We start from the raw sequence: 57,671 nt of genomic DNA, 5'->3' as shown, positions 1-57,671 counted from the left end.
TGAAGGTGAGCGCTCGCTCTACATTCACCCGGATGAATGCGTTGACTGCGGCGCCTGCGAACCTGTCTGCCCCGTTGAAGCCATCTACTACGAAGATGACGTGCCGGATGAATGGGCCGACTATTACAAGGCAAACGTCGACTTTTTCGACGAACTTGGATCCCCGGGCGGCGCCGCTAAAATTGGTAACACCGGCACTGACCACCCACTGATCAGCGCCTTGCCACCACAGAACCAAGGCTAGGTTTTCACTTTTATGCTTGAGCTCCCCGATTACCCCTGGAACCAGCTTGCCCCATACCGCGAGCAAGCATCCACGCATCCGGGGGGAATCGTGGACCTGTCGATCGGCACGCCGATCGATGGCACGCCGCAGCTGATCCAGCAGGCGCTGGCCGAGGCGGCGAACTCGCACGGATACCCGACCACGCACGGCACCATTGAAGTTCGCCAGGCCATCGTCGACTGGTTCGCCCGTCGCCGCAATGTCACCGGTTTGAGCACCGATGATGTCATGCCAACGGTCGGCTCCAAGGAAATGGTGGCATGGCTGCCGCTGTTCCTGGGCCTGGGTGCCGGCGACATCGTGGTCCGTCCAGAGATCGCCTACCCCACCTATGACATCGGCGCCCAGCTGGTCGGCGCGACCGCCATCGCCACCGACGACCTTTCGGAATTGACTGCTGAGCAGCGTGAACGCGTGAAGCTCATCTGGGTCAACTCGCCAGGCAACCCGACCGGCAAGGTCCGTGCTACCGCCGAGCTGGCAAGCATCGTGGCCCAGGCGCGTGAAATGGGTGCCGTCGTGGCCTCCGATGAGTGCTACGCCGAACTGGGATGGGATGAATACGAGGGCCAGGTGCCAAGCATCCTGGACCCGGCGGTCAACGGAGGAAACCTCGATGACCTGTTCGCCCTGTACTCGCTGTCCAAGCAGTCGAACCTCGCCGGATACCGCGCCGCTTTCGTTGCCGGCGCCCCGAACCTGATGCCAACTCTGGTCAACAGCCGAAAGCATGCGGGCATGATCGTGCCCGGTCCAATCCAGCACGCCATGGTGGTGGCATTGAATGACGACGAGCATGTTGCGGCGCAGCGCGAGCTGTACCGGGCACGCCGGGCCATGCTGCGGCCAGCGCTGGAGAACTTCGGCTTGGCCATCGATGATTCGGTGGCAGGACTGTACCTGTGGTGCACCGCTGGGCGGCCAAGCTTCGAAACCATCGGGGCGCTGGCGGAACTGGGCATCGTTGCCGGTCCTGGCGTCTTCTACGGCACCGCGGGGGAACGCCATGTACGCGTGGCCTTGACCGCCTCCGATGAGCGGATCGCGGCTGCCGTTGAACGGTTGAATTCTTCCGCCAACCGGTGAAGATGACACCCTAATTAGCTTGAATGGGTCAAATCGCGGTATGTTCTACGGTGACGACTGACCTTTCGGAACTACACGCTTTCCGGTTAGGAGATGCAATGACAGATACCACATCTGCACAGCTACACTTTGGAGAATCCAACCTCGAGCTGCCAGTAATTCAGGCAGCAGAGGGCAATGACGGATTTGGCGTAGCCCCACTTTTGAAGACTACCGGGAACGTGACCTACGATCCCGGCTTCATGAACACCGCGGCTACCAAGTCCGCGATTACCTACATCGACGGCGACGCGGGCATCCTGCGCTACCGCGGTTACCCAATCGAGCAGCTGGCCGAGAAGTCCAGCTTCATCGAGGTAACCTACCTGCTGATCTACGGCGAACTGCCGACTGCTGATCAGCTGGCCGAGTTCGACAATTCGCTGCGCCGCCATACCCTGCTGCACGAAGAGCTCAAGGGCTTCTTCGGCGGCTTCCCGCGCGACGCGCACCCGATGCCGGTATTGTCCTCGGCTGTTTCGGCCCTGTCGACCTGGTACCAGGATTCGCTGGATCCGAAGGATGACGCACAGGTTGAGCGTTCGACCCTGCGCCTGCTGGCAAAGCTGCCGGTATTGGCTGCGTACGCGCACAAGAAGTCCATCGGCCAGGCATTGCTGTACCCGGACAACTCGATGAACATGGTCGAGAACTTCCTGCGCCTGTGCTTCGGCACCGCTGCCGAGCCCTACCTTGCGGATCCGGATGTGGTCAAGGCCCTCGACTTGCTGCTGATCCTGCACGCTGACCACGAGCAGAACTGCTCCACCTCCACCGTGCGCCTGGTCGGTTCCTCCGAAGCCAACATGTTCGCTTCGGTTTCTGCAGGTATCCATGCACTGTCCGGCCCAGCCCACGGCGGCGCCAACGAAGCCGTGCTGAAGATGCTGCGCGAGATCCAGTCCTCCGGCATCTCCCCAGAAGACTTCATGCAGAAGGTCAAGAACAAGGAAGACGGCGTACGCCTGATGGGCTTCGGCCACCGTGTGTACAAGAACTACGATCCACGCGCCAAGATCATCAAGAAGACCGCTCACGACCTGCTGGCAAAGCAGGGCAAGAACGAGCTGCTTGAGATCGCGATGAAGCTGGAAGAGACTGCGCTGAATGATGAGTACTTCATCTCGCGTAAGCTCTACCCGAACGTGGACTTCTACACCGGCTTGATCTACACCGCAATGGGCTTCCCGGAGAAGATGTTCACCGTGCTGTTCGCCATCGGCCGTCTGCCAGGCTGGATCGCACAGTGGCGCGAAATGATCAAGGACCCAGAGCTGAAGATCGGCCGCCCACGCCAGCTGTACATGGGTGAAACCGCTCGCGACTATCCCGGCTACCAGGCCTAGGGCGAGTTTCCGGATCCCGGCGGCAGGACCTGTCTTCCCACACAAGTGGGGCGACAGGTCCTTCCCTGTTTTAAGCGGTACTTCGGGAGTATCCTATGAGGCAGAGGGAACGACAAGTGTGCCGAAGAGTCAGGTGGTATGCATGTACCAACGTCGTGGAAATAATTGGTCGCTAGCCATAAATACCAATCAGAATATGCTGATGGCGTTGTACCTGCGCGAACTGTCAGGCGTCCACCCCGCGGAGGCCGGACCCAATAGCCGGCTGGCTTCCAATATCAAGAACCGCAACAAGATCGACGACTCGCATGGACAGCTCAAGCAGGAATGGAGCTCCTGGTGGGATTCGCTGACCGCAATAGCGCCGGCCAAGGAGCCGGCGGCCAGCGATGCACTGATTGAACGGCTTCAAGACGACGGCTACCCGGCCCTGGCCCGGCTGGCCCGCGCGCACTACGGCCAGGCCACGGTTTTTGCCCAGCAGCATGCCCAGGACTTTGCAGAAAACAGTGGCAAGTACGTGCCGCACCGCATGGATGAGCTGGAAAGAATCCTCATCGACCACGGGGTGGAGCACGGCATGCAATCCACCCGCCAGGAAATCCAGCTCATTGACGTGCCCCTGGACGAGCCCAGGGCATGGCTGACCGGCACGGCTACCATCGTGGCCAGTACGTCGCTGCTACGCGACTCCAAGGCCTTCCACGGCTTCATCCAGCCGATGGTGACCATCATCTTCCCCGGCGGATAGCCCAGCAATAAAAAACTGGCAGATCACTTCCGTGATCTGCCAGTTGGACTGCAGGGCAAGAACTAGTTGGCGTGCAGTGCGCTGTTCAGCTCAACGGTCTGGCCGGCGCGCGGCAACGCCTCAACGGCGCCGGTGATGGAATTGCGGCGGAAGAGCAGGTTCGGCACGCCGGAAAGCTCCAGCGCCTTGACCTGCTTCTCGCCCAGAACCACACGGGTGCCGGCGGTCACATACAGGCCAGCTTCCACTACCGAGTCGTCACCGATGGAAATGCCTACACCGGCGTTGGCGCCCAGCAGTACGCGTTCGCCAATGACAATGCGCTCCTTGCCGCCACCGGAGAGGGTGCCCATGATCGAGGCGCCGCCGCCGACATCCGAACCATCGCCGACAACGACCGAAGCGGACACGCGGCCTTCCACCATCGAAGTGCCCAAGGTGCCGGCGTTGAAATTGACGAATCCTTCATGCATGACGGTGGTGCCTTCGGCCAGGTGGGCGCCGAGGCGCACGCGGCCAGCGTCGGCAATGCGCACGCCGGCTGGGACCACGTAGTCGACCATGCGCGGGAACTTGTCCACGCCGTACACGGTGACCGCTCCACGGGCGCGCAGCTTCAAGCGAGTCACCTCAAACCCCTCTACCTGGCAAGGCCCGGAGTTGGTCCACACGACATTGGCGAGGTGGCCGAAGATGCCGTCGAGGTTGATGCTGTTCGGCTGGACCAGACGGTGCGAGAGCAGGTGCAGGCGCAGCCACACATCGGCGGTGTCAGCTGGTGCTACATCAAGATTAATGGTCAGTGAAACGACCTTCTGGGTGGTGCCGCGGGCTGCATCGTCCTGCGCGGCGGCAGCGAGTTCACCGGAGAGCCCTTCAGCCTTGGCGAGTTCGCCCAAGACTGGAGCCGGGTACCAAACATCAAGGATCGTTCCATCGGATGCGACCGTTGCCAGGCCATGGGCTGAGGCTAAACGGACAGATGATTCGCTGGATGTCACAGATTCTGAAGTCATACACTGATCGTATCTTTGTTGCCCGGAGTAACGTTGATAAATGACAAAAAAGTGAAGCTAGAGACTCAGGACGTAGCCAGCCGTGAACGAATTGGACCTGCAGCAAGACGTTGCCCTGCTTACCGAGCAGATCATGAACATTGAATCCGTTTCCGGCAACGAGCAAGAGCTGGCCGACAAGGTGCACCAGGCGCTGCGGAAGCTGGCGCACCTTGAGGTGCACCGGGACCAGGACGCCATCGTAGCGCGCACCAACTTTGGCCGCGAACGCCGCGTCGTGCTGGCCGGGCACCTCGATACCGTGCCTTTGCCGCGCACCGAGGGCGCCAAGGGCACCGTGCCCGCAGAAGTCATCGACGGGGTGCTCTATGGCCGTGGTGCCACGGACATGAAAGGCGGGGTCGCCGTGCAGCTTGCGCTGGCTGCAGAACTGACTGAGGCCAAATACGATATCACCTACGTCTTCTACGACCACGAGGAAGTAGAAGCAGCCAAATCCGGTCTGGGCCGCCTGGCCAAGAACAGCCCGGAACTTTTGGAGGCCGACTTCGCGATCCTGCTGGAACCGACCGACGGCACCGTCGAAGGCGGTTGCAACGGAACCAGCCGCTTCGTCATCCGCACCCGCGGCAAGGCAGCCCACTCGGGACGTGCCTGGATGGGGCATAACGCGATCCACGATGCGGGGGAGATCCTGCAGCGCTTGGCTGCCTACCAGCCCCGGACCATCACCGTTGAAGGCTTGGACTACCGTGAAGGCATGAACGCGGTCCGTGTTGCCGGCGGCATTGCCGGCAACGTGATTCCCGATTACTGCGAGGTGGAAGTGAACTACCGCTTCGCTCCGGACAAGACACTGGCCCAAGCTGAAGCCGTGGTTCGTGAGCTTTTCGACGGCTTCGACATTGAACGCACCGATGGCGCTGATGGCGCCAAACCCGGTTTGGACCAGGAGATCGCCGCAGACCTGATCAAGGTACTGGGCCAGGAACCGAAGCCGAAGTACGGATGGACCGATGTTTCCCGCTTCTCCGCCCTGGGCATCTCTGCCGTGAACTTCGGCCCGGGCGATGCGCTGCTGGCGCACAGCGATGATGAGCATGTGCCGCAGCAGGCCATCCGCGATTGCCTGCAGACCCTGCGCACTTGGTTGGGCTAGCGCAGAGGCTGGGATGATCAGCCTTTGAAGAGACAAAAAATCTCCGTACCGCGTGAATCATGCGGTACGGAGATTTTTTGTTTCAGCTGCTAGGCCTTGGGATCGGAAGGATCCTGTGGCGCTGGCACGTCGAGGCCGGCTGGGGCGCCGACTATAGCTGCGGCCGGGCCGGCCGGGGTATTCTTCTCCTTCTTCACCCGGCTGCTCAGCCGGCGCGAGACAATCACGGCAATCTTGCTCAAGGTGAAGTTGATGATGATGAAGATGGCTGCCGCCACAATCAGCGCCTGCAGGACGTTGCCGTTAGGCGAGGAGTAGGTGCGGGCGAAGAACAGCAACTCGTTGAAGCTGATGATGTAGCCCAAAGCCGAGTCCTTCAAGATCACAACGAACTGGCCGATCAACGCCGGCAGCATGGCGACCAGCGCCTGCGGGATCTCGATGTGGCGCAGCGACATGCCACGGGTCAGGCCGATCGCTATGCCTGCCTCGCGCTGTCCCTTGGGCAGATTGTGCACGCCGGAACGGACCAGCTCCGCAACGACCGAGCCGTTGTAGAAGATCAGCGCCGCGACCACGGCCCACATCGCCGTATCACCTGACAGCTGCAGGGAACGGGAGAAGAAGACGTTGAAGAACACGATCATCAGCAGCACTGGTACCGCGCGGAAGAATTCGACAATCACGGTGGAGATTCCGTTGATCAGCTTATTCTGCGCCAAGCGGCCGACACCGAAGATCAGGCCGAAGATCACCGAGCCGATGATGCCCAGGACTGCTGCCTTGGTGGTGTTCCACAAGCCCGGAAGCAGGTAGTTCTTCCAGGTGCTGCCTTCGATGAAGTCATCCCATTGCGAAGGCTGCATCTGGTCCTTGGCGGCCAGGCCGAGGACGATCCACGCCACGATGCCCAAGGCAATCAAGGCGCCGACTATGTTTACCGCCAAGATGCGGCGGCGGGCCTTTGGCCCGGGAGTATCAAAAAGAATCGACGCGCTCATCGTGCCACCGCCAGTTTCTTAGAAGCCCAAGTAGTCAACAGGCCCACCGGAATGACGATGATCACGAAGCCCACTGCGAAGGTCAAGAAGATCGGGATCACGATATCTGCGCGGAACTCGATCATGGTCTTCATGACCGAGGAGGATTCCGTGGCAACCGAACCGACCGCTGCGACGGTGGAGTTCTTGATCAAGGCGATCAAGGTGTTGCCCAAGGGGACAATCGCGCCGCGGAAGGCCTGCGGCAGAATCACCAAGCGCGCTGCGGGCAAGAAGCTCAGGCCGATGGCACGAGCAGCTTCTGCCTGTCCCAGGGGAACCGTGTTCACGCCCGAGCGGATCGCTTCGCACACGAACGCCGCGTGGTAAACCGCAAGGCCAAGGACGGCGAGGCGGAAGAAGTTTCCCTGGAAATCGCTGCTGAGCACGAATCCGAGCTGGCCGTAGAGGGCCAGCACGCAGAACAGGATGATGATGGTCAGCGGGGTATTGCGAATCAGGTTAACGTAGCTGGTGCCCAGGGCCTGGAAGCTCCCTACGGGGGAGATGCGCAGCAAGGCCAAGATGGTGCCCAGCACGAGGGCGCCAATGGCAGCCCAGAAAGTTAGTTGGATATTGACCCAGAAAGCTCCGGGAATGTCGTACTCAGTGAATATGGATAAGTAATTCTCCACTGCAAGCCTCTGTCTCGATGGCCGGAAAACCGGCCAAGCGGCTATGGGTCCGGTACCTGCATTAGCTGGTACCTGGGAAACGCAGATTGCAGATGGGGGCCAAACACGCTGCGTTTGGCCCCCATCGCATCAGATGCTGCTAGGCGCAGGAATCCGAAAGGGTTGGCGGGTTGGTTTCAGCGTTCGGCTTGTAACCGGTGCCTTCGGTGTTCTTGTCCAGGGCCTTCTGCCACTCGCCGGACTCGATCATCTTGGTGATTGCCGCATTGATGTCGCCGCACTTGTCGGTGCCATCAGGCAGGCCCACGCCGTAGTTCTCTTCGGTGAATGGCGCGCCGACAACCTTGAACTTGCCCTTGTAGGCAGGCTGCGCAGCCAGGCCGGCAAGGATGATGTCATCGGTGGTAACCGCGTCAATTGTGCCGCCACTCATCTGGGTGGTGCACTCTGCATAGCCCGGAAGTTCCTGCAGGTTGGTGTTCTGGGCGTAGTTGTCCTTGACCTTCTGGGCCGAGGTGGAACCGGTGACCGAGCACAGGTTCTTGCCATCGAGGTCTTCTGGGCCGGCGATATCCGAGTCGGATGGAACCAGCAGGTCCTGGCCGGCGACAAAGTATGGACCAGCGAAGTCGACAACCTTGTTGCGCTCATCGGTGATCGAGTAGGTTGCGAAGATCATGTCAACCTGGTTGTTCTGCAGCATGGTCTCGCGGTTGGCCGACGGTGCCGAAATGAATTCGATCTTGTCCTCGGTGTAGCCCAGTTCGCTGGCTACGTACTTGGCGACGTCAACGTCGAAACCGGTGTAGTTATCGCCGTCCTTGAAGCCGAGTCCCGGCTGGTCGTACTTGATGCCGATGCGGATCTTGTCGCCGTCGGCTTCGCTGTCGCCGGAGCCGCCACATGAAGTCAGGGCCAGGGCTGCGACGGCGGCCATTGCGGCTACAGTGCCGAAACGAGTCTTGCGCATTGTTCCTCCTATTGGATGCGTGATGATGAAATTAGTGGTTGGTGATCAACTTGCCAAGGAAATCCTTGGCACGGTCGGATTTGGGATTGGTGAAGAATTCCTCAGGAGTGGCCTGCTCGACGATCTGGCCGTCGGCCATGAAGATCACGCGGTCCGCCGCCTTGCGGGCGAAGCCCATCTCGTGGGTGACCACGAGCATGGTCATGCCTTCCTTGGCAAGACCCACCATGGTGTCCAGGACCTCGTTGATCATTTCCGGGTCCAGGGCACTGGTTGGCTCGTCGAAAAGCATCACCTTCGGCTTCATGGCCAGTGCGCGGGCGATCGCCACACGCTGCTGCTGGCCGCCAGAAAGCTGTGCGGGCAGTTTGCCGGCCTGATTGGCCACGCCCACACGCTCCAGCAACTGCATCGCCAATTTCTTGGCCTCCTCCTTCTTCATGCCCTTGACCTTCATCGGACCGAGGGTCACGTTCTCCAAGATCGACTTGTGGGCAAAGAGGTTGAAGGACTGGAAGACCATGCCGACATCGGCCCGGAGATTGGCCAGTGCCTTGCCCTCTTCGGGAAGGGTCTTGCCATCAATCTTGATGGTGCCTTCGTCGATGGTTTCCAGTCGGTTGATGGCGCGGCACAGCGTGGACTTGCCCGAGCCCGACGGGCCGAGGATCACAACGACCTCGCCCTTGGTCACTTCGAGATTGATGCCGTTGAGCACATGCAGCGCACCGTAGTGCTTATTGACCCCAGTCAGCTGGACGATAGGGCCTTCAGAAGAAGCTTGAGCCTGATGATCGCTTTTCATGTTGTAGACATTACTTGATGTGACGGCGACTACGCGACCCGTCGACCATGTCACACCTAGTTGTTATCAAACTGTTCTCCAATCCGCGGTAGGTCACATCCGAAGATGCGCAGGAGTAACCGATAGAGTGAAGCTATGGTTCATCAGCGTAAGAGTGAAGAAAATGCCCGGGTCGGGCAAAAGCGCCACATCGAAGCGAGCTGGCCAGGAAAGCAACCGGAAGATCAGCTTGACCACCATCTTCTGGAAAGCCCGCAGGTCGATGTCACGCATAGCGACGTGTGGCGCGTGTTGCGAATCCAATCGGAATTCGTCTCTGGCTTTGGAAATATGGCCGGCACCGGTCCTGCCATCGCGGTTTTCGGTTCCGCGCGCACGGATCCAGGCAGCCCGTACTATGCGATGGCCCAGCGTGTCGGCAGCCGCTTGGCCGAGGAAGGCATCACTACCATCACCGGTGGCGGCCCCGGCGCCATGGAAGCGGCCAACAAGGGAGCTGCTGACAAGGACGGCGTTTCCGTAGGCCTGGGCATTGAGCTGCCTTTTGAAACCGGACTGAATGCCTGGGTCAACAAGGGCCTGAACTTCCGCTACTTCTTCGTGCGCAAGACGATGTTCGTGAAGTACTCGCAGGGCTTCATTGTGCTCCCCGGGGGTTTTGGCACCCTGGACGAACTGTTCGAAGCGTTGACCTTGGTCCAGACCAAGAAGATCACCAGCTTCCCGATTGTGCTTGTGGGCACCGAATACTGGGGCGGCTTGGTGGACTGGATGACCAAGACGCTCGTTGCTGAAGGCACCATTTCCCCCGGTGATCTGGACTTGTTCACTATCACCGATGATCCTGATGAAGCGGTGGATCTGGTGCTGCGTGCGCATGAAGAAAACCTGAAGGTCGGCGACCTGGCGAAGGGGCAGTAGGCGATGCCGTTCCTCCTTGTTGCCATCGCAGTATTGCTGGTGGGTGCTGTTGCGCTGCTGCTGTCCAGCCAGCGGAAGAATGTACCGGCAGGTCGCCACTTCGAATCCACTGGGGAGCCCATCACGGGATTGGTAGAGCACCAGGCTTCGTTGCCGCCGGTGCTGCTGGCCAAGAATCCGCGCGCTGAAGATGTGGAGAAAGTTCGCTTCTCCTTGGGCTTGCGCGGTTACCGCTGCGACCAGGTGGATGAGGTGCTCGATGTCCTCGCGGCAGAAATTACCGAGCTGGAGAATACGGTTCGTGACCTTGAGTCACGGCGTGTGATTAGCGACACGGGCGAAAATTAGTAATAATAAAAGATAAGTGTCCCAACTCAGCAGGGAATCCTTGCTGAGGATGGACTAGGCATTCGGTTGTATGCACGGCAAGCGCCAGTGCATGCGTTAGCCACAGACGAAGGGAACAGCTTAATGGCTGCTATGAAGCCACGCACCGGTGATGGACCAATGGAAGTCGCTAAGGAAGGCCGCAGCCTCATCTTGCGCCTGCCAATCGACGGAGGCGGACGACTGGTAGTCGAGTTGAACAACGACGAGGCAACCGAATTGCGTGAGTGCCTGCTCAAGGTAACTGAGTAAGCTTGCCCAAGTTCTAGCTTTGGCCGCACGGGTTGCTGGTGCGGCAATCGAGGACCGACAGAAATGTCGGTCCTTTGTCTTTCCCGAAATCAGCGGCTAGAGGCGGGTCGCGGCCTTGGCAGGAAGGACAGTGGCCACAAACAGGCCCTGCTCGGTAGGGAACAGGTGGGTCTGCAAGCGCGGGTCCTCGCGCAGCATGCGCAGGGCATCTCGGGTCGTGACGGTGGAGGGGCGGCGAACCGCGGGTTTGGCCAGGCGGTGCTCGTCATAGGCGTTGTTCACTATGATCACCCCGCCGGTTCCGACCAGCCGCTTGGCCTCGGCCACGTACTCGAGCAGCAGCTCAGCGCCGGCGTCGATGAGTACCAGGTCGTAGGCGTGGTCGGCCAAGCGCGAGAGCACGTTCTCTGCGCGCTCATTGATAATGCGGGCGCGGGCGGTGGGGATGCCTGAATCGCGCAGGCCCTGGCGCATCGCGTTGGCGTGCTCCAGATCCGATTCAATCGCGGTCAACGTCATGGCGTTGCCCATGACCTCGAGCATCGCCAGCGATGCGACACCCACACCGGATCCGATCTCCACGATATTGCGCGGCTGGCGCAGGGTGCAGAGCATCTGCAGCATCGAGCGGCCGGCCTGATCGATGCAGCGCACGCCCAGGTCTTCCGCACGTTCGCGAACCGGGGCGACATGCTCTGGTTCGTTGACGTGGTTCTGGGTGTAGGTCCAGCTCGCGAAGAGTTCTGGATTCATCGATGGCATCGGCGGAGGTCCTCAAGGGTTGAATTGGCGGGGCCAGTTCCCATCGTACCTACGTCGTTACCTGAAGTTGTTGAACTTGGAGGTTCTCGCGCAGGGTATTCTTAGCTTCAGCTCAGCTTCCCATTTCATACTTGGAGTGTGAACAATGCACGAAGTGAAACAGTTTCTTCTACGGTGACTGCCGAAACCACGACTCCGACATGGGATCAGATGGTCCAAGAACATGGGCAACGGGTCTTCCGTTTGTCCTACCGTTTGACTGGTAACCGCCAAGATGCCGAGGACCTCTCGCAGGAGGCATTCGTTCGCGCATTCAAAGCCTTGGAAAATTACACCCCCGGAACCATGGGCGGGTGGCTGCACCGCATTACCACCAACCTGTTCCTGGACCAGGCTCGGCGCAAGAGCAAGATCCGCTTCGACCGTTTCGCCGAGGGATCCGAAGACCGGATGCCCGGTACCGCGGTAACCCCGGAACGCTATTTCGAATTCAACAACTTGGATGTCGACGTGCAAGAAGCCCTGCGTGCGTTGTCGCCGGAGTTCCGTGCCGCTATTGTCCTGTGCGATATGGAAGGCTTCTCCTACGAGGAAGTCTCACGCATCCTGGATGTCAAGCTCGGGACCGTGCGTTCTCGCATCCACCGTGGCCGCGCCATGCTTCGTGATGCGCTCGCTCACCGCAATCCAGCCAACCGCCCTGCAAAGACCATGTCGTTGCCGCGCATCCCGCGAGGCTTGCGCGCCGCCAGCTAACCCCGTTCATCGCGTGTTCACCGTTGGCGTGGCGCGGTGACTTCGTCAGTGGCACTGTAACAAGGTAATCTTCTTACGTGGATCTTTTTGGTATTAATGGTGGCGAGTTTATCGTTCTCGCCGTGCTGGCGGTCGTTATTCTGGGCCCCGAAAAGCTTCCTGAGTACGCCAAAAAGCTAGCGAACCTGGTCAAGGAAGTGCGGCGCATGGCCAATGGCGCCAAGGAGCAGCTGCGCGAGGAAGTAGGCGACGAGGTTGCCGATATCGACTGGAAGAAGCTGGACCCGCGCCAGTATGATCCACGTCGAATCATCAAGGAGGCGCTTGTCGATGAATTCGACGACGCCGTGAATGCCGCAAAGGGTTCTCCAGCCAAGACCGTGGCCCCAGCACCGGTGCGCACCGCGGTCCCTTCGGCTACCGCGCAGCAGCTGCAGCTGGGCGCCAACGAACCGGCACCCTTCGACTCAGAAGCCACCTAGGCCCAGAAGTCCTCAGAAAGACATCGGCAGCGATCGCCCGGCAAGCCCGCGCGGTCGCTGTTCCAATTTCCCGGCCAATTCACGCATCGCTGCCGCGGCCGGTGCCCCCGGGGTGCTGAGCACTACCGGCTGGCCCTGATCCGAACCCACGCGTACGGACTCTTCCAGCGGAATCTGGGCCAGCATCCCAACAGGGTAGCCCAGCTGCTGGCTCAGCGATTCGCTGAGCTTGGCACCGCCACCGGAACCGAAGACCTCCATGCGCGACCCGTCGGGCAGCTGCAGGAAGCTCATGTTCTCAACCACCCCGATCACCTTCTGATGGGTCTGCAAGGCGATGGTGCCGGCGCGTTCGGCAACCTCGGTAGCCGTGGACTGCGGAGTCGTGACCACCAGCAGCTCGCTATTGGGCAGCAGCTGGGACACGGAGATGGCCATGTCCCCGGTGCCTGGCGGCAGGTCCAGCAACAAGTAGTCCAGGTCCCCGAAGTAGACATCCGAGAGGAACTGCTCCAGGGCCCGGTGCAGCATCGGGCCGCGCCAGATCACCGGCTGGTTGGAATCCAGGAACATGCCAATGGAAATGACCTTCACTCCGTGCGCCACCGGCGGCAGGATCATGTCATCAACCCGGGTGGGGTTCTGCGAAATACCCATCAGCGAGGGAATGGAGAAACCATGGACATCGGCGTCGATCAGGCCGACCTTCAAGCCCTGGGAGGCTAGCTGGCAGGCCAGATTCGCGGTAATCGACGACTTGCCCACGCCGCCCTTGCCGCTGGCCACAGCGATCACCCGGGTCAGGGAAGCAGGATCGGAGAACGGGGTGCGGCGGCTGGCCAGTGACTCGCGCAGCTCCGCGCGCTGCTGCGGATCCATGACGCCCAGGCTCACCTCAACGCGCTGCACCGCTGCTACGGTCAGCAGGGCCGCGGTGGCCTCTTCCTCGATGGTGGAGCGCATCGGGCAACCGGCGATGGTCAGCAAGATCTTGACCTTGGCGGTGCCATCGGCCAGGACAGCTGATTCCACCATGCCCAATTCGGTGATCGGCCGGCGAAGCTCCGGGTCGTTGACCTTTGCGAGGGCGGCTAGGAGTTCTGGCGTGGTGCTCAATGCTTATTTGCTCTTCCGGTGCTGGCCCTGCTGGGGCTTGACGGTTTCGATCATCCCGGTTTGCGGGTGCGAATTCTTATTGCCGCCCTTTTTCTTCGCGCGCAGGTGCAGCTCTTCGCCATCAGAGGTTTCCAGCAGCTCTTCAAGCACATTGCGCAGTTCGGAACGCACGTAGTCGCGGGTGGCAACATCGCGCAGTGCCAAGCGCAGGGAAGCCAGCTCGCGGGTCAGGTACTCGGTGTCGTACAGATTGCGTTCAGCACGGGCGCGGTCCTCGGTCAGCGAGACGCGGTCGCGGTCATCCTGGCGGTTCTGCGCCAGCAGGAGCAGCGGAGCCGCGTAGGAGGCCTGCAAGGAGAGCATCAAGGTCAGCGCGGTGAAGCCGATGGTGGCATCGTCAAAACGCCAATTGATCGGGGCGACCGAGTTCCAGATCAGCCAGAAGGCGCAGAACACCGTCATGTACAGCAGGAAGGTCGGGGTGCCCATGAAGCGGGCGAACTTCTCCGTGGCCGAACCAAAGAGGTCAGGGTTCGGGGAGAACCGGGGCCAGAAGCGTTGTCGTGCTGCAAGCGGGGTATCCAGGCCGTTACTCTTGCGCTGCTCAGCCATAGCTGGAACTCCTTTGCTGCTGATGGGTGGGTGGGGCGTTGGCTAGTCTTGGGAACGCCAGTCATCCGGGAGGATGTGGTCCAGCACGTCATCCACGGTGATGGCCCCTACAAGCCGGCCTTCCTTGTTGGTCACGCCTACGCTGGTGAGGTTGTAGGTGGCCAAATGGCGAACCACTTCGGTGATATTGGCCAGATCCGACATGGGCTCCAGCTCCGTATCAAGGATATCGCCCAGCGGCTCCGGGGGAGCGGCACGCAGCAGCGCCTGGATGTGGACTTGGCCCAGGTAGCGTCCCGTGGGCGTCTCCAGCGGCGGGCGCACCACATATACGGTCGAAGCAAGCGCCGGGCTCAATTCCTCCAGGCGCACCGAGGCCAGGGCTTCAGCGACCGTGGATTCAGGGGTGAGAATCACCGGAACCGGGGTCATGATCGACCCGGCGGTACCTTCCGGGTAGGCGAGCAAGCGGCGGACATCCTTGGCCTCTTCCTCGTTCATCAGATCCAGCAGCTGGTGCTTGGTCTCTTCGCTGACTTCAGCCAGAAGGTCGGCCGCGTCATCCGGGTCCATTTCCTCAAGCACGTCCGCGGCACGTTCCAGGCCCAGGGCGGAAAGGATCTCCACCTGCTCGCGGTCCGGAAGTTCCTGGAGCACGTCGGCCAGGCGCTCATCTTGCAGATGGGCCGCGATTTCCAGGCGGCGCTTCTCATTCATTTCATGCAGGGCGTCAGCAAAGTCGGCAGGCTTCATCTCATCGTGGGCGGCCACGAAGGTGTCAGCGGACTGCGGTTCATTCTTCGAACCGTGGCTGACCTCGTCCCAGGAGACCAGCACCTTGTTGCGGCGGCGCGAACGCAGTCCCAGCAAATTGGCCGTCGGTTCTCCACGCTGGACATAGTATTCGTTGATTTCCCAGTCCCCGCGACGGGTCTGCGCCAAACCGATGTCCTCGATGACACCGCGACCGGAACCATCAACGAAGGTGATGGTGCGGTCGAACATTTCGGCGACAACCAGAATTTCCTGGCCGCGCTGCTGGAAGCGGCGCATGTTCACCAGGCCGTTGCAGATCACCTGGTTGGCTTCCATGGACTGGATGCGGGTCATCGGAACGAACACCCGCCGTTTGCCGGGGACCTCGACGACCAAGCCCACGCAGGCGGCGGGTTTCTTGGGGCCGCGGGAGACCACCACGACATCGCGCAAGCGGCCTAAGCGGTCGCCCAAGGGGTCAAAGACATCAAGCCCGAGCAGCCGGGCGACGAAGATTTTAGACACTTGTGCGCTCACCCACCTAGACTATCGCGTTTCAGCCCCGTTCCCGGTGTGCAAAGCCACAGGACCAGTGCTGTTTCTTTCACCCTCAGCGATAGTTGCTTCACAACTAGGCAGGCTCACAGTAAACCTGTGCACAATATAGATATGACCTCGCCTCATGGAGTAAATTCGATTAGCACCAGCGGCCTGCCGCGCGGAGAACTGCTTGGACGTTACACCAGCTATCTCGACGCGCAGAAGCTCGTGGATTACCTGGCAGATAATGATTTCCCGGTCGCCGCGGTAAGCATCGTCGGCAATGACGTACGCACCGTGGAGCGAGTCACCGCGAAACTTTCCTACCCGCGCGTGGCGCTGGCTGGCGCGGCCCAGGGCGGCATGATGGGCCTGTTTGTCGGCCTGCTCCTGACCCTCTTCGGCGGTGGCGGCAACGGGCTGTACCAGATTCTCTCCGCCATCGGCCTGGGCATGGCTATTTGGATGATCGCCGGCGTGATCAGCTATTCGACCCGTCGCGGCAAGCGCGATTTCGCGTCCTCCAGCCAGTTCGTGGCCACCAGCTTTGACGTGGTGGTGGATTTCGAGCATGCGCAGTCGGCCCGCACGCTGGCCTCCAAGCTACCCATGCGTCCGCAGCAGGCACCTGCGCAACCAGTTGCCCAGGCCCCGCAGCAGCAGCCTGCCGCAGCTGCCGCACCGTCGGCCCAGGCAGCCGCCGCAGTACCGGCCACGCCTGCGCAGCCGGCCGCCGAGGAAGAGCGCAGCTCGCAGTTCCCCGACCTGCCAGATGGGCGTCCCCGCTATGGCGTGCGCGTCAACGAGGCCAAGCCAGCTGCGCCAGTCGCACCAGTCGAGCAGCCAGCCAAGGACGAAGCGCAAGCACCGGCCGCCGAGGCCAAGGACACGCAGGACCTGTCGCAGGTAGAGCCGCGAGTGGATACCTCGCAGCAGCCGCAGGCCCCGGTCCAGGAACCAGCGCCTCGCAAGGATCCTGAAGCATAGGGACCAGCTAGGCCAAAGAAAGGCATGGGCGCAGTTACCTCGGTAACTGCGCCCATGCCTTTCGCTGGTTAACGCTGCGGGACGACTTAGCCGCGCAACCTAGCCATCCATGCTTCAACTTCTTCAGGCTTGCGTGGCAGGGCAACGCTCAAGTTCTCGGCACCATCGGCGGTGACCAGGATGTCATCCTCGATGCGCACGCCCAGCCCGCGGTACTCCTCGGGGATCGCCAGATCCTCGTCCTTGAAGTAGAGGCCCGGCTCGATGGTGAAGACCATGCCCTCCTCCAGCTCGGCATCCAGGTACAGCTCGGCGCGTGCCTGGGCGCAGTCGTGCACGTCCAGACCGAGATGGTGGCTGGTGCCATGCGGCATCCAGCGGCGGTGATGCTGCCCCTCTGGATCCATGGCTTCTTCCACAGATACCGGCAAGATGCCCCACTCGGAGAGCCGCTCAGCCAAAACGCGGGTAGCCACCAGATGCAGGTCGCGGAACTTCAGGCCCGGCTTGGCCGCAGCGAAGGCGGCATCGGCGGCATCCAGCACGGCCTGGTAGACCTTGCGCTGCACCTCGGTGTACTTGCCGGACACCGGCAGCGAGCGGGTGATGTCTGCGGTGTACAGGGATTCGGCCTCGACACCTGCATCCAGCAGCAGCACCTCGCCCTGCTTGACGGTTCCGGTGTTGCGGATCCAGTGCAAGATGGTGGCGTTGTTGCCCGAGGCGGCGATGGTGTCGTAGCCCAGCTCGTTGCCCTCAAGCCGGGCGCGGGCGAAGAACGCGCCTTCGACAACGCGTTCGCCGCGTTCGTGCGCGACGGCCTTGTCCAGGTTGCGCACCACGTCTTCGAAGCCGTTGATGGTCGCGGCAACCGACTTGCGCAGTTCGGCGATTTCGTACGCGTCCTTGACCAGGCGAAGCTCGGAAACGAACTCGGCCAGCTCGGTATCCAGGGCATCGCTGGCTTCCAGGTCCTGGCCGGTGTTGATGCGCGAGGTATCCACCAGCGCCTCGATGTTCAGATCCACCTCGCGCACCAGACGGATGCGGATGCCGCCCAGGGCCTGCGGGCCGGAATTCTTGGTGATCGCGATTTCCAGCTGTTCCAACGAATCGGTGGGCATCCCGGTGCGCGCCGACAGCGAGGACAGGGTTGGGCGCGGGCCCACCCAGAATTCGCCGGAACGCGAATTCAAATAGAAATCGGTGGTGTCGCGGCCGGCCATCGGCGCGAAATACAGGGTGGAAACGTGGTTGGAGCCGTGCTCGCCCACGCCGTCATCGGTCGGTTCCATGACCAGTACGGCATCGGGCTCGTGGTCGACGCCCAGGCCGGTCAGGTGGGCGAACGCAGAATGAGGGCGGAAACGGTAGTCCGTGTCGTTGGAGCGGACCTTGAGCGGGCCTGCCGGAATGACGATGCGCTCACCGGGGAAATTCTCCGAGAGCTTGGCACGGCGAGCGGCTGCGTAGCTGGCAGCGGCATCTTGTTCTGGCAGATCAGAAGTGTCTTGCGCCCACGAGGAGGCCATGAAGTCCTGGAATGCCTTGGACGTTGGACGCTGGGAACGGTTGTTCACGCGGTCTTCCAACGGCTGATCAGTGCTTGGTGCAGATGAATCTTGATTGGTCATGTTCCAAGTGTGTCACCACCAGCTGTATCCCAGCAAAGAATCAGCGCAGGGGATAACCTAGGCATATGCGAATCGACCTGCACACCCACTCCAATGTGTCCGACGGAACTGAAACTCCGGCCGAGCTCATGCGCGCCGCTTCGGTTGCGGGCCTGGATGTCGTGGCGTTGACAGATCATGACCAGACCACCGGTTGGGCCGAAGCCGCGGCGCAAGCCGGGAAGCTGGGACTGGGATTCATACCGGGCATGGAAATCACCTGCCAGGATACCCACGGCATCAGCGTGCATCTGCTCAGCTACCTGCATGACCCCACCTACCAGCCGCTGCTCGATGAGCTGGATATTGCGCTGAACTCGCGGATCGTTCGTGCCCGCCGCATTGTCGACCTGCTGGCCGAGGACTATCCGATCAGCTGGGATCTGGTGGGGGAGCATTGCCTGCCGGGTTCAACCGTGGGCCGCCCGCATATTGCCGATGCGCTGGTGACCGCGGGGGTGGTGGATAACCGCAATGAAGCGTTCGCCAACATCCTCTCCTCGCGTTCGCGCTACTACGTTTCGCATCCAGCGGTGAATCCTGCCACTGCGGTGCAATTGGTGCGGGAAGCCGGTGGCGTTCCGGTGTTCGCGCATCCCAAGGCCTCTGCACGCGGACGGGTAGTTCCCGATTCCACCTTCTACGAGATGATCGATGCCGGGCTAGCGGGGGTCGAAGTGCACCACCGGGACAACACCGCCGAGGGAAAGGCCTGGTTGCTCAAGCTGGCCGCCGATCGCGATCTGATTGTCACCGGATCTTCCGACTACCACGGCACCGGAAAGCTGAACCGGCTCGGCGAGAATCTCACCGAGCCGGAAATGCTGCATAGGATTATTGCCCAGGGGACCGGAACTCAGGCCTCGATATAGCTGGTGCTTCCAGGCAAACGAGCCTTCATCACCTCGATGGCCTCGGGGTTCTGGTCAATCAGCACATACTGGCGTCCCAGCTTCGCGGACACCGCACCGGTGGTGCCTGAGCCGGCAAAGAAGTCCAGCACCCAATCGCCGGGGCGCGACGACGCGGCCACAATCCGGCGCAGCACGCCTTCGGGCTTCTGCGTCGGGTAGCCGGTCTTTTCCTTGCCAGTAGGCGAGACGATGGTGTGCCACCAGACATCGGTCGGCAACTTGCCCAGGGCGCGCTTCTCCGGGGTGACCAGGCCGGGAGCCATATACGGCTCGCGGTCCACCTCAGCCGAATCGAAGTGGTACTTCTTCGGATCCTTCACGTAGACCAGGATGGTGTCGTGCTTGGCCGGCCAGCGGCTCTTGGCGCGGGCACCATAGTCGTAGGCCCAGATCAGTTCGTTCAGGAAGCAGTCCCGGCCGAAAATCCCATCGAGCAGCACCTTCACGTAGTGCACCTCGCGGTAATCGAGGTGCACATAGAGCGTGCCGTCCTCGGCCAGCAGGCGGTGGGCCTCGCGTAGCCGCGGCTCGATGAAGCTGAGGTAGTCGTCGAAGGTATCGTGATACGAACGGGCGATCCCCAGCTCGGTGTTGTACTCGCGTCCCTTGAATCCGGTGCGGTCGCCTTCGCCTTCGGCAGCGCGAACCATGGTGCGCTGGGCACGGGTCTGCTTGCGCCCGGTGTTGAACGGCGGGTCCACATAGATCAAGGTGAAGCTTTGATCGGGCAGGGTGCCAAGGATGGAGAGGTTATCACCGTGATACACGGTATTACCCGAGGCTGGAACGACGGACGCCGGGGCATCCTGCGTTCCAGCGTCGGGCAAAGCTGGTTCTTCGGGTAGAGCGAGCACCGCTGGTGTGGGTTCCTTTCGGAAAAGTTGGCTGACCGGTTGGACTGGGGATTAGTCCTGGCCGCCTGCTTCGGTGCTGCGGGTGCGACGGCGCGGACGGCGTCGGCGGGCAGCGGATGCGCCCTCGGTCGCCTCCTGCTCCCCGCCGGAAGCATGGGTTTCGCGGTGGCGCTCGTTTTCGCGTGCCGGACGGTCCTGTTTGCCCTTGGAGTGGCCGTGGCGTGCGCCCTCCTGTTCGGCGCCGGAGTCCTGCGCACCGCGCTGCTGGGTCTGCTCGCCGTTCACGGTGCGGGTGCGGGTACGCGAATTGCTGCGGCGGCGCGGGGTGCGCGCCGAATCCTCGCGGCGTGGCGAGCCATCGCCCTCAGCTGCCGCGGTCTTCTTGGCACGCTGCAAGCGGCCCTTGGTGCCCTTGGGGATTCCCAAGTCGGCGAAGAAATGCGGCGAGGACGAGTAGGTCTCTACCGGCTCGGGAACGTTCAGGCCCAGCGCCTTGTTGATCAGCGACCAGCGGGGCACCGAATCCCAATCCACGAAGGTGACCGCAATACCGGTGTTGCCGGCACGACCGGTACGGCCTACGCGGTGCAGATAGGTGTTCTCATCATCCGGGCACTGCAGGTTGACCACGTGGGTGACGTCATCCACGTCGATGCCGCGGGCCGCGACATCGGTAGCTACCAGGATGTCGACCTTGCCGGCGCGGAAGGCCTTCAAGGCCTGCTCGCGGGCGCCCTGGCCCAGATCGCCGTGCAGCGAACCGGCGTTGAAGCCGCGGTCCACCAGCTCATCGGACAGCTTGGCAGCCGAGCGCTTGGTCTGGGTGAAGATGATGGTTTTGCCGCGGCCTTCTGCCTGCAGCAGGCGGGCCACCATCTCGTCCTTGTCCATGTTGTGCGCGCGGTAGACCAGCTGGCGGATGTTGCGCTTGGTCAGCGAGTCATCATCGCCGGGATCCTGGGCGCGGATGTGGGTGGGACGGGTCATGTAGCGGCGGGCCATGGTGATCACGGCGCCGGGCATGGTGGCGGAGAACAGCATCGCCTGGCGTACCGGCGGCAAGGCGGCCAGAATGCGCTCGACATCGGGCAGGAAGCCCAGGTCCAGCATCTCGTCGGCCTCGTCCAGTACCACGGTGCGAACCTGCTTGAGGTTCAGCACGCGCTGGCGGTTCAGGTCGATCAAGCGGCCCGGGGTGCCGACAATCACGTCGGTGCCGGCCTTCAGGGCATTGATCTGCTCTTCGTAGGGGCGGCCGCCGTAGATGGTGGTGATCGAGATGTTCGAGTGCTTCGATGCCTGGGCCAGGTCGGCGCCGACCTGGATGGCCAGCTCGCGGGTCGGGGCCACGATCAGTGCCTGCGGGGCACCGGGGAATTCAAGATCCCCGTAGCCCTTGTCGCCTTCGCGGATCACGCGCTGCAGGGCAGGGATGCCAAAGCCCAGGGTCTTGCCGGTGCCGGTCTTGGCCTGGCCGATGATGTCGTTGCCGCCCAGGGCAACTGGCAGGGTCAGGGCCTGGATGGGGAACGGGTACTCGATCCCGGCTTCCGAAAGCGAAGCAACGATGTCTTCGCGAACCTTCAAATCGGCAAAGCTCTGCTTGATCGGCTCTGCGATGGTTGGCTCATTGTCTTGTGGTTCGGCCACTGGGGCCGAAAGCGTCGTGTCAGTCACGATGTCTTTGTTCTCGTTTCATGTGGGCACGGTACCTGCTCCATTCCGGCTTGCAACAAGCCAGGAGCATGCGGATACCGCACGAATCCAGCGGAGCCGATCGCTACTTTCACGTTAGGTGGCTTGGTCAAGCACCTGCGGGATGGCGGCCGCTGGGAAGTCGCCATAAAACTGTTTCATCTATCAGCCCATTGCGATCGGGCATCCTATTTACTAATAGGCCAAGCATAGCCGGTTTTGCCCGGAAACCCGGGTTTAGGAGTCTCAGGCCACGATTTCGAAGCTGATCTTGCGGGCCGCAGGATCAGCCTGGACCAGCTTTACGCGCACCAAGGTGCCCGGCTGGGCGGAACCGGAAAACTCTCCGGTGACCGGTTCATCGGCCAGCTGCAGCACTCCGGGACGAATCTTTCCATCTTCCTTTTGCTCGGCTGACTTCAGCACGATGGCCTGGAATTCTTCCCCGACACGTGTTTTGAGCACATAGGCTTCGAGCAGGTCGACGGCCGCATTGTTCACCCGGTTGGCGGCAATGCTGCTGGTACGCATCAGCCCGGGCAGCTCCTCCAGGGCCGAGGCGAGCTGCTCGGGGATCGGCTGGCCGGTGGAAAGCAGGTGGCAGGTGAGCAGCACGAAGCGGTCCACGAGCCGACGCAGCGGCGCGGTGGTGTGCGCGTAGGGTGCCGCCAGTGCCGCTTGGATCAGTTCCTCTACAGGCTGCCCGGCTATGACCCGGTAGTCCGCACCGCGGAACAGCGCGGCGGCACGATGCATGATCACCAGTTGCTTCGGGTCGCTGACATCCAATGCATGCAGGTACTGCCCATAGCTTTGCGTTGCGTCCCACGGCGTGCCCAGCAACTGGGTCTGGGTGCGGAATTCCTGCTGGTCCGCTTCATCCGGTGCGGGCATGGTGCGCAGGATGCCCACACCGGCCTCGAGCATGATGCGGGCCGCGGCAATGCCGGTGAGCAGGGAAATCTGCGCGTTGTGCCCTTCCAGGGGCAGCGGGGTGCGGCTGACCAGCTTGTAGCCTTCGCCTGCTTCTTCAATTTCCTGATCCGGCAGGTTCAATGAGGCGCCGCCGCGCAGTTGCTCTTGCCGCAGGCGCGCAGCACCGATTTCGGCGAGCAATTCCAGCTGCTCATCGGGTTCCCCCGAATCCAGCCGGGCCTGGGCCGAGGCATAATCCAGCTGGGCTCGGGACCGGATGCGCGCGCGGTTCAGCGCGACCTCGCCCAGGGAGCCATCGGCATCCAGGGAAATTTTCCAGTGGAAGGCTGGCCGGTCCTGGTCTGGCAGCAGCGAGCCCTGGTCTTCGGAAATCAGGGGCGGGTGCAAGGTGATCTTGCGGTGCGGCAGGTAATAGGTCTGACCGCGTTGGCGGGCCACCTGGTCCAGCTGGCTGCCCAAGGCCACGAAGGCGGGCACGTCCGCAATCGCATAGTGCACGGTATAGCCCTGGCCGTTTCGTTCAAGGAACATCGCCTGGTCGAGGTCGGTGGCGCCGAGCGGGTCAATGGTGAAGAACGGGATGCCGGTGGCGTCTTCTTCGGGGTGCTGAACCTGGGCTACCGCCAGTTCTGCGGCTTGCAGGGTTTGCTCGTCGAAGGGCGCCGGTACCTCGAACTCTGCTTCAAGGCCGAGCAGAAGCTGGGCCAGCGAATTAGCGGGAACCGGGCGGGGGCTGCGGATTCTTCGTTCAGTCACCCTTTAGCAATATCACGACTCGGTGAGTCAAATCACTATTTGGGCAAAGAAATAGCCGGTTTCGCTTCTAAGCGAAACCGGCCACCAGCCGCCAAGGCGATGCCTTGGCAAGCAACAAGAGCTACTGTGCGAAGCCGACGCGGCGGACTTCTTCTGGGCCAACCTCAACGTAAGCGATGCCAGCAGCAGGCACCAGGACCTCGCGGCCCTTTGGATCCTTCAGTGCCAGAACGGTTCCGTCGGCGATCGCCTTCGAGACCAGCTCATTGACTTCGGCGTTGCTGAGCTCGGAGTCAAGTACAACTTCGCGGGCTACATTCTGAATGCCAATGCGGATTTCCATGATTGTCGCAGATCCTCTCGAACGAAATAGGTGTCCCGTATGGGGCCTCTGAACACTAATTTAGCTAGTTTTCTTTCGGGAACTGCGAAATTCCGCGCCAAGCTAAACGGGAGATCAGATCCACGGCGGCGTTCTGGTCCACCGAGGAGCTGCTGGTGGCCCAGTAGCGTGCCGAAACCTGGGAGAGCCCGGCCAGGGCGCGGCCTGCCAGCAGGCCTTCGTCCTCGCTCATATCGGTATCCTCGACCACTACGCGGGCGATGGAGGAAGCCAGCGAACTGTTGAACTGCTCGATGCGATGGGCGATCAGCGGATCCGAGAGCACATCGGATTCGAAGATCAGCCGGTACGCCTGGGATTCGCCCTTGATGTAGCTGTAGTACGTGTTGATGGTGGCGAAGACGCGCTCGCGGTTGTCATTGGTGGAGCGGATTGCTTCATCCAGCTGCCGGCTGAAGTCGGCCAGGTGCGAATCCAGCAGGGCGAGATAGAGTTCGCGTTTGCCGGGGAAATGCTGGTAGAGCACCGGCTTGGAAACCAGGGCGACTTCAGCGATTTCGTCCATGGACGCACCATGGTAGCCATGGGCCACGAAAACCTGGTGCGCTGCCTGCAGCAGCTGGCGCCGTCGCGCTTCACGGGGCATCCGTTGCGGGCGGGTGCCTTTGATATTTTCGAGTTCCGTCATGTCGAATGGGGCCTTTCCAGCTGCAGAGCGACCAGCTCCCAAGTCATCGAAGGAATTCTCGGGGGCTAACCTACTTGGAAGTAGTATTCCATGCTTCTGTGCGGAAAGTAGAAATATGCAGGGGGAAATCAGGTTTTCTACGCTGATTTGGCTTCCGGGGCGGCCGGGCAGTTGCCCTGGACCTGCGTAGTCTCCGATTTCCCGGGCTCCGGCTGCGACAGCTCCAAGCCATAGAGGGTTTCCAAGGCCGAGACATATTCGCTGGTGCGGCCTTCGCCCGCCAGTTCACGTGCACGCACGGTTGGCACATGCAATAGCTGGCGCACCATGCGGCGCATGGCCAGTTCCACTTCCTCGGCCGCGGCGCTGCAGCCGTGCTGGGCACGGACCTTCGCGATCTCGGCATCCAGAACGGCTTTGGTGTGCTGGCGCAGCGCGACAATCGCGAAGTCGGCCTCGCGTTCACGCTGAGCGGCGGCAAATTCTGCGGTGGCGTTCTTGACGATGCGGCTAGCCGCGTGAACGGCCATGGCCTGCTCGGTCGGGGCGGCCATGCGCACCGATTCCAAGGTAATCAGTTCAACATCGGGCAGTTCGACCATGGTCGGATCGAAGTCGTGGGTGAGCGCCATGTCGATGGCGATCAGCGGGTGCTTCTTCACGCGCAGCGCTTCAAGCTCTGCACGGGCCAACTGGTGACCGCCGCCGGAGCAGCCAACGATGATGTCAGCTTCGCGCAGGGCCTGCGGCAGCAATTCGTCGCTGAGCGGGAAGCCGCCGCGCTTCGCGGTGAAATCTGCGGCGCGCCCGGAATGCGAGTAAACCGAAATGCGCTGGACGCCGCGTTCCTTGAGCAACGCCATGGTGGCGCCAGCGTAGGAACCGGTGCCAAAGAGCACAACATCCTGCTCGGACCAGTCGCGGCCTTCAGTGGCCAGTTCTTCGGCCAGATCGAGGGCCACCGAAACCACGGACTTGCCCTGGGTGCCAAGGTCGGTATTCGAACCGACATCCTTGGCCGCGCGGGTGGCGTTCTGGAACAGGCGGGTGAGGTTGCTGGTTGTGGTCTTCTCTTGCTGCGCCTGGGTCAGTGCTCGACGCACCTGGCCAGCGATTTCGCGTTCGCCGACAACGGCCGAGTCCAGTCCGGCGCCTACGGAGAAGAGGTGCTCAACTACCGGGTCGCCTTCCAGCGTGGTGAGACGGCGGGCCAGGAATTCGGGGGAGAGGTCGGTGCTTGCTGCCAGCTCGTTGACCAGATGTTCTGCTGCGTCCTCCACGTGGTCCACGTCTGCGTAGACTTCGAAGCGGTTGCAGGTGGCCAGCACGACGGCGCCATTGATAGCCGCCGAACCGTTAACGGAGGCAGCTGCCAGCCCGTCGGCCGAAGCACTGATTTGTGCGACGGTCTCCAGATCGAGCTGGGAATGCGATGCGACAAGAGATAAGAAAACCACAGTGACCCCAGAATAGGCCGGAAAATACCGGCAGACAACGCAGGTGTGCCTAAATCCGCATGGTTCCAAGGGGTTAGTTTGCTCACCTTCCCCTGCGGGCGAACGCAGTAAATGGGCTTTTAATCTGAAGAGTTGGCAGAATTGGGGCATGACCCTGTCGCAGAACCATCCGTTGATTGATGGACGTACCCAAGATTCCGCTTTGATCCAAGCTTTGACCGGCAAGAAGCCGTCGCATCACCCGGTGTGGTTCATGCGCCAGGCTGGCCGTTCGCTGCCTGAATACCTGAAGCTGCGTGAAGGGGTGAGCATGCTCGACTCCTGCCTTGACCCTGCCATGGCCAGCGAGATCACCTTGCAGCCGGTGCGCCGCCACAAGGTGGACGCCGGCATCTTCTTCTCGGACATCGTCATCCCGCTGCGCCTTGCGGGCATTGGCGTGGACATCGTGCCAGGCGTTGGCCCGGTGCTGGACGCCCCGATTCGCACCAGGGAACAGGTAGCTGCCCTTCCGGAGCTGACTGACGAGTCGCTGGAACCCATCCGCGAAGCCGTGCGCTTGACCGTGGCCGAGCTGGGCAAGACCCCGCTGATCGGTTTCGCCGGTGCGCCATTCACCGTCGCCGCCTACATGGTCGAGGGCAAGCCAAGCCGAGACCACCTGGGCCCGCGCACCATGATGCACACCGACCCGGATGTCTGGGACGGACTGATGACCTGGGCTGCCGACGCCTCGGGCAAGTTCCTGCGGGCGCAGGTTGAAGCCGGCGCCTCGGCCGCGCAGCTCTTCGACTCCTGGGCTGGTTCGCTCTCGCTTCCGGACTACCAGAAGCACGTCGCCCCGTACTCGGTGAAGTCCCTGGACTACGTCCGCGACCTGGGCGTGCCGTTGATCCACTTCGGCACCGGCACCGGCGAACTGCTCACCGCCATGCGCGATGCTGGCGTGGATACCGTGGGCGTGGACTACCGCATCCCGCTGGAAACCGCGATTGAACGCTTGGGCCAGGACGTTTCGGTCCAGGGCAATATTGACCCGGCGTTGCTCGATGCCCCGTGGGAAGTCCTCGAGGCGCACGTGCGCGAAGTGGTTGCAGCAGGCAAGAGGGCCCGCGGACATGTGGTGAACCTGGGCCATGGCGTTCCGCCAACCACCGACCCAACCGTGTTGACCCGTGTGGTGGAGCTCATTCACTCGCTGTAATTCAACAGGTCTAAGCTAGGTTTAACGCTGTGTTCCAGCTGGCCCCCGAGGCCATGGGCAGGGAACAGGGCATCGGCATATTGTGAAGGTAGAAGGTGCTAGGCACGTGAGCAAGGAACAGCGCAATCTGCGCGCAGGGGATTCAGCTGAAGCCACCGGCGCGTCCAAACCGCGACGCGATATTGCCAACGATGCCGCAGCGCATGCCTTGCGCCTGCTGGAAAAGGTGCGCAGCGCCAGCGAAGCACGCCTAGCGAAGAGCGAATCGGCCGATCAGGCCCAGAAGCCATTGGCCCCGCATGCGGTGGTGATCGGTGGCGGCATCGCCGGCCTGGTCGCTGCCCGTGAACTTCGCCAGACCGGACACGAAGTGACCGTGCTGGAAGCAACCGCGAACTTCGGTGGCTGCGTGCGCACCACCGAAGTTGCCGGCATGGAGATTGATGCTGGCGCGGAATCCTTCGCCCTGCGTGGCGGCATTGTTTCCTCCTACCTCGACGAGCTGGATCTGGGCGGGCAGATCGCCAGGACCTCCGGAGAGCGGGCCTGGTTCATCCAGGGGGAAGAGCAGGAAATTCATGCTCACCAGATGCCTGCCACCGCAATGCTGGGCATCCCGGGCAATGTGCGCACCGACGAGGTGCGCGGCATCATTGGCCGACCGGCCACCGTGCGTGCCGCAGCGGATCTGATCACGCCAATGAACAAGAAGTGGGCCACGGAGAACCTGACCATCGCTGAAGTGGTCCGTTCCCGCATGGGACAGGCGGTACTGGACCAGCTGGTGGCCCCGGTCATCAACGGCGTCTATTCCACCGACCCTGCCAAGATTTCCATTGACGCCGCCGCGCCTGGCCTGCGCCAAGCCATGCAGGAGACCGGTTCGCTGGCCCGCGCCGTCACCCGGCTGCAGGCTTCGGCTCCGGCTGGTTCCCGTGTGGCTGGCCTCAACGGCGGCATGTACACCATGGTCGAAGCCCTGGTGTCCCAGCTGGAGCAGGCTGGCGTTGCGCTGGTGCGCAATTCGCCGGTGACCTCCTTGCGCCACGATGCGCAGTCGCCAACTCCGTATGCAGTCACGACCTTGGGCCATGAACTGCTCGCTGACCGGGTAGTTCTCGCGACGCCGGCCGAGCCGGCACTGGACCTGCTGAACCCCCTGCTGGCACCAGAAGAGCGGATCGCCGGCGAAAGCGGTGCCAATGCCATTGCCTTGGCGATCCTGGTGGTCGATAAGCCGGAACTCGATGATGCCCCGCGCGGATCGGGTGTGCTGGTCTCCAGGAACGCCCCGCTGACGGCCAAGGCGCTGACCCATTCCACGGCCAAGTGGCCCTGGCTCGCCGCAGAGGCCGGCCCTGGCACCCACGTACTGCGCCTGTCCTTTGGACGAATCGGCGAACATGAGCAACTTGTCGAATCCGGAGATGATTCAGCTCTCATCGACCAGGCAATCAAAGATGCTTCAAAGATTCTCGGTGTTCAATTGCATCTTGATGATGTCTTGGGAAGCACCGTTTCACGCTTCAGCGACATGGTTCCGCTGCAGGGCCAGGCCGCTACCGCGCGCCGCGCGCAACTGCAGCGCAGCCTGTCGGGCTTCGAAGGGCTCGATGTGGTTGGCGCATGGATTGCCGGCACCGGACTGGCGCGAGTTATCGCCCAAGCCCGCAGTGCCGTCGCGATCAGCGCCCGCTAACCGCACCCGGGCCAACTATCCTGGACTTTTGTCCGAAACCAGATCAAGGAGAATATCAAGTGAGCAACGCACCGGAGCATAATTCCCCAGTAATTCGTGAACGCGAAAATGCAGGAGAAAACCCGACGTTCTTCTACACTCTCTGGACCATTTTCAAGCGTTCGGAAATTGTCGAGCGTTCCGAGGCTGCTGCCGCTGAATTCGATGCGCTGGTCGCCGAGCTGGCCGCCGAAGGCGCCACCGTGCGCGGCATCTACGACGTTTCGGCCATGCGCGAGGACGCTGACGTGATGTTCTGGGTGCACGGGCCATCGGCCCAGCTGCTGCAGGCATCGATGCGCAAGATCCGCCGTTCGGCCCTGCTGGCCGGCACCGAAATCGTTTACTCCACCATGGCCGTGCACCGTGAAGCGGAATTCGCCAAGGACCACTCGCCAGCGTTCGCGCGCGGCCTGGATCCGAAGGAATGGATGACCGTTTACCCATTCGTCCGCTCCACCGAGTGGTACACCCTGGATCCAGCGGCCCGCGGCAAGATGCTGCGCGACCACGGCATCCTGGGCCGCGAATTCCCGAACGTGCTGGCCAACACCGTAGCGGCCTTCTCCTTCGGCGACTACGAATGGCAGATCTGCCTCGAAGCCGACGACATGATCGATCTCGTCGACATGATGCGCCACCTGCGCTACACCGAAGCCCGCCACCATGTGCGTGAGGAGACTCCGTTCTACACCGGCCGCCGCATCTCGGCAGCTGAAGCGCTAGAGGTACTGAAGTGAGCCAGGCCTTTGACCCCCGCGAGGGATATGACCGCAACGGCCAGATGATTCCCAAGTCCTACGATGCCATCTTGCTGGCATCCTTCGGCGGACCGGAAGGGCAGGATGATGTCATCCCGTTCCTGCGCAAGGTCACCGAGGGCCGCGGCATCCCTGACGAGCGCCTGGAAGAAGTTGCGGTGCACTACCGCAAGAACGGCGGCGTCTCGCCAATCAACGCGCAGAACCGTGCACTGAAGGCCGCGCTGGAGGCAGAGCTGGCTACCCGCGGCATCGACCTGCCCATTTACTGGGGCAACCGCAACTGGCACCCGTTTATCGACGACACCCTCAAGCAGCTGGCCGCCGACGGCCACCGCAAGGTGCTGCTCATGGGCACCGGCGCCTACTCCGGCTACTCGGCCTGCCGCCAGTACCGCGAGGATGCGGGCATGGGCCTTGTCAACACCGGGCTGGACGGTGTGGTGGAAGTGGACAAGCTGCGCCAGTTCTTCGACACTCCTGCCTTCGTGACGCCCTTTGCGCAGTCCTTGCGTTCCTCGCTGGCCAATGTGCGTGCGCAGCTGGCCGAAGCGGGCAAGGAAGACGGGGCGATCAAGATCGTCTTCGTCACCCACTCCATTCCGATGGCCGACGCCGAGGCCGCAGGACCCGAAGGTATCCGGGCCGCAGGCTACGGGAATCTCTACACCAGCCAGCACCAGGCGGTGGCCAACTACATCCTGTCCCAGGTAGAGGAGGCCAAGGGCCTGGAGCACAGCCTGGTCTACCAGTCCCGCTCCGGGGCACCGCATGTGCCATGGCTGGAACCGGATATCAACGACGCGCTGGAAGAGGATGCCGCAGCCGGTGTCGCCGGCGTCGTGGTCGTGCCCATCGGCTTCATCTCGGACCACATGGAAGTCATGTGGGATCTGGATACCGAAGCCAAGGACAGCTGCGCCCAACTGGGCCTGGCCTTTGACCGCGTCGCCACCCCGGGCACCCACCAGGCGTTCATCTCCGGACTGGTGGACTTGGTCGAAGAACGCCTGGCCGGCCCCGATGGCAAGGCCCTGCGCGCCGGCCGCACCTCGGTTCTCGAAGGCGGCCCATGGTTTGATGTCTGCCGTCCGGGCTGCTGCGAGAAGCGCGCCCTGGACGGAACCTTGCGCCCGACCATCGGCGCAGTCGATTCAGAAGTTGGTGTACCCCAGCCATGACCGAAGCATTTCGCGTAGGAACGCGCGGCAGCGCGCTGGCGACCACCCAGACCGGATGGGCCGCGCAGAAGCTGGCCGGGATTTCCGGGTTGGCCGCGCAGACCGTGCTGGTCAAGACCGAAGGCGATGTGGTGACCGGCTCGCTGGCCACCCTCGGAGGCACCGGCGTCTTCGCCGCCGCGCTGCGCCAGCACCTGCTCGATTCCGGCTGCGACCTGGCCGTGCACTCGCTCAAGGACCTGCCCACTGCGCAGCCCGAGGGCCTGGTCCTGGCCTCGATCCCGCCGCGCGAGGATGTCCGCGATGCCCTGTGCTCGCGCGACTCGCTGGGCTTGGACCAGCTGCCCCAGGGTGCGAAGATCGGTACCGGTTCGCCGCGCCGTGCAGCCCAGCTGCTGGCCTACCGCAGCGACTTCGAGATTGTCGATATCCGCGGCAACGTCCCCACCCGCTTAGGCCGGGTCAAGGGTGTCGGGAAGACGCTGGATGATGGCAGCGTGGGCCGCGGCACCCAGGGTGACCTGGACGCGGTGATCCTGGCAGCTGCCGGGATGCGCCGCCTGGGCTTGGACAAGCACATCACCGAGTACCTGGATCCCTCCATCATGCTGCCCGCCCCGGGCCAGGGCGCCTTGGCGCTGGAAACCCGTACCGCGGGCACCGGCCACGGCGCATTGGATGCTGCTCTGGCGCAGTTCGACGATGTCGCCACCCGCATGCAGGTGGAAGCCGAACGTGCGCTGCTCTCCGAACTGGAAGCCGGCTGTGCTGCCCCGATTGGCGCCTTGGCCCATATCGAGGGCGATGCGCTGGTCCTCGAAGCGGTCGCCTGCAACCCCGACGGCTCGCAGACCATGCGCCGCAGTGCGCGGATCTCCTGCAGCACGGCGGATGCAGCACAGCAGCTGGGCCGTTCGCTGGCGCAGTCGATGATCGCTGACGGCGCTGCCGTAGTTGCCGGGCTGGCCTAGTTCCGGACCATGGCTTATCAAGCACTGATCCTGCGCAACCCGGCACGTGCCGCGGCCACCGTGCAGGAATTCGATCGGCTGGGCATCACCTCGTGGTGCGCCCAGCTGATCGAAACTGTTTGGCCCGCCGACCGCAGCGCATTGCAGCGCATGGCCAGCGATCTGGTCGCCGGAGACTACTCCTGGCTGGTCTTCACCTCGGTGAATACCGTCAAGGTGGTGCAGCAGGTCCTGGCTGGAGCGCTCCTGCCGGAGCAACTGCGTCTGGCCTCGGTTGGAGAGAAGACCACCGAGGCCATCAAGCGGCACTTGGGCCGCAGCGTGGACTTCGAAGCTGAAGAGCAATCGGCTGCCGGCATGCTTGCGGCATGGATCCCTGAGCCGGGTGCCAGGATCTGCTATCCGCACGGCGATCTGGCCAGCTCCACGCTGGCTGATGGGCTGGGCAAATACCCGGTGCAGGTCAACGAATTCATTGCCTATGAAACCGTGGATGCCCCGGCGCCCGGCACCCCGGTGACTGAGCCGGAAGCGGCAGCCGGACTCAACGTCCTACCGGCGAACCGGATCGGTGACAGACTGGAAGAACAGGATTTGGTGGTCTTCTCGGCGCCCAGCGTGGTCCGCCGCTTCGTGCAGCTGGCAGGGACGCAGCTGCCCGGGAAGCTGCAGACCATCGCGATTGGCCATCCAACGGCCCGGGCCATGGAGCGTGCCGGGCTGCCGGTGCATGCCGTGGCCTCCGCTCCCACCCCGCAGGGCCTGGCCCGTGCGGCCCAAGATTTGCTCCGGCACCGGTAACTCCGGGGCCGGAAGCGTGCACAACGGAATAAGAAGTTATGAGAACTGGAGAAAGAGGAGCCATGGGTTTCCCTCAGCATCGCCCGCGCCGGTTGCGGCAGAATCCTGCCATCCGCCGCCTGGTGGCAGAAAATGAGCTTTCGGCACGCCAACTGATCTTGCCTGCCTTCGTGCGCGAGGGACTGGGCGAACCCAACGAGATCACCTCCATGCCAGGGGTCTACCAGCACACCATGGACTCGCTGAAGGCTGCCGCGGCGAACGCGGCCGAGCTGGGCCTGGGTGGCATCATGCTCTTCGGCATCCCGGAAGTACGCGACGAGAATGGCTCGGCCGGTCTGGACCCGCAGGGCATCTTGAACCGCGGCATTGCCGCGGTGCGCGCCGAGGTGGGCGATGAACTCGTGGTCATGTCCGATGTCTGCCTGGATGAATTCACCTCGCACGGCCATTGCGGCGTGCTCGATGCCCAGGGCAACGTGGATAACGATGCGACCTTGGAAATCTACGGCCAGATGGCCGTGGCCCAGGCCGAGGCCGGCGCCCACATGCTGGGTCCGTCGGGCATGATGGACGGCCAAATCGGCGTCATCCGCCAGGCACTGGATGCTGCCGGGCGCCAGGACGTCTCCATCCTCGCCTACAGCGCCAAGTACGCCAGCGCCTTCTACGGCCCGTTCCGCGAGGCAGTGGACTCCCAGCTGGTGGGGGACCGCCGCACCTACCAGATGGATTCGGCCAACCGCAGCGAAGCGGTGCTGGAAGCTGAACTGGATATTGCCGAAGGCGCGGACATGATCATGGTCAAGCCGGCCATGAGCTACCTGGATATTGTGCGCGATATTGCCGATATTTCCCCAGTTCCGGTCTCCGCCTACCAGATTTCCGGCGAGTACTCGATGATCGAGGCCGCTGCCGCCAATGGCTGGATTGACCGCAAGGCCTCCGTGCTTGAATCGCTGCTGTCGATCAAGCGCGCCGGTGCCCAGCAGATCCTCACCTACTATGCAGCCGAAGTTGCCGGCTGGCTCAAGGAAGGCAAGTAATAACATGTCGAACTCTGAAAAGCTTTTCGCCGAAGCCCGCGAAGTCATGCCAGGTGGCGTGAACTCCCCGGTGCGCGCCTTCGGTTCGGTCGGCGGTGTTCCTCCATTCATGGTCGGCGCCAAGGGCGCATACCTGACCGACGCCGACGGCAAGGAGTATGTCGACCTGGTGTGCTCATGGGGTCCGGCACTGCTGGGCCACGCCCACCCGGAGATCCAGGCTGCCGTGCACGCGGCCGTGGACCGCGGTTTGTCCTTCGGCGCATCCACTCCGGATGAGGCCAAGCTCGGCGCGCTGATCAAGTCCCGCATGGGCGGGGTGGAACGCGTGCGCATGGTCTCCACCGGCACCGAAGCCACCATGACCGCCGTCCGCCTGGCCCGCGGCTACACCGGCCGTGACCTTGTCATCAAGTTCTCCGGCTGCTACCACGGCCACCTCGATGGCCTGCTGGCCGACGCCGGCTCGGGTGTTGCCACCCTGGCCTTGCCAGGTTCCGCCGGCGTGACCGCTGCCACGGCAGCAGAGACCCTGGTGCTGCCCTATAACGACCGCGCCGCCATCGAGGCCGCCTTCGCCGAGCACGGTGCGAATATCGCTGCGGTGATTACCGAATCTGCTCCGTGCAACATGGGTGTCGTAGTTCCAGAGGACGGATTCAACAAGTTCCTGAAGGAAACTACCGCCAAGCACGGCGCGCTGCTGATCCTCGACGAGGTCCTCACCGGCTTCCGCGCTTCCTCATCGGGCTACTGGGGCCTGACCGGCAAGGAGGAGGGCTGGAACGCAGACCTCTACACCTTCGGCAAGGTCATCGGCGGCGGTTTGCCCACCGCGGCCCTGGGCGGACGCGCTGAGGTCATGGACTACCTGGCACCATTGGGTCCGGTCTACCAGGCTGGCACGCTGTCGGGCAACCCGGTAGCGATGGCTGCCGGCATCGCCCAGCTGACACACGCGACCGAGGACGTCTACGCGCACCTGGCCAAGCAGTCCGAGGCGCTGCAGGGTGCCATCACCGAATCCTTCAATGCCGCTGGCCTGGACCACTCGATCCAGCGCGCCGGTACCTTGTTCTCGGTAGCTTTCGGCACCTCCGAAAGGGGAGTGCGCAACTACGCTGATGCGCAGGGGCAGGAAGCCTTCCGCTATGCACCGTTCTTCCACTCGATGCTGGACTCCGGGGTGTACCTGCCGCCAAGCGTCTTCGAAGCATGGTTCGTCTCGGCGGCCCATGACGATGCCGCAATGGAGAAGATCTTCGCGGCCCTCCCAGCAGCTGCCCGGGCCGCTGCGGCCGCCACGGCCTAATCGCAGGCTCCCGAGGGCAACAGCCAGGTCAGGCAGGCACCGTGAGGTGCTTGCCTGGCCCTGGCTTATTTAAGCCTGGAAAGACGGCGGGAAACGGAACTGCCCGAGTTCCGTATATGGAACTCGGGCAGTCAAGGTTCACGCGTTCGGGAATGCCCCGTGGCTGGAAACCGGATTAGAAAGCGGCGATAACGCTGCCGTCGGTCCAGGTCTTCTCGATGTAATCGCGGACCTCATCGGAGTGCAACAGCTCTTCAAGCTTCGCAACAGCCGGGGTCTCTTCGCCGTCGCGCCAGGTCAGGAAGTTGGCGTTGGGGTTGTTCTCGCCCGACTCCTGGGCAAGCATCTCTGCTTTGTCCAGCTTGGCCTGGACGATGTAGTTGCCGTTGATGACCGCCAAGCCGATGGAATCATCGGACTTGTAGTACTGGACGACCTGCTCGGCGTTGGCGTCAGTGATTTCGAGGTTTAGCGGGTTCTTGTCCGCGTTGCCGTTGACGGTCAGCAGGGAATCATCATCGCTGAGGTTCTGCAGCAGCCCTGCTTCTTCCAGGACGCGCATGCCGCGGATCTGATTCACCGGGTCGTTGTTCAGCAGTACCTTGGTGCCTTCTGCGACGTCCTTGGCGTCCTTGAACTTCTTCGAGAAGACGGTCATTGGCTCCACATGGACGCCAGCGCCGTGCGCGAACTCGTAGCCCTTTTCCTTCATCTCGGTAGCCAGGTAGGCCTCGGTCTGGAAGTAGTTGGCATCCAGCGAGCCGTCGGCAAGTCCGGTGTTCGGGGTGACGTAGTCATCGATCTCCATGACTTCCAAGTCGATGCCGGCTTCCTTCGCCAAGTTCTCATCGATGAAGTTCAGGATGTCTGCCTGTGGGACCGGGCTGGCGCCTACCTTGATAACCGTAGGGTTTGCCGGATCCAGGGTCGCTGCAGCATCAGCAGTTGGTTCGCTGCTGCCGCAAGCGGTCAGGGCGAATGCGGTGGCAACACCGGTGATGGCGAGTGCGAGTTTATTGCGCATAACTTGTCTTTCCTTAGGTAGAGCCGTGAGGCACGATGCGAGTGGATTTGCCGTGTCCTCAGCGGTTCCACGGCTCCGCCGGATAGACCGGCGGAAGTTTTGACTAGCGGTGATCGACCTTGCGGGCGATCGCATCACCGATGACCTGCACCAGCTGGACCATGATCACGATAATCACGATGGTCGCAAGCATGATGGGCATGTTGTAGCGGACGTAGCCGTAGTTGTAGGCCAGACGACCCAAACCGCCACCGCCTACCAAGCCAGCCATCGCGGAGTAGCCGATCAAGGTCACCAGAGTGGTGGTGACGGCTGAAATGATGCCGGGCATGGCTTCAGGCACCAGGACCTTGCGAATGGTTTGCAGCTTGGTGGAACCCATCACCAGCGCGGCATCGACCTTGCCAGCGGAAACATCGCGCAAGGCGGTTTCCACCAGGCGGGCGAAAAATGGGACCGTGCCGATGGTCAAAGAGACCGAGGCAGCGATCGGGCCCAGCGCGGTGCCGATGAGCATCGCGGCGAACGGAATCAGGGCGACCATTAAGATGGCGAACGGGACGGAACGGGTGATGTTCACGATCACCGTGGAGAGAATCGCGTTTAGCCAGCGGACCGGCGCCAGTCCGCCTTTGCCAGTGACATGCAGCAAGATACCCAGCAGCAGTCCGATGATCACGGTGATCACACCTGAGATCAAGACCATCTGCAGGGTTTCGACGGTCGCTTGGCCTACGGCCTTGAGTACGGTGGGGGTGAAGAAATCCATTGCTTACTTGGCTCCCTTCACGGTTACGGCGATGCCGGTGGACTTCAGGTGGTTCACGATTGCATCCAGATCCGCGTCGGGAGCCAGCTGCAGGCGCAAGTGCGCGTACTGCTGGTTGCCAAGCTGCTCGACCGAACCAGCCAAGACATTGACATCGGTATTGAACAAGCGGGCAATGGAAGAGATGACAGGCTGGGTCGCCTGGCCGCCGGTGTAGAGCAGGTCCAGGATTGGTCCTTCCCCCTCGACGCGTGGTGCGTCGCCCGGAAGCGGGAGCAACGTGGAAGCCAAAGTGCCTTCGGCGTTGGTGATGACCTGTTCGATATTGCCGTGCTCCACGATCTTGCCGCCTTCCAGCAGCGAAACGGAATCGCAGGCTTGCTTCACGACGTGCATTTCGTGGGTAATGATCAGCACGGTGATGTTCAACCGATCGCGCAGCTTCTTGACCAAATCGAGGATTTCATCGGTGGTCTTCGGATCCAAGGCACTGGTCGGCTCATCACAGAGCAGGACATCCGGATCGGTGGCCAGCGCCCGGGCGATACCAACGCGCTGGCGCTGGCCACCGGAAAGCTGGGATGGGTACCCTTTGGCGAACCTGGTCAGGCCCACGAGCTCCAGGAGTTCAGCGACCTTGGCATCAATTTCGGCTTTGGGCATGCCACCAAGCTCCAGCGGGTATGCCACATTCTGCTCGGTGGTGCGCGAGTCGAAGAGGTTCGCGTGCTGGAAAACCATGCCAATTCGACGTCGCGCATTCCGTAACTCGTCGGTGCTGACGTTGGTCAGCTCCTTGCCGTTAACGGCAACGGTTCCGGATGTGGGCTGGTCAAGCAAGGTCAAGCAACGGACGAGAGTGGATTTACCCGCTCCGGAATGTCCGACGATGCCATGAATTTTCCCGGTAGGGACTTCAAGGCTGACACCATCAAGGGCAACAACATCCTTGCCGTCTTGCTGGTAGACCTTGCGCAGGTCACTGACTGTGATCACTAGGCGTGTTCCTTCAGATTCTCAAAGGGTGTAGAGAGTACCCTCCATTGAATCATCATCGAACAAAATCGCCCGAATCAAGGGGAAATTACAGTCAAGATTCTTAGTATGAGGCCTTAATGGGGAAGCCTTCGAATATAATTTGTTGATTTGTGACAGAAAATGAACGATTGGCTTCCGCATGGTGGTCGCGAGGCCTGTTGACCCCATGTGAAACGGGGCACAAGAAGCTGATTATTTCAATCTTTACGACTCGGTGATAGGCCAAGCGCCGTCGACAACAGCTTCAGGCTTCGTCTTGCGCAAGTATTTCTGGAAACTTTCTGCCTGTTCTTTCGCCCAACCGATCTGCCAGCCGTGCAGCACCATCGGATCTACTTGCAACTGCGGATAGCGTTCGCCCAGCTGGCGAGCGACCTCGACGCAGGCAACTGCATCGGCCAACGAGGTGTGCGCATTTTCGAGGATTACACCGTAGAACTCGCAAGCCGCCGCAAGGGTGCGCTTCCCCTTGCGGAACTTGTCAACCTGCTTGTCGATGATGAACGGATCGATCACATTGCCCGGGAAAAACGGCTCAAGGTCGTAGCGAACGGCTTCGCTGTAGAGCACTGAGAAATCGTACGAAGCATTAAAAGCAACGATTGGCGCTTGCTCCGAGGCGAACTTCAGCAAATTTAAGATCTCCTGAACGGACTGTTTCGCCGGGGCACCGTCGGCGCGGGCTTTCTCGGTGGAGATTCCGTGAACTGCGGCCGCGGCCTCTGGAATCTCGACCCCGGGGTTTACCAGCCACTCGCGGTTGTTCACCACTTTGCCATCGGCATCCAGCAAGACAACCGATGCCGTAACGATGCGTGCAGTATTGGTATCAACACCAGTGGTTTCCAAATCAAAGCCAATTGCCAGGCCCTTGTGCCATTCAGTCATGGATATAACGCTACAGCCAAGGCGGGACAGGACGGCCCTGCGAATTGCGTGTTGTGGAGTCCTGCAAGCTAATTGGCAGAATAGGGCTATGACATCTGACGCAGCCGAAAAGCCCCTGGACTATTCAGAGGCGGTGCATCGCCTCGCAGCACTCGTCCCGGCAGGGGCGGTGCTCAGCTACAAGGACGTGGCAGAACTTCTCGGAAGCGGGGGAGCACGCCAGACGGGCAAGGCGATGGCAAGCGCGCCGGAAGGGACACCATGGTGGCGGATTATCCGCTCCAACGGTTCCATGGCCGATGCGCTTGCCGAAGCAGCAGAACGGCACTGGATCGCAGAAGAACTGGCAGCACCTGGCCGTCACGTGAACATGAATAGATACCGCTGGAACCCCAACGACTGGGCGTGGGAAAAAATTGACGCGCTGCGTACGGCGCTGGGCAACCCTAAAATGTCCGAGATGGATGATCAACTATGAGTATGGAAGAGACCCGAAGCCAGCCCCGCGAAGAAGCCACCTCGGTCCGTGGCCACTTGCATTCGGTGGAAAGCCCGGTCCTGGTCACTGGGGCGCCGGGTACGGGCAAGACCCATCTGCTCATCGACACCGCCGTTGCGCACCTTGACGCCGGGCTCGATCCGCAGGCCCTCTTGATCATCGGGCCAACTCGACTGACCGCTGCCTCGATCCGTGATGAGCTCAGCCGCCGAGCAGAACGGACTTTCACCGAACCGGTGGTTCGCACCTGGTCGGCTTATGCCTTTGATTTGATCCGCCGTGCCCGCGTTGAAGGACTCTTGCCCCAGCTCGAACGCGTTCCCCGCTTGCTCTCCGGTCCGGAACAGGACACCCTCATCGGCCACCTGCTGGAGGGCCATGCCGAAGGCCTCACCGAAGGACCGCAGTGGCCAAGCGAGCTGGCGCTTGCAGTAGGGACTCGCGGCTTCCGCAAGGAAATCCGCGAGTTCTTCGACCGTGTTTCAGAGCTGGGATTGGAACCTGCCGACATCGCTGACCTCGGCCAGCAAGCCAACCGCCCCGAATGGCACGCTGCGGCGCTGTTCTACCAGGAATACCGCGACCTGCTGGACTTGGGCAGCGCCGAAGCCTTCGACCCGGCAGGGCTGATTACCCGGGCGGCACAAATTCTGGAAGACAATGAAGCGTTCCTGCACGCAGAACAGGACCGGTTGGCCCTGATCCTCGTGGATGACCTGCAAGAAGCCACCCTGTCGCAGCACCGCCTCCTGGCTCTGCTCGGCAAGGACCGCGCCATGGTCGCTTTCGCTGCACCCGACAGCGTAGTCCAGGGATTCCGCGGTGCCCGCACCGACGAATTGCATCGTTTCGCACAGAATTACTCGAGTGCTGGCGAAGCGACGTGCCTCGAACTGACCCACGGCTATCGAATGTCTGGACAGATCACCGAGGCATGGAAACGGATCGTCAGCCGCGTGCCGCTGGCTGCAGGCTTGCGCGGACGGGCTATTGAGCCGTTGAACGTGCCGGAACACGAACTGTGCCAGGTATTGGTATTCGAGAATTCCACCTTGGAAGAACGTTTCATTGCCCAGCGGATAGTGCATCTGAACCTCTACGAGAACCGCAGCCTAGCTGAAATTGCGATTGTGGTGCGCAACGGTTCACAGGTGCGCTCCTTCAGCCGTTTTCTTGAAGGCCAGGGAATCGGCGTGCAGGTGCCGCCGGCCGAGATTCCATTGAAGGATGAAGGTGCGGTCCGTCCGCTGCTTGACCTGTTGAATTTGGCGTTCAGCGATTCTGTCACCGATGACCCGCTCCTGATGCAGACCCTGCTGCTGTCGCGTTATGGGATGAGCACCGCCTTGGAAATCCGCCGGATCCGCCAGCTCCTGCGCCAGCAGGAAGCCGCAGCCGGCGGACGCCGCTCCAGCCAGGAGTTGCTTGAATCCTGCCTGCGTGAACCGGTAATGGCCGAGAAATTGGGCAAGCCGGGTTACGGACTGAACCGGCTGCTGAAAATGTACTCTGCGCTGCAAGACGAACTGGCCAGCGGAACCGCTACACCGGAAACAGCGCTCTGGGTGATGTGGGAGGCCTCGGGCCGGGCCAAAGCCTGGCGCGAAGAGGCCCTGGGCACCGGCACTGCCGCCCGCCGCGCCGATCATGACCTGGATGCTGTCCTGTCGCTTTTCCAAGCCGCAGAACGCTTTGTGGATCAGCTTCCCGGCGCCAGCGTCCAGCAGTTCATCGAGCACATCTTGCAGCAGGAATTGCCCATGGACTCCTTGGCAACCCGTGCTGCCAGTGGGCAAACCGTCACGGTTCTCACTACCGCTGCCGCTGCCGGAAAGCAATGGCCAGTGGTCTTTATCCCCGGGCTGCAAGAAGGCTCCTGGCCCAACCTCCGGCTCCGTGGCGAGCTGCTCGGTTCCAATGCGCTCGCCGACGCCGCGGAGCATGGCATTGAATTCCTGGCCACCCGAACGCCAACGCATTTGGTACGCCAAATCCGCAACGACGAATTGCGCAGCTTCAGCAATGCCGTCTCCCGTGCTGGAGACCAGCTGATTTGCACGGCGGTCGATAACGAGGACAACCAGCCTTCCTCGTTCCTGGACCTGGTCGAGCCACCGGGGCCAGAAGGCAGGGAACCAACCGCGGTTCCGCGCATCCGTTCGCTTCCAACCTTGGTGGCAGAGCTGCGCAGCACTGCCGAGAGAGCCAGGGCCGCCGGCCTTGGGGCAGTGCCAGCGCCGGACGATGTGGAAGCAGCTAGCCTGTACCAGGACGCCACCCACGTGCTTGGACGCCTGGCTCAGGCAGAGCGCCCGGTGCGAGGAGCGCATCCAAGTTCCTGGTGGGGGTTGCGCGAACTGACTACCCATGAACCGGTTATCCCGGAAGACCAGCCTCGGCGGGTGTCACCGTCGAAGGTGGAAACCCTGGTGAAATCGCCGCTGAACTGGTTTGTGCAAAGCGCTGGTGGAACCGCTGCCCGCGATTTCGCGGCCTCCTTGGGTACGCTGATCCACTCCATCGCCGAAGAGCATCCCGATGCAAGCGGAAGCGAGTACCAGCAGATCCTGGAGCAACGCTGGCCAGAGCTGGAAAAACTGGTGAACTGGGAAGGTCAAAGGGACTTCGACCGTGCCAATAGCATGCTCAAGAAGTTCGCCGCCTACTGCGTCACCATGCGCCAAGAAGGACGCGAACTGGTGGCTCGCGAGATGCCGTTCCAGATCGAGGTCCCAGCCCCTGACGGTACGCATATCCAGCTTCGCGGAATTATCGACCGCGTCGAAGCTGACGCCAACGGCAAGGTGAGGGTCGTTGACCTGAAAACCGGTTCCACTGCGCCATCCAAGGACGCAACCTTGGAACACCCGCAGCTAGGCGTCTACCAAACCGCAATCCAGCTCGGTGCATTGCAAGATCACGAGGAAACTGCAGGACTCCCGGATGAGCCAGCCGGCGCATCCTTGGTCTACGTCGGTACCAGCACCAAGGGCGCCTCGGTCCGTGAACAACCATCAATTGGTGAAGAAGATTGGGCCCGCACGCTCATCTTCGAAGCTGCCTCGCTGATGGGAAACAGTGAATTCATCACCCGGCACGTTTCGGGAGCCGCGGGAATCCTCGGCAACTGCACGCTGCCCGAAATCTGCCCTTTGTGCGCCCAAGGACGACAGGTCACCGAACCATGAGCAATATCAGATTCACTCCAGAAGAACTCTCCGCAGCCCTGGGCGAGCAGTTTCCGCCCACTGCGCAGCAGGCTGAGATAGTCGCTGCGCCATTGGAACCGATGCTGGTCATCGCCGGCGCCGGCTCGGGCAAGACCAAAACCATGGCGGATAAAGTCGTCTGGCTGGTAGCCAACCAGCTGGTCCGGCCGGAAGAGATTCTCGGGGTGACCTTTACCCGCAAGGCAGCGGGAGAGCTTTCCGTGCGTATCCGTGCCAAGATCGCGCAGCTTGTGGCCACCGGTCTGCTCAGCCCAGAAGAAACCCGGGACTTCCTGGACCCTGCGGTATCCACCTACCACTCCTACGCCAACACCCTGGTCCAAGACCATGGGCTGCGGCTTGGCCTTGAAGAAGACAGTGCCTTGTTGGGCGCGGCCCAATCATGGCAGGTGGCCCACTCGGTGCTGGAAAGATACACCGGCAACTACGAGCACCTGAACAGTGCCACCAGCACACTGATTGATGCCATCGTTTCCTTCAGTTCCGAAGCATCCGAGCACTTGGTCACCGCACCGGAGGCCCATCAGTGGATTGATGAACTGGTGGCACGCCTGCGCACCTTGCCGATGGACGCAGAGAAGCCCAAAAAAACTACCCAAGCAGCCCTCAAGCTCATCGACACGCTGGCTTCACGTGCCACCATCGCTGAGTTGGCTGAAGAGTACGCCCGGGAAAAGAAGCGCCTCGGGGTGATGGACTACGGCGACTTGGTGGCCCACGCAGCGCGTATCGCCCAGGAGGTGCCGGCAGCTGCGCTCGCCGAACGGGCTAGCCACAAGGTGGTGCTGCTGGATGAATTCCAGGACACCTCGCACGCGCAGATGGTGCTTTTCTCTCAACTCTATGGCGAAGGCCATCCGGTCACCGCGGTGGGTGACCCTAACCAATCCATCTACGGATTCCGCGGGGCCAGTGCCGGACAGCTGTTCCGATTCCCAGAAGTCTTCCCGATTGTTCGGGACACAGGCCGGGACGTCGCCCACGTGAAGCACCTGACCATCGCATGGCGCAATACCGTCAACGTGCTCGCGGCAGCGAATAGCATCACCGCCGGCGGGCCGCAGCATCAAGGCCCGGTCTCGGTCAAGCCCTTGGATTCCTCGGCGCATGCCAAGCCAGGTCGTGTGGTGCTCAACCGTTGCGCAACGGTTCGCGACGAGGCAGAAGCCATAGCTGACATGATTGTTGCCGAGAATAGGGCATCTTCCGAGCCGAAGACCAGTGCGGTGCTCTCGCGAAATCGTGCCCAGTTGAGCATCATGGGCGAGGTGCTCGCTGAGCGGGGCATCAAATACCAGCTCGTGGGACTATCCGGATTGCTGAGCACCCCTGAGCTCACCGACCTGGTCTCGTACCTGCACGTGCTGGTTGACCCTCTGCGCTCCGACAAGCTCATGCGCTTATTGGCTGGAGCGCGCTGGCGGCTGGGTGCCGCAGACCTGATGGCCTTCGCCGATTGGTCCCGCCAGCTGGAACGGCGGCGAGCCCGCGGGCTGCAGCCAGACCCGGCAGAAAGCGAAGAGGCACAGAGCCCCGAAGAAGCAGTGACCGAGGCGGCCCGCGCCGAACTCAATGATGCGGCCAGCCTCGTCGAAGCACTGGACTTCCTGCCCAGGGAAGGGTGGACCAGCAATGACGGCAGGACCATTAGCGCAGCGGGCTACGAGCGCTTGGCGGCTCTGCGCGATGAACTCGCCGGCCTGCGGCTGCTGGCCAATGACGACCTTGAAACGCTGATTCGCGAGACCGAACGCGCCATGAACCTGGACATCGAGGTGGCTGCCCGTCCGTGGATATCTCGAGACAAGGCGCGAGCCAACCTCGATGCCTTCGCCGATGTGGTGCGCGAATACTGCCGCAATGCGCCACGCGTTGAACTGTCCGGCTTCTTGATGTGGCTGGAACAGGCCGCCGAAAAGGAAAAGGGACTACCGCTGCCAAGCGAAGATGCTGACCCCGCGGCAGTCCAATTGCTGACGGTTCACGCGTCCAAGGGATTGGAATGGGACATCGTGGCGGTGATGACCTTGAACGACGGGGTGTTCCCGGGTTCCAAATCCGACCGGTGGACCAGCGGTGACAAAGCGCTGCCCTGGGAAATCCGTGGCGACGCCCGCGACCTGCCCCAATGGGACACCGAACAGCCGGCCTTGAAGGAACTGCTGGAAGCCGAATCGGTCTTCAAGGACCAGGTAGAGGACCACCACATTGCCGAAGAGCGTCGCCTGGCCTATGTTGCGGTGACCCGCGCCAAGTCATTGCTGATTTGCAGTAGCAGCGTCTGGACGAGCACCCGTACCAAGCCAACCGAGCCATCAGAATTCTTCACCTGTTTGCTTCCGCTGGCCGAAGGCGAGGAACCCCAGGCGGAGATCGGGGTCTGGGTGAAGGACGAAGAAGCGCCGGAACAAAACCCGAGCACTTTGACGCCCCTTGAAGCGCTGTGGCCGTACGATCCATTGGAAGGCCCCGTCGTCACGGGGGGAGTGCAAAAGACTCCATACCCGTATTCACGGCGCAATGTCATTGCGGAAGTGGCGAAGGATCTCGAATCCGTTCCAACAGATCATGAGCCGCTGACCAGCTTCGGGAGGCAGTGGGCTGAAGAAGCCGAGAAACTTCTAGGCCAGCGCGAGTTCTTGGCTGGCCGTGAGCGCAGCATCGAGGCACCAGAGCATGTGCGTGCTTCGTTGTTTGTCGAGCTGGCCGAGGACCCGGTTGGGGTACTGGAAAACCTTCGACGCCCGGTGCCGCGTCGACCGGGGCTCGCTGCACGGCGCGGTACCGCGTTCCATGCCTGGATTGAAGAGTTCTACGAGAAGACGTCAATGCTTGATCTGGGAGACCTGCAGGATCCGGCAGATGGCTATCTTGATGAGGCGCTGGACCTTGAATCCATGAAGGAAGCGTTCCTATCCAGCGAATGGTCCAAGCTGCAGCCGGCCTATGTCGAGGTTCCATTGGAGACCCGTGTGGGTCCGGTGGCTGTGCGTGGCCGCATTGATGCCGTCTTCCGGATGGACGACGGTACGTGGCTGATGCTGGACTGGAAAACCGGTCGAGTTCCTAGCGGCAAGGATCTGAAGAGCAAGCTGGTCCAGCTCGCGGTGTATCGTCTGGGCTGGTCACGCCTGCACGGAATCCCGCTAGAGGAGATCAAGGCCGCCTTCTACTATGTGGCGGCGGGCATTACGATCCACGCGGAGTATCTCTCCGATGAGCAAGAACTGGAACAGATGATCAGCAGCGCGTTTGAACAGCTCGAAGGCTAGCCGCTCAGGACGCTGGGAAGTCTTTACTTCTCGGCGTCCTCAACAGGCTTGTTGTTCTTTTCAGCAGGCTCAGCCGTGCTCATTGGCCGTGCGGCAGCTGACTCGGCCTCCGCTGCATCACTATCGTGTTCGGCGGCCTTGGAGGCGGGTTCATCCTTCGCAGGCGAACTGTTCTTGGCATCAGCCTGAACAGCATCAGATTTTGGCTGGTCACCAGACTCCCCTGGCGCGGCCTGGACATTGGACGCTGTGCTTCGGGGTGTTGCGGAGTTCGGCGATTCCGCTGCCAGGGGAGTGACCTTGTCGGTGTTAATGCTTGGCGCGGCGACGGCGGCCGGCTTTTCCGGAGCCTTCTGGGCCGGTGCTTCTGGCTGGGGAGCCAAAGGGCGCGGAGCTTCCACGACCGACAATGGCTGGCCACCGTACTCCGCGATGTTCTGGTCCAATTCGCGTAGCATCTCTTCGGCCTCGGCGATGCGCTCGTAGTCCTTGGAATCCAAAGACTTCACCAGCCACTGCGCCAGCGCGAATTCGGCGGCCAGCGCGGCGCGACGCATGATGTGCGGATCCGCAGCCTTGCCGCGGGCTTCGACATAGGCGGTGAAAACGCGCTCGCTGAAGCTCTGGTCTTCTATGGCCGAAAGCCAAGCGAAGTCATCAGCGGGATCACCGACGTGCAAATCTGTCCAGCCCTTGACTGCAGTGATGCTGGAATGGGAAATCTGCAGCTGCTCTTCATCGAAGTCGCCGTGAACTACGGCAGCGTTGAAACGCCACAGCGCCACGTCCTCCATGGCGTGTTCCCAACGGCGCAGCAAACCGCTTGGCACCTTGCCCGTAGCCGCGGCGGTATCCAGTTCGTTGAGTTTGCGCTGGCGAATCTCGTCGGCAGTGTAGGTCGGCAGGCCTGCCACTTCAACAGCTTCATCTGGGATCTGGTGGATGGCAGCCATGCACTGGCCCAGCGACTTGGCCAGGTTGCTGCCGACATCAACCAATTCATCGAGGGTCGGAACGTGTCCGGGCATATCCTTGTAGACAAAGGTGCGCAGTGGGCCCTGGCGCACGGTGCCGGCTACGGCAGGCAAGGAAAACGGCAGTGAAGCGCGGACCTTGGCGGAGAAAGCGCGCAAGGCCGAAAGCTCTGCTTCCAGACGCATGCTTGCCTCGTCATGCCGAGGTGAACGAACGCGCCAGCGATGCTTGAGTGCGTCGACGATCAATGCTGAGTCAAAATCTTCTGCATCGTCGGACAGCGCCGCGAAGCCTACCGGAGTCAATCCGGGGACGGCGGCGGTGGCAATTGCGGCGAGTTCCATGGCAGTGCGTTTCACAAGTTCCACCGTATGCGAGATTCCCTTTTCTATCGTTGAATGACGCACGGAATATGGCGGGATTCACCGGCAACATTCAGAGTTGCGACGAATCTCATTGATCAACAGCTATCCACATTGAGCAAGCATCAAGATTCTGGAGCGCTACGTGCATTAGGTTAGAGGTATGGCTCTGGCAGAAACTTATCGAACCCCACTTACCGGACTCCACTTCGGACAGTCTCTGATTGAGCGCCCACTGACCGAAAAGCAAGACCCGATGCTTTTGCCTGGCCTATTTAAGCAGCGCAGCACCAAGGTGCTGCTGATCAGTGGTGGTGGCGCGGCAACTATCGGCTCTGATCTCTTCTTTCTCAACGGCACGGACTACCTCGCAAAAGACTCCGAGCGCCAGGTGTACCTGGGGCGTGCATCAGGCACGGAATACGTTCTGGCTCTCGTTGATGCCGAGGACTATGCCTCCAGCGGCATCGAGCGCTGGACGACGCTACGTGAAGGCTTCAACCTGCTCAATGAACTGCATGCAGAACTCTTCGTTGAAGCGCAGGCGATCGCCAATTGGATCCGTTCAGAGAAATTCTGCCCACGCTGCGGTTCACCCGTTAGGGCTGCCACCTTCGGGTGGGGCCAGCGTTGCGTGAACAATGACCACGAGCTTTTTCCACGTACCGACCCGGCAATCATTGCCTCGGTGATCGACAGCCAAGATCGATTGCTGCTCGGATCCAACGCCACCTTCAAGCACCGGATGTACTCGGTGCTTGCAGGATTCGTCGAAGCAGGGGAGTCCCTGGAGTCTGCTGTGCGCCGCGAGATCTTTGAAGAATCCGGTGTGCGTATTGGAGAGGTCGCCTACCGCGGTTCCCAGCCCTGGCCAATGCCGCGATCGCTGATGCTCGGTTTCGCTGCTGAAGCCTTGAGCGAAGAGCTGGTTCCGGATGGTGCAGAAATCATGGACCTTCGCTGGTTCACACGAGCCGAACTGCGTGAAGCTCTGGAATCAGGAACAATAGATATACCGCGCGGAGTCTCGATAGCCCACGCATTGATCCGTACTTGGTACGGCGAACCCCTTCCGGAGGCCCTGAGCAAGTGACCGAATACGACAATCCGCCAGCAGACAATTTGCTAGCGGGACTGGATGCTGAACAGCGGCAAGCAGCTGAAACCCTCAGCGGTCCACTGTGTATTCTGGCGGGCGCAGGAACCGGCAAGACCAGAGCAATTACCCACCGGATCGCCCACGGCGTGCATACTGGCATCTACAACCCGACCAGTGTTCTCGCGCTGACTTTCACCACGCGTGCAGCTGCGGAGATGCGTACCCGCTTGCGTCAGCTCGGCGCACCCGGCGTGCAGACGCGTACCTTCCACGCAGCTGCCTTGCGCCAGCTGCAGTACTTCTGGCCGCAGGCCGTTGGCGGTACCCTGCCGAACTTGGTAGAACACAAGGCCCCGCTCATTGCGGAGGCAGCGCGTCGCCTGCGCATTTCCAGCGACCGCGCCATGGTCCGTGATCTGGCTGCGGAAATCGAATGGGCCAAGGTCTCCATGCATACCCCGGAAAGCTACGCCAAGATTGCGTCTTCCCGAGAACTGCCCAACGGTCTCGAAGCAGTGAGCATGGCCCGCATCTTCCAGACCTACGAAGAGCTCAAAGATGACCGCGGAGTTATCGACTTTGAAGACGTACTGCTGCTGACCATTGCAATTCTTGAAGACAATGAAAAAGTCGCAGCCAGTGTACGCCAGCAGTACCGCCACTTCGTCGTCGACGAGTACCAGGACGTTTCGCCGTTGCAGCAACGGCTCCTGGATCTCTGGCTTGGCCAGCGCAACGAACTGTGCGTGGTGGGCGATGCCTCCCAGACCATCTATTCTTTCACCGGTGCACGCCCAGACTTCTTGCTGAACTTCGGCACACGGTTTCCGGAAGCAAAGGTCGTGAAGCTGGTACGCGATTACCGCTCCACTCCTGAAGTCGTGAACCTGGCGAATAAGGTGCTTGCTAATCGGCGCATTGAATCCCAAGTCCCTGACCGTAACGTGACCTGGCCTGAACCACTGGAACTCATCGCGCAACGCGATCACGGTCCGGCCCCTGAATTCTTTGAAGCGACGGATGACGAAAATGAAGCCGAGGAAGTCGCCCAGCGCATCAAGCAGCTGCTCAAAAGCGGCCAGGACATCTCCGAGATTGCCATCTTGTACCGCACTAACGGGCAGTCCCAGGCTTTTGAGCAAGCACTGACGGCGTATTCCATCCCCTACGTAATGCGTGGTGCCGAGCGGTTCTTCTCCCGTCGCGAAGTCAAGGAAGGGATGCTGGCCTTGCGGGCCGGCTTGAGCGTCGCCGCAGATACTCCGGTTGCGCAGATGGTGCGCGATGTGCTCTCCTCGCACGGCTACTCGGCGAATGCCCCAAGCGGCGGCACTGGTGCGGTGCGCCAGCGTTGGGAATCGATGTCGGCACTGGTTCGCCTGGCCGACGAAGTCGTTGCGCTTAAAAAAGAACAAGACATTGATGCCACATTGCACGATGTGGTCAAGGAATTGGAAGACCGCGCAGCGATCCAGCACGCGCCAACTCTGGATGGCGTCACCTTGGCATCATTCCACGCAGCCAAGGGGCTGGAATGGGATGCTGTATTCCTGGTTGGATTGAACGAAGGCCTGGTCCCGATCTCCTATGCCAAGGACCAAGCGGGCTTCGATGAAGAACGGCGGCTGCTGTACGTGGGTATTACCCGCGCACGGAAGCACCTGTACCTGTCCTGGTCGCTGGCAAGGACCCCGGGCGGACGCGCGCACCGATACCCATCACGATTCCTCGATGGAATTAAATCGGTACGCCAAGCCAGCAGCAGGCAGCAGACCACCTACCGCAAACGCGAACAGAAAATCACGCCCGCAGTCTGCATGACCTGTGGATCCTTCTTGACCAGTGCAAAAGAGCGAAAGCTCAAACGTTGCGCCTCGTGCCCTGCTGCCTATGATGAAGCGTTGTTTGAGACTTTGCGTGAATGGCGATCGGAGGTTGCCCAATCCAACGCGGTCCCGGCATTCGTCATATTCACCGATGCAACCCTCATGTCCATCGCGGAGCACCAGCCGGATTCAATCCAGGGATTGTCGAAGATTCCCGGGGTGGGACGTAGCAAGCTTGAACGATATGGCGAGGCGGTGCTTGCGGTCGTTGGCGAGCGCCGCGTATAGGGTTCTCCACAAGTTGGCGAATTGGTCCGAAGCTGTTCAGGCTAGGACGTAGCTTAGAGATCACGTAGTGAGCGGACAGGAAGGTCCCCGGCCGCTGCCATAGATGAGGAAAGAGGCGCAATGCAATGCCAGCTTTTCCAAACTCCGTCGACTTCGTAGCGCCGGATGAAATTCCAGTGCGGGTTCTCCGCTCGGCCAAGCGCAAGAAGACCATTTCCTCCCAGTGGCGCGATAACCGGCTGATTATCCAAGTCCCTGCAGCGCTGGACGAAAAAACGGAACGCGCTTTCGTTGATGAGATGATCTCGAAGTATCGCAAGGGACGCCAAGCGCGTACCGCGGGTCATACCGATGATGCGCTGGAGCGCCGAGCGGCATCTCTTGACCAGCAGTACTTCGCCGGCGAAGCCGCGCCGCAATCCGTGCGTTGGGTAGCCAACCAGAATAAGCGTTGGGGTTCGGCTTCATATCGGCAGCGCAGCATCCGCTTATCGGTCACGTTGCAGCATATGCCCAGCTGGGTGCAGGACTATGTTCTAGTCCACGAGCTTGCGCATCTGGTGGTCCCGCGGGCCGGCCACGGACCTAGGTTCCAGGCTTTGCTGAACCGGTTCGAACGCCGAGCGCAGGCGGATATTTTCTTGGAGGCATTCCACGCAGGATACAACGCTCACACCAAGGAATTGGGCCGGGCCCAGGATGAACTTTCGGGTTTCGGCCATGACGAGGAACAGTAGCTCAATGCACGAAGGAGGGATGTGCACTCGTGCACATCCCTCCTTCGAGGTTTCGATCTAATCAGTTCTTCGGATCCTCTGGATTCCCTGAACCGTCATCGCCTTCGGCTTCGGGTTCAGCGTTGTCGAAGCCGCCGTCCAGAAGCTTACCCAGTGCTGCGTCAAAGTCGTCGAACTCGGTCGCGGCAACTTCACGGCGATGCGTGAAGCCCTTGGGATCGGTGAGGTCTTCCGCGGTAGGCATCAGATCTGGGTGATCCCATACGGCATCACGGCCCTCGATTCCACGTTCGTCGTACAAGTGCTCCCACAGGGCAGCCGCTTCGCGCAGCTTGCGTGGGCGCAATTCAAGGCCAACCAGAGATGCGAAGGCAGTCTCAGCTGGGCCACCCGAAGCACGGCGGCGACGCATCGTCTCGCGCAGGTGACCAGCAAATGGAAGGTTCTGGGCGGCCAAGGAGACCACATGATCAACCCAGCCCTCGATCAATGCCAACGTCAGTTCTAGGTTTTCTAGAGCCTTCTCCTGAGCGGGGGTGCGCTGCGGGGTGAACAATCCTTCACCCAGCATCGACTGCAGCGCTTCGGGGTTGGACGGATCGATACCGCGTACTGCTTCTTCAATGCGCGACATGTCGATATGGATGCCCCGAGCATAGGATTCCACGGCACCAATCAACTTGGAGCTTAGCCAAGGGACCCGGTTGAACAATCGTGCGTGTGCGTTCTCCCGCAGAATCACATACAGCAGGACTTCCTGCTCTGGGATTTCAAGGCCATCGCCGAACTTGCTGACATTGGCCGCGATAATGCCTGGAGTGGTTCCTGCCAAAGGCAGGCCGATATCGGTGCCGCCAAGCACATCGGTTGCCAAGCCGCCCAGTGCAGTGCCCAGCTGCATGCCGAACATGCTGGCTCCGAGATTGCGGAACATGCCATCGGAATTGCCGAGCATGCCCTTCATCTCTTCGGGAATCTGATCCTTCATCGCGGTGGTGATTGCGTTAGCTACCGACTCGGCAACAGGCTCGGTGACCTGCTTCCAGGTGGCCAGGGTCTTGTCATACCATCGTTTACGAGTCCATGCCTCGGTCGAGCGGCCGTTCGACTCGAACACCGTAGCGTTGTTCAGCCACAGTTCAGAAAGGTTTGACGCATCGCTGATGGCGTTGTTGCGCGCGTCCGATACCGCCGGATCATCGCTGGCATATGCCTGCAAAGCGGTGTCGGATGCAAGCTTCCAGTTCACCGGACCGGAAGACGCGTTATTGCTCATCATCGCGGACATCATGGCCTGGGCCTGCTGCATCATTTTCTGCATCGCAGCCGGATCGCCTTGAGCACCAAGGGCATCACGAAGCTGCGGCGGGAGGTCATTCGGGTCGAACCCGCCACCGAAGAGCTGACCAAACATTGCAGAAAATGGGTCCTGCTGATTGTTTTCGTCGTCATCGCCGTTAGGGCGGTTATTCGGGGGGTTCTGTGCCATGCCTTTAAAACTACCGCGAGTAGCTGATAGTTCCCATGAATCTGGGCTTCAGTTCGCTTTCGGCACATCGAATACGCCTTGATGCTGATGCTTTTAAACCCAGGGCTTCAGTAGGCTAAGGGTGGGGATGTCTGCAAGGACGGATCCGCGTATTTTTTGACAGTTGGCGGGAGCAGGATCAGTGCACGTACAGGAACCACAAGACTCGACTTTGGAGCCAGGCGATTCCAGCCGTACTCCGCGAGGTTCCAAAACCATGAAACGCACCAGCTCCGGCGTCGTTGCGCTCCTCCTGATCGGCGTCATGATGTTTCTCCCGACGAATTTCATGATCCGGTCGCCTGGCCCAGTGTTTAACACTCTTGGCGAGGACAACGGGCACGATGTGGTCTCCATCAAGGGAGCCCAGTCATACCCTTCGGAGAGCGTCTTGGATCTGTTGACCATTTACGTCCAGGGTGGCGGGCAGAACCGAATCACCATACCTGTCGTACTTGAAGCATTGGTCAATCCGGCCAAGGATCTAGTTCCTGAAGAAACCATCATTTCTCGTGGTGTCTCTTCGGAAGAGAAGAATGAACAAAATGATTTCATGATGACTTCATCGCAGGACTTGGCTGTGGCAGCGGCTTTGGCCGAGCTGGATCAGGGCTTTACCGAGTGGCTTACGGTCGCTGAGTTCTCCACCGGCACGAATGAAAAAGTGCTTGAGCCCAAGGATCGCCTTCTGAAATTCGAAGGAGAGAGGATCACTTCGCTGGAACAGCTGAAGGAAGAACTGAATTCCCGCGGTGCAGAACCAGCAACCTTGACCGTTGGCAGACCGGATAAGCATGGCGTCTACAGCGACGTAGATGTCACTGTGAACACCAAGGAAGCCGAGAATGGCGAACGCCAGTTGGGTGTCTTCCTGGGCAACGAATACGAGTTCCCTATCGATGTGAGCTTCGGGTTGGAAAATGTTGGCGGTCCCAGCGCCGGCATGATGTTTGCCTTGGCGATCATTGACCGCCTGACGGAAGGCTCATTGGCGGGGGACCACCACATCGCGGGTACCGGTGAGATTTCAGCCGATGGCAAGGTCGGTCCAATCGGTGGAATCGCCCAGAAGATGGTGGCGGCGAAGAATGCCGGAGCAACCGTCTTCTTGGCCCCAGCCGACAACTGCGCTGAAGCCATAGGGCGTATTCCTGCCGGACTGGATGTCATCAAGGTTGCAACCCTGTCAGAAGCTCGCCAGGCATTGGAGAAGATCGCCGCAGGTGAAGACCCGGCGACTTTCACGACATGCGAATAGATTTAGCCGGGCATCAAGGGAAGAATGTGATGCAAGGAAACCAGTCTCGTACACAACGCCCGTCCAAGAATTAGGTACACGAGTTCTCTTGTTGGGAACAACGGGAAGAACCCAAAGTAAGGAATAGATAGTGTCTTTCGGATCGGATAGTCCGTTCGGGGGTCCGCCGCGGCCCCAAGAACCACAACGACCTTCCAACCCTTCGGGCAAGAAAGCCTCGCCGCTGACCCTGACCATCTTCGCGGTGGTCATTCTCGTCGCAGTCTTCGTTTTCTTGTCGAATTTCTACGCTGATATCCTCTGGTTCAACCAGCTGGGTTTCTCCGAGGTCTACTGGACTGAGCGGATCTCCAAATTAGTGATCTTCCTGATCGCTTTGGTGCTGATGGCGGTTCCAATGTGGTTCTCGATGCGCAGTGCCTACAAGCACCGCCCTGTCTATGCGCCAAACTCGACCCGACCTGATTCCATGTCGCGCTACCAGGCCCAGCTGGAACCAGTCCGCCGATTCCTGATGGTTGGCATTCCATTGGTGATCGGCATTTTCGCTGCCGTTGCCGTGGCCGGACAGTGGCAGACCATCTTGCTGTTCTTCAACCAGGTCGGTTTCGGTAGCACTGACCCCCAGTTCAACATGGATCTGGGCTTCTTCGTTTTCTCCCTTCCATTCATCGCACTGGTCAACGGCTTCCTGATCTCGGTCGTGCTGCTCAGCGGCGTGGCTGGTCTGCTGACCCACTACCTCTACGGCGGAATCCGCGTTGAAGAGCGTGGCGGCATAACCGTTGGCAAGGCCGCTCGGGTGCACACCGCAGTTGTTGTCGGAGTCTTCTTGATCTTCCAGGCTGTGAACTTCTGGATCGGCCAGTACGAGACCCTCACCGACCAGTCCGGCCGTGTCGCCGGTGCACTGTACAAGGATGTCCACGCTGTCATCCCTGCACAGATGATTCTGGCCATTGTGGCAGTCCTTATCGCCATCACCTTCGTGATTGCGGCAATCAACGGTCGCTGGCGTTTGCCATTGATCGGCACCGCCATGCTGGTAGCAACGATGATCGTTGCCAGCGGCGTCTACCCGTTCCTGATCCAGCAGTACAAGGTGGTCCCTTCCCAAAGGGCGTTGGAGAGCGACTATATTGAGCGCAACATCGAAATGACGCGCTTGGCTTTCGGTCTCGATGATGTCGAAGTTACTGACTACGATGCGAAGATCTCGACTGAGAAGAATGCGCTGGCCGAGGAAACCTCAACCACCGCGAATATCCGCCTGCTGGATCCAAACCTGGTTTCGGCTGCTTTCGCGCAGCTGCAGCAGTTCCGCGGCTACTACACCTTCGCCGAGACCCTTAACGTCGACCGTTACGAGATCGACGGCAAGGTGGAAGATACCGTTATTGCCGCCCGTGAAGTGAACGTGGACCCAACCGACACGTGGGTGAACCAGCACATCAACTACACCCATGGCTACGGCCTGGTGGCTGCCTACGGTAACCGCGTGGCTGCCGGTGGTCGTCCGGACTTCATGCTCGGTGGCATCCCGACCTCTGGTGATTTGATTACCGACGAGGATTACGAGCCGCGGATCTACTTCGGTGAGAATTCTCCGTCCTACTCCATTGTCGGCGGGCCGGATGAGGGATGGACCGACCAGGAACTTGACCGTCCAGGTACCGGTGGCGAGAACCAAGACACCCGCTATACCTTCCAGGGCGATGGCGGTCCGAACGTTGGCAACATGTTCAACCGCTTGGTCTACGCACTGAAGTTCGCCTCCACTGACCTCTTGCTCTCACAGAACGTCAATAGCGAATCGCAGATCCTCTACGATCGTGATCCTCGAGATCGCGTGAGCAAGGTTGCTCCGTACCTGACGTTGGATTCCCAGGCGTACCCTGCCATCATTGATGGCCGCGTGCAGTGGATCATCGATGGCTACACCACCTCCAACGACTTCCCGTATTCGCAGCAGCAGCAATTGGACTCGGCAGTGACCGACTCGCTGACTAATGCGCAGGACCTGTCTTTGACCGGCCGCGTGAACTACCTGCGCAACTCGGTGAAGGCCACCGTCGACGCCTATGACGGAACGGTCAAGCTTTACGCCTGGGACACCGAAGACCCGATCCTGCAGTCCTGGCAGAAGGTCTTCCCTACGGCATTGAACCCGTTGGATGACATGTCGGCTGAGTTGATGGAGCACGTACGTTACCCTGAGGACATGTTCAAGGTGCAGCGCGAAGTGCTAACCACCTACCACGTGGACAACCCGGACGCGTTCTACGAGTCCAACGATGCGTGGGCTGTACCGGATGATCCGACCTCATCCGCCGCTGGCGTGAAGCAGCCGCCATACTTCATGTCCTTGAAGATGCCGACCCAGGATGAAGCGTCGTTCTCGCTGACCTCGACGTTTATCCCTGCTGCCGCGGCCAACGGCCAGCAGCGCAACGTGCTCTTCGGCTTCCTTTCGGCCAACGCCGATGCCGGCTCCGAACCTGGGGCGAAGGCCGAAGACTACGGCAAGCTGCGCCTGCTCGAGCTGCCACGAGATACTGCGGTTCCTGGCCCAGGCCAAGCACAGCAGAACTTCGATACCAACACACGCGTGACCACTGAATTGAACCTGCTGCGTCAGGGTGCTTCGGAGGTCAAGAACGGCAACCTGCTGTCGCTGCCAGTTGGCGGCGGTATCCTCTACGTTCAGCCGGTCTACGTTCAGTCCTCGGGACAGACCAGCTACCCGACCTTGCGTAAGGTCCTGGTTTCCTTCGGCGACAAGGTTGGCTTCGCCGATACCTTGGCTGAAGCACTGGATGAGGTCTTCGGCGGTGAGTCCGGTGCAGTGACTGGTGAGACCGAAGGCGTTACGCCAGAGGATGATCCAAAGGGCGAGAAGGAACCAACCAAGACTGATACCCAGAAGCTCTCCGAAGCTCTGGCTGATGCGAATGAAGCCATCAAGAATGGCCAGGAAGCGCTGGCCAAGAGTGACTTCGGAGCCTACGGCGAATCGCAGAAGCAGTTGGAGGATGCCTTGACCCGCGCGATGGACGCAGATGCGGCCATCAACGGCACCGAGGTTGACGGGGATGTGAAACTGGACGACGGACAAAATCAGGACGCAGCCCAATCGCCAGCACCCCAGGACGGTGCTGAAGGCTAAGCACTAGCACCAGCTGACCGATTTGCTTTCACTCCGCGATGATGCAAGAATTGTCTAGTCATCGCGGGGTGGAGCAGTTCGGTAGCTCGCCGGGCTCATAACCCGGAGGTCGCAAGTTCAAATCTTGCCCCCGCCACGAATGGCAAAATGGAGATTCTAACGGATCTCCATTTTGTGTTAATCTGCAAGTTGCCCGTTGCCGGATCAGTACCCGTGAATTGATGCGGGAACTGCCGTCAACCCATGTACGGGAGGGGGGCGGTCGTCGGCATATGTGTAAGTTGGGGCCGAAGGTTGACGCAGTTCCAGGCCGACCGCAGTGCCCCGGGCGCTGGAAGGCCCGAGAATCTCCCCCTGAGCGGGCTAGGGTGATCGCAGCAGACTCTCAGGCACCTTGTGGCGACGGGCTACCCGCCGGAGTGTGCAATCATGCGGCGGAAGACCCTGGGGTCTTTGAAACCCGGGTAACGCCGGGCCGAGGCATCTGGATATAACCAAAGGATAATTCGGATCAGGTCGGACATTTAGGCGTAGTGCGATTAAGGACACTCTTTTCGATTCGCTATTGAGTTCACCAGTTGGTAATGTTGTATTTACCGACGCGGGGTGGAGCAGTTCGGTAGCTCGCCGGGCTCATAACCCGGAGGTCAGAGGTTCAAATCCTCTCCCCGCCACGAA

Annotated in this window: 50 protein-coding genes and 2 tRNA genes (1 of these 52 running past the window's edge); 30 read left to right on the top strand and 22 right to left on the bottom strand. The window is 61.1% G+C overall.

The features are described 5' to 3' along the window. The 4 genes from fdxA to ACWICV_RS05255 form a co-directional block, all read left to right on the top strand. On the top strand, positions 1-244 hold the 3' portion of the coding sequence (gene fdxA / locus ACWICV_RS05270) for a ferredoxin (RefSeq protein WP_013349521.1). Its footprint begins 80 nt before the window's first position; 244 of the gene's 324 nt are visible here — the last part of the coding sequence; the start codon falls outside the window, past its left edge; it ends in the stop codon at positions 242-244. A gap of 12 nt (positions 245-256) precedes the next feature. Beyond that, a complete protein-coding gene (gene dapC, locus ACWICV_RS05265; protein ID WP_454090647.1) occupies positions 257-1,372 on the top strand; it encodes a succinyldiaminopimelate transaminase in 1,116 nt (371 codons plus the stop codon). Positions 1,373-1,470: 98 nt separating this feature from the next. Beyond that, positions 1,471-2,757 carry a citrate synthase gene (locus tag ACWICV_RS05260; protein ID WP_105657537.1) on the top strand — a complete coding sequence of 429 codons (1,287 nt, stop codon included), beginning with the start codon at positions 1,471-1,473 and terminating at the stop codon, positions 2,755-2,757. Positions 2,758-2,959: 202 nt separating this feature from the next. Beyond that, positions 2,960-3,508, top strand: a complete 549-nt coding sequence (locus tag ACWICV_RS05255; protein WP_133833694.1) for a hypothetical protein — start codon at positions 2,960-2,962, stop codon at positions 3,506-3,508. 62 nt (positions 3,509-3,570) lie between these two features. Here the strand turns inward: ACWICV_RS05255 and dapD are convergent, their stop codons facing one another. Continuing rightward, entirely contained in the window at positions 3,571-4,524 is a 954-nt protein-coding gene (dapD, locus tag ACWICV_RS05250) for a 2,3,4,5-tetrahydropyridine-2,6-dicarboxylate N-succinyltransferase (protein WP_402470695.1), read from the bottom strand. A gap of 82 nt (positions 4,525-4,606) precedes the next feature. On the opposite strand from dapD, the gene dapE reads away from it, so the two are divergent. Then, entirely contained in the window at positions 4,607-5,683 is a 1,077-nt protein-coding gene (gene dapE / locus ACWICV_RS05245) for a succinyl-diaminopimelate desuccinylase (protein ID WP_402470698.1), read from the top strand. An 89-nt stretch (positions 5,684-5,772) separates the two neighbouring features. Here dapE and ACWICV_RS05240 read toward each other — a convergent pair whose 3' ends face one another. The 4 genes from ACWICV_RS05240 to ACWICV_RS05225 form a co-directional block, all read right to left on the bottom strand. Beyond that, entirely contained in the window at positions 5,773-6,684 is a 912-nt protein-coding gene (locus tag ACWICV_RS05240; protein ID WP_105657533.1) for an amino acid ABC transporter permease, read from the bottom strand. Then, positions 6,681-7,358, bottom strand: a complete 678-nt coding sequence (locus tag ACWICV_RS05235) for an amino acid ABC transporter permease (protein ID WP_105657532.1) — start codon at positions 7,356-7,358, stop codon at positions 6,681-6,683. Before ACWICV_RS05235 ends, ACWICV_RS05240 begins: the two co-directional genes overlap by 4 nt. Positions 7,359-7,497: 139 nt before the next feature. Next, entirely contained in the window at positions 7,498-8,328 is an 831-nt protein-coding gene (locus ACWICV_RS05230) for a glutamate ABC transporter substrate-binding protein (RefSeq protein ID WP_105657531.1), read from the bottom strand. A 31-nt stretch (positions 8,329-8,359) separates the two neighbouring features. Further along, complete coding sequence (locus ACWICV_RS05225) at positions 8,360-9,091, bottom strand: ATP-binding cassette domain-containing protein (RefSeq protein ID WP_434693192.1); 732 nt, start codon at positions 9,089-9,091, stop codon at positions 8,360-8,362. Positions 9,092-9,268: 177 nt separating this feature from the next. Here ACWICV_RS05225 and ACWICV_RS05220 point away from each other — a divergent pair, with 177 nt between their 5' ends. The 3 genes from ACWICV_RS05220 to ACWICV_RS05210 all read left to right on the top strand — a co-directional run bounded on the left by ACWICV_RS05220 (position 9,269) and on the right by ACWICV_RS05210 (position 10,693). Then, positions 9,269-10,054 (top strand): LOG family protein, encoded by a 786-nt coding sequence (locus ACWICV_RS05220; protein ID WP_105657529.1) that lies wholly within the window; start codon positions 9,269-9,271, stop codon positions 10,052-10,054. 3 nt (positions 10,055-10,057) lie between these two features. Continuing rightward, positions 10,058-10,402, top strand: coding sequence for a DivIVA domain-containing protein (locus tag ACWICV_RS05215; protein WP_105657528.1), 345 nt, complete (start codon positions 10,058-10,060; stop codon positions 10,400-10,402). 123 nt (positions 10,403-10,525) lie between these two features. Beyond that, entirely contained in the window at positions 10,526-10,693 is a 168-nt protein-coding gene (locus tag ACWICV_RS05210; RefSeq protein ID WP_013349509.1) for a DUF3117 domain-containing protein, read from the top strand. Between the two features lie 96 nt (positions 10,694-10,789). Here the strand turns inward: ACWICV_RS05210 and ACWICV_RS05205 are convergent, their stop codons facing one another. Next, on the bottom strand, positions 10,790-11,455 hold the full coding sequence (locus ACWICV_RS05205; RefSeq protein ID WP_105657527.1) for an O-methyltransferase: 666 nt from the start codon (positions 11,453-11,455) through the stop codon (positions 10,790-10,792). Between the two features lie 138 nt (positions 11,456-11,593). Here ACWICV_RS05205 and sigE point away from each other — a divergent pair, with 138 nt between their 5' ends. Both sigE and ACWICV_RS05195 read left to right on the top strand, forming a co-directional pair. After that, positions 11,594-12,211, top strand: coding sequence for an RNA polymerase sigma factor SigE (sigE, locus tag ACWICV_RS05200; protein WP_105657526.1), 618 nt, complete (start codon positions 11,594-11,596; stop codon positions 12,209-12,211). Positions 12,212-12,288: 77 nt separating this feature from the next. After that, complete coding sequence (locus ACWICV_RS05195) at positions 12,289-12,693, top strand: sec-independent translocase (RefSeq protein ID WP_133833695.1); 405 nt, start codon at positions 12,289-12,291, stop codon at positions 12,691-12,693. 12 nt (positions 12,694-12,705) lie between these two features. Here ACWICV_RS05195 and ACWICV_RS05190 read toward each other — a convergent pair whose 3' ends face one another. The 3 genes from ACWICV_RS05190 to ACWICV_RS05180 are packed head-to-tail and all read right to left on the bottom strand — an operon-like array spanning position 12,706 to position 15,714. Continuing rightward, positions 12,706-13,809, bottom strand: coding sequence for an Mrp/NBP35 family ATP-binding protein (locus ACWICV_RS05190; protein ID WP_105661514.1), 1,104 nt, complete (start codon positions 13,807-13,809; stop codon positions 12,706-12,708). Positions 13,810-13,812: 3 nt separating this feature from the next. Beyond that, positions 13,813-14,421: a DUF1003 domain-containing protein gene (locus ACWICV_RS05185; RefSeq protein WP_105657523.1), complete on the bottom strand. Its 609-nt coding sequence runs from the start codon at positions 14,419-14,421 to the stop codon at positions 13,813-13,815. Between the two features lie 42 nt (positions 14,422-14,463). Further along, entirely contained in the window at positions 14,464-15,714 is a 1,251-nt protein-coding gene (locus tag ACWICV_RS05180; RefSeq protein WP_105657522.1) for a magnesium transporter MgtE N-terminal domain-containing protein, read from the bottom strand. Positions 15,715-15,846: 132 nt separating this feature from the next. Here ACWICV_RS05180 and ACWICV_RS05175 point away from each other — a divergent pair, with 132 nt between their 5' ends. Beyond that, positions 15,847-16,704, top strand: a complete 858-nt coding sequence (locus ACWICV_RS05175; RefSeq protein ID WP_402470709.1) for a general stress protein — start codon at positions 15,847-15,849, stop codon at positions 16,702-16,704. Positions 16,705-16,790: 86 nt separating this feature from the next. On the opposite strand, the gene ACWICV_RS05170 is transcribed toward ACWICV_RS05175, so the two are convergent. Continuing rightward, positions 16,791-18,338: an aminopeptidase P family protein gene (locus ACWICV_RS05170; protein ID WP_133833697.1), complete on the bottom strand. Its 1,548-nt coding sequence runs from the start codon at positions 18,336-18,338 to the stop codon at positions 16,791-16,793. Between the two features lie 65 nt (positions 18,339-18,403). Between ACWICV_RS05170 and ACWICV_RS05165 the strand changes: the two genes are divergently transcribed. Beyond that, on the top strand, positions 18,404-19,249 hold the full coding sequence (locus tag ACWICV_RS05165; RefSeq protein WP_400288356.1) for a PHP domain-containing protein: 846 nt from the start codon (positions 18,404-18,406) through the stop codon (positions 19,247-19,249). Here ACWICV_RS05165 and ACWICV_RS05160 read toward each other — a convergent pair. The 6 genes from ACWICV_RS05160 to ACWICV_RS05135 all read right to left on the bottom strand — a co-directional run bounded on the left by ACWICV_RS05160 (position 19,234) and on the right by ACWICV_RS05135 (position 26,020). Further along, complete coding sequence (locus ACWICV_RS05160) at positions 19,234-20,118, bottom strand: DNA-methyltransferase (RefSeq protein WP_105657678.1); 885 nt, start codon at positions 20,116-20,118, stop codon at positions 19,234-19,236. The two genes, ACWICV_RS05165 and ACWICV_RS05160, sit on opposite strands and share 16 nt — an antisense overlap. Positions 20,119-20,196: 78 nt before the next feature. Next, on the bottom strand, positions 20,197-21,822 hold the full coding sequence (locus ACWICV_RS05155; protein WP_105657519.1) for a DEAD/DEAH box helicase: 1,626 nt from the start codon (positions 21,820-21,822) through the stop codon (positions 20,197-20,199). Between the two features lie 264 nt (positions 21,823-22,086). Next, positions 22,087-23,532 carry an RNB domain-containing ribonuclease gene (locus tag ACWICV_RS05150; RefSeq protein WP_454090648.1) on the bottom strand — a complete coding sequence of 482 codons (1,446 nt, stop codon included), beginning with the start codon at positions 23,530-23,532 and terminating at the stop codon, positions 22,087-22,089. Positions 23,533-23,653: 121 nt separating this feature from the next. Continuing rightward, entirely contained in the window at positions 23,654-23,875 is a 222-nt protein-coding gene (locus ACWICV_RS05145) for a DUF3107 domain-containing protein (RefSeq protein WP_454090649.1), read from the bottom strand. 64 nt (positions 23,876-23,939) lie between these two features. Further along, a complete protein-coding gene (locus ACWICV_RS05140; protein ID WP_431493405.1) occupies positions 23,940-24,563 on the bottom strand; it encodes a TetR/AcrR family transcriptional regulator in 624 nt (207 codons plus the stop codon). Positions 24,564-24,700: 137 nt separating this feature from the next. Next, a complete protein-coding gene (locus ACWICV_RS05135; RefSeq protein ID WP_454090650.1) occupies positions 24,701-26,020 on the bottom strand; it encodes a glutamyl-tRNA reductase in 1,320 nt (439 codons plus the stop codon). Between the two features lie 148 nt (positions 26,021-26,168). Here ACWICV_RS05135 and hemE point away from each other — a divergent pair, with 148 nt between their 5' ends. The 8 genes from hemE (at position 26,169) to hemL (ending at position 35,034) form a co-directional block, all read left to right on the top strand. After that, positions 26,169-27,224, top strand: coding sequence for a uroporphyrinogen decarboxylase (gene hemE, locus ACWICV_RS05130; RefSeq protein ID WP_454090651.1), 1,056 nt, complete (start codon positions 26,169-26,171; stop codon positions 27,222-27,224). 106 nt (positions 27,225-27,330) lie between these two features. Next, positions 27,331-28,923 (top strand): protoporphyrinogen oxidase, encoded by a 1,593-nt coding sequence (gene hemG / locus ACWICV_RS05125; protein WP_454090652.1) that lies wholly within the window; start codon positions 27,331-27,333, stop codon positions 28,921-28,923. 92 nt (positions 28,924-29,015) lie between these two features. Next, positions 29,016-29,702: a hydrogen peroxide-dependent heme synthase gene (gene hemQ, locus ACWICV_RS05120; protein WP_105657676.1), complete on the top strand. Its 687-nt coding sequence runs from the start codon at positions 29,016-29,018 to the stop codon at positions 29,700-29,702. Continuing rightward, a complete protein-coding gene (locus ACWICV_RS05115; RefSeq protein WP_332488642.1) occupies positions 29,699-30,904 on the top strand; it encodes a ferrochelatase in 1,206 nt (401 codons plus the stop codon). The genes hemQ and ACWICV_RS05115 overlap by 4 nt, the downstream gene beginning before the upstream one ends. Continuing rightward, positions 30,901-31,875, top strand: coding sequence for a hydroxymethylbilane synthase (hemC, locus tag ACWICV_RS05110; protein WP_400288347.1), 975 nt, complete (start codon positions 30,901-30,903; stop codon positions 31,873-31,875). The genes ACWICV_RS05115 and hemC overlap by 4 nt, the downstream gene beginning before the upstream one ends. A gap of 9 nt (positions 31,876-31,884) precedes the next feature. Beyond that, entirely contained in the window at positions 31,885-32,676 is a 792-nt protein-coding gene (locus ACWICV_RS05105; RefSeq protein WP_400288345.1) for a uroporphyrinogen-III synthase, read from the top strand. 62 nt (positions 32,677-32,738) lie between these two features. Continuing rightward, positions 32,739-33,722, top strand: a complete 984-nt coding sequence (gene hemB, locus ACWICV_RS05100; protein ID WP_400288343.1) for a porphobilinogen synthase — start codon at positions 32,739-32,741, stop codon at positions 33,720-33,722. Between the two features lie 4 nt (positions 33,723-33,726). Continuing rightward, the gene (hemL, locus tag ACWICV_RS05095; RefSeq protein ID WP_400288341.1) at positions 33,727-35,034 is read left to right on the top strand and encodes a glutamate-1-semialdehyde 2,1-aminomutase; all 1,308 of its coding nucleotides are present in this window, start codon (positions 33,727-33,729) and stop codon (positions 35,032-35,034) included. A gap of 175 nt (positions 35,035-35,209) precedes the next feature. Here hemL and ACWICV_RS05090 read toward each other — a convergent pair whose 3' ends face one another. The 4 genes from ACWICV_RS05090 to ACWICV_RS05075 form a co-directional block, all read right to left on the bottom strand. Then, on the bottom strand, positions 35,210-36,058 hold the full coding sequence (locus tag ACWICV_RS05090) for a MetQ/NlpA family ABC transporter substrate-binding protein (protein WP_400288339.1): 849 nt from the start codon (positions 36,056-36,058) through the stop codon (positions 35,210-35,212). Between the two features lie 103 nt (positions 36,059-36,161). After that, entirely contained in the window at positions 36,162-36,827 is a 666-nt protein-coding gene (locus tag ACWICV_RS05085; RefSeq protein WP_105657507.1) for a methionine ABC transporter permease, read from the bottom strand. A 3-nt stretch (positions 36,828-36,830) separates the two neighbouring features. Next, positions 36,831-37,823, bottom strand: coding sequence for a methionine ABC transporter ATP-binding protein (locus ACWICV_RS05080; RefSeq protein ID WP_400288337.1), 993 nt, complete (start codon positions 37,821-37,823; stop codon positions 36,831-36,833). Positions 37,824-38,069: 246 nt separating this feature from the next. Further along, the gene (locus ACWICV_RS05075) at positions 38,070-38,753 is read right to left on the bottom strand and encodes an exonuclease domain-containing protein (protein WP_454090653.1); all 684 of its coding nucleotides are present in this window, start codon (positions 38,751-38,753) and stop codon (positions 38,070-38,072) included. Positions 38,754-38,841: 88 nt separating this feature from the next. On the opposite strand from ACWICV_RS05075, the gene ACWICV_RS05070 reads away from it, so the two are divergent. From ACWICV_RS05070 to ACWICV_RS05060, 3 genes are read left to right on the top strand one after another with little or no spacing between them, the layout of a single operon-like run. Continuing rightward, positions 38,842-39,231 (top strand): MGMT family protein, encoded by a 390-nt coding sequence (locus ACWICV_RS05070; RefSeq protein WP_166650728.1) that lies wholly within the window; start codon positions 38,842-38,844, stop codon positions 39,229-39,231. Beyond that, positions 39,228-42,440 (top strand): ATP-dependent helicase, encoded by a 3,213-nt coding sequence (locus ACWICV_RS05065; RefSeq protein ID WP_454132737.1) that lies wholly within the window; start codon positions 39,228-39,230, stop codon positions 42,438-42,440. Before ACWICV_RS05070 ends, ACWICV_RS05065 begins: the two co-directional genes overlap by 4 nt. Further along, positions 42,437-45,754 (top strand): ATP-dependent helicase, encoded by a 3,318-nt coding sequence (locus tag ACWICV_RS05060; RefSeq protein ID WP_454090655.1) that lies wholly within the window; start codon positions 42,437-42,439, stop codon positions 45,752-45,754. Before ACWICV_RS05065 ends, ACWICV_RS05060 begins: the two co-directional genes overlap by 4 nt. 23 nt (positions 45,755-45,777) lie before the next feature. Here ACWICV_RS05060 and ACWICV_RS05055 read toward each other — a convergent pair whose 3' ends face one another. Then, positions 45,778-47,088, bottom strand: coding sequence for a phosphotransferase (locus ACWICV_RS05055; RefSeq protein ID WP_400288331.1), 1,311 nt, complete (start codon positions 47,086-47,088; stop codon positions 45,778-45,780). A 259-nt stretch (positions 47,089-47,347) separates the two neighbouring features. On the opposite strand from ACWICV_RS05055, the gene nudC reads away from it, so the two are divergent. The 3 genes from nudC to ACWICV_RS05040 all read left to right on the top strand — a co-directional run bounded on the left by nudC (position 47,348) and on the right by ACWICV_RS05040 (position 51,041). Beyond that, positions 47,348-48,184, top strand: a complete 837-nt coding sequence (gene nudC, locus ACWICV_RS05050) for an NAD(+) diphosphatase (RefSeq protein WP_286134184.1) — start codon at positions 47,348-47,350, stop codon at positions 48,182-48,184. Continuing rightward, the gene (locus ACWICV_RS05045; protein WP_454090656.1) at positions 48,181-50,304 is read left to right on the top strand and encodes an ATP-dependent DNA helicase UvrD2; all 2,124 of its coding nucleotides are present in this window, start codon (positions 48,181-48,183) and stop codon (positions 50,302-50,304) included. The genes nudC and ACWICV_RS05045 overlap by 4 nt, the downstream gene beginning before the upstream one ends. Before the next feature lie 125 nt (positions 50,305-50,429). Continuing rightward, entirely contained in the window at positions 50,430-51,041 is a 612-nt protein-coding gene (locus ACWICV_RS05040; protein ID WP_454090657.1) for a SprT-like domain-containing protein, read from the top strand. A gap of 61 nt (positions 51,042-51,102) precedes the next feature. Here the strand turns inward: ACWICV_RS05040 and ACWICV_RS05035 are convergent, their stop codons facing one another. Continuing rightward, positions 51,103-52,530 carry a zinc-dependent metalloprotease gene (locus ACWICV_RS05035; protein WP_332731220.1) on the bottom strand — a complete coding sequence of 476 codons (1,428 nt, stop codon included), beginning with the start codon at positions 52,528-52,530 and terminating at the stop codon, positions 51,103-51,105. Between the two features lie 349 nt (positions 52,531-52,879). On the opposite strand from ACWICV_RS05035, the gene ACWICV_RS05030 reads away from it, so the two are divergent. The 4 genes from ACWICV_RS05030 (at position 52,880) to ACWICV_RS05015 (ending at position 57,667) form a co-directional block, all read left to right on the top strand. Next, positions 52,880-53,827, top strand: a complete 948-nt coding sequence (locus ACWICV_RS05030; RefSeq protein WP_402470756.1) for a YlbL family protein — start codon at positions 52,880-52,882, stop codon at positions 53,825-53,827. Positions 53,828-53,957: 130 nt separating this feature from the next. Beyond that, positions 53,958-56,993, top strand: coding sequence for a UPF0182 family membrane protein (locus ACWICV_RS05025; RefSeq protein ID WP_105657496.1), 3,036 nt, complete (start codon positions 53,958-53,960; stop codon positions 56,991-56,993). Between the two features lie 62 nt (positions 56,994-57,055). Continuing rightward, positions 57,056-57,129 (top strand) — tRNA-Met (locus ACWICV_RS05020). A 464-nt stretch (positions 57,130-57,593) separates the two neighbouring features. Continuing rightward, positions 57,594-57,667 (top strand) — tRNA-Met (locus ACWICV_RS05015). The last annotated feature ends 4 nt before the right edge of the window (positions 57,668-57,671 follow it).

This window comes from Glutamicibacter sp. NPDC055354 (assembly GCF_053644955.1).
Note: the sequence above shows the minus strand (reverse complement) of the source record. Positions and strands in the feature narration are given on the sequence as shown.

Coding starts and splice junctions, on each gene's coding strand:
- hemC (WP_400288347.1), top strand. CDS start 30,901: ATGACCGAAGCATTTCGCGTAGGAACGCGCGGCAGCGCGCTGGCGACC.
- hemL (WP_400288341.1), top strand. CDS start 33,727: ATGTCGAACTCTGAAAAGCTTTTCGCCGAAGCCCGCGAAGTCATGCCA.
- ACWICV_RS05230 (WP_105657531.1), bottom strand. CDS start 8,328: ATGCGCAAGACTCGTTTCGGCACTGTAGCCGCAATGGCCGCCGTCGCA.
- ACWICV_RS05040 (WP_454090657.1), top strand. CDS start 50,430: ATGCCAGCTTTTCCAAACTCCGTCGACTTCGTAGCGCCGGATGAAATT.
- ACWICV_RS05070 (WP_166650728.1), top strand. CDS start 38,842: ATGACATCTGACGCAGCCGAAAAGCCCCTGGACTATTCAGAGGCGGTG.
- ACWICV_RS05185 (WP_105657523.1), bottom strand. CDS start 14,421: ATGGCTGAGCAGCGCAAGAGTAACGGCCTGGATACCCCGCTTGCAGCA.
- dapD (WP_402470695.1), bottom strand. CDS start 4,524: ATGACTTCAGAATCTGTGACATCCAGCGAATCATCTGTCCGTTTAGCC.
- hemB (WP_400288343.1), top strand. CDS start 32,739: ATGGGTTTCCCTCAGCATCGCCCGCGCCGGTTGCGGCAGAATCCTGCC.
- ACWICV_RS05165 (WP_400288356.1), top strand. CDS start 18,404: ATGCGAATCGACCTGCACACCCACTCCAATGTGTCCGACGGAACTGAA.
- ACWICV_RS05210 (WP_013349509.1), top strand. CDS start 10,526: ATGGCTGCTATGAAGCCACGCACCGGTGATGGACCAATGGAAGTCGCT.
- ACWICV_RS05075 (WP_454090653.1), bottom strand. CDS start 38,753: ATGACTGAATGGCACAAGGGCCTGGCAATTGGCTTTGATTTGGAAACC.
- ACWICV_RS05085 (WP_105657507.1), bottom strand. CDS start 36,827: ATGGATTTCTTCACCCCCACCGTACTCAAGGCCGTAGGCCAAGCGACC.
- ACWICV_RS05255 (WP_133833694.1), top strand. CDS start 2,960: ATGGCGTTGTACCTGCGCGAACTGTCAGGCGTCCACCCCGCGGAGGCC.
- hemE (WP_454090651.1), top strand. CDS start 26,169: ATGACCCTGTCGCAGAACCATCCGTTGATTGATGGACGTACCCAAGAT.
- nudC (WP_286134184.1), top strand. CDS start 47,348: ATGCTTTTGCCTGGCCTATTTAAGCAGCGCAGCACCAAGGTGCTGCTG.
- dapC (WP_454090647.1), top strand. CDS start 257: ATGCTTGAGCTCCCCGATTACCCCTGGAACCAGCTTGCCCCATACCGC.
- ACWICV_RS05260 (WP_105657537.1), top strand. CDS start 1,471: ATGACAGATACCACATCTGCACAGCTACACTTTGGAGAATCCAACCTC.
- ACWICV_RS05145 (WP_454090649.1), bottom strand. CDS start 23,875: ATGGAAATCCGCATTGGCATTCAGAATGTAGCCCGCGAAGTTGTACTT.
- ACWICV_RS05175 (WP_402470709.1), top strand. CDS start 15,847: ATGACCTCGCCTCATGGAGTAAATTCGATTAGCACCAGCGGCCTGCCG.
- ACWICV_RS05240 (WP_105657533.1), bottom strand. CDS start 6,684: ATGAGCGCGTCGATTCTTTTTGATACTCCCGGGCCAAAGGCCCGCCGC.
- ACWICV_RS05205 (WP_105657527.1), bottom strand. CDS start 11,455: ATGCCATCGATGAATCCAGAACTCTTCGCGAGCTGGACCTACACCCAG.
- ACWICV_RS05090 (WP_400288339.1), bottom strand. CDS start 36,058: ATGCGCAATAAACTCGCACTCGCCATCACCGGTGTTGCCACCGCATTC.
- ACWICV_RS05035 (WP_332731220.1), bottom strand. CDS start 52,530: ATGGCACAGAACCCCCCGAATAACCGCCCTAACGGCGATGACGACGAA.
- ACWICV_RS05140 (WP_431493405.1), bottom strand. CDS start 24,563: ATGACGGAACTCGAAAATATCAAAGGCACCCGCCCGCAACGGATGCCC.
- ACWICV_RS05170 (WP_133833697.1), bottom strand. CDS start 18,338: ATGACCAATCAAGATTCATCTGCACCAAGCACTGATCAGCCGTTGGAA.
- ACWICV_RS05105 (WP_400288345.1), top strand. CDS start 31,885: ATGGCTTATCAAGCACTGATCCTGCGCAACCCGGCACGTGCCGCGGCC.
- ACWICV_RS05215 (WP_105657528.1), top strand. CDS start 10,058: ATGCCGTTCCTCCTTGTTGCCATCGCAGTATTGCTGGTGGGTGCTGTT.
- ACWICV_RS05065 (WP_454132737.1), top strand. CDS start 39,228: ATGAGTATGGAAGAGACCCGAAGCCAGCCCCGCGAAGAAGCCACCTCG.
- ACWICV_RS05220 (WP_105657529.1), top strand. CDS start 9,269: ATGGTTCATCAGCGTAAGAGTGAAGAAAATGCCCGGGTCGGGCAAAAG.
- ACWICV_RS05060 (WP_454090655.1), top strand. CDS start 42,437: ATGAGCAATATCAGATTCACTCCAGAAGAACTCTCCGCAGCCCTGGGC.